This is a genomic window from Endozoicomonas sp. 2B-B (assembly GCF_053470045.1).
In genome coordinates, this window is record NZ_JBLZMU010000001.1 from 1,125,744 (window position 1) to 1,183,414 (window position 57,671).

General features: G+C 48.4%; 53 protein-coding genes, 1 other RNA gene and 1 riboswitch (2 of these 55 cut by a window edge). Of the genes, 22 read left to right on the plus strand and 32 right to left on the minus strand.

Features of this window, described 5'->3' with window-relative positions; translation table 11 throughout:
- Positions 1-399, minus strand: partial view of a VCBS domain-containing protein gene (locus ACOMHB_RS04615; RefSeq protein WP_448215660.1) — the 5' portion only. The gene continues 9,966 nt to the left of window position 1, outside the view; 399 of the gene's 10,365 nt are visible here — the first part of the coding sequence; the start codon lies at positions 397-399; the stop codon falls past the left edge of the window.
- Between the two features lie 319 nt (positions 400-718).
- Between ACOMHB_RS04615 and ACOMHB_RS04620 the strand changes: the two genes are divergently transcribed.
- Positions 719-1,030 carry a DUF1820 family protein gene (locus ACOMHB_RS04620; protein WP_317143534.1) on the plus strand — a complete coding sequence of 104 codons (312 nt, stop codon included), beginning with the start codon at positions 719-721 and terminating at the stop codon, positions 1,028-1,030.
- An 82-nt stretch (positions 1,031-1,112) separates the two neighbouring features.
- Here the strand turns inward: ACOMHB_RS04620 and ACOMHB_RS04625 are convergent, their stop codons facing one another.
- The 8 genes from ACOMHB_RS04625 to ydiJ form a co-directional block, all read right to left on the minus strand.
- A complete protein-coding gene (locus ACOMHB_RS04625) occupies positions 1,113-1,760 on the minus strand; it encodes a hypothetical protein (protein ID WP_448215661.1) in 648 nt (215 codons plus the stop codon).
- A 110-nt stretch (positions 1,761-1,870) separates the two neighbouring features.
- Positions 1,871-3,166 carry a glutamate-1-semialdehyde 2,1-aminomutase gene (gene hemL / locus ACOMHB_RS04630; RefSeq protein ID WP_422136819.1) on the minus strand — a complete coding sequence of 432 codons (1,296 nt, stop codon included), beginning with the start codon at positions 3,164-3,166 and terminating at the stop codon, positions 1,871-1,873.
- Between the two features lie 13 nt (positions 3,167-3,179).
- Positions 3,180-3,794 carry a thiamine phosphate synthase gene (gene thiE / locus ACOMHB_RS04635; protein ID WP_422136820.1) on the minus strand — a complete coding sequence of 205 codons (615 nt, stop codon included), beginning with the start codon at positions 3,792-3,794 and terminating at the stop codon, positions 3,180-3,182.
- 62 nt (positions 3,795-3,856) lie between these two features.
- On the minus strand, positions 3,857-5,230 hold the full coding sequence (radA, locus tag ACOMHB_RS04640) for a DNA repair protein RadA (protein WP_422136821.1): 1,374 nt from the start codon (positions 5,228-5,230) through the stop codon (positions 3,857-3,859).
- Between the two features lie 174 nt (positions 5,231-5,404).
- Positions 5,405-6,493: an RING finger protein gene (locus ACOMHB_RS04645; RefSeq protein WP_448215662.1), complete on the minus strand. Its 1,089-nt coding sequence runs from the start codon at positions 6,491-6,493 to the stop codon at positions 5,405-5,407.
- Between the two features lie 1,181 nt (positions 6,494-7,674).
- Entirely contained in the window at positions 7,675-8,835 is a 1,161-nt protein-coding gene (locus ACOMHB_RS04650) for an RING finger protein (RefSeq protein WP_448215663.1), read from the minus strand.
- Between the two features lie 318 nt (positions 8,836-9,153).
- Positions 9,154-10,875: a hypothetical protein gene (locus ACOMHB_RS04655; protein WP_448215664.1), complete on the minus strand. Its 1,722-nt coding sequence runs from the start codon at positions 10,873-10,875 to the stop codon at positions 9,154-9,156.
- Between the two features lie 349 nt (positions 10,876-11,224).
- Positions 11,225-14,305 carry a D-2-hydroxyglutarate dehydrogenase YdiJ gene (gene ydiJ / locus ACOMHB_RS04660; protein ID WP_448215665.1) on the minus strand — a complete coding sequence of 1,027 codons (3,081 nt, stop codon included), beginning with the start codon at positions 14,303-14,305 and terminating at the stop codon, positions 11,225-11,227.
- A 351-nt stretch (positions 14,306-14,656) separates the two neighbouring features.
- Here ydiJ and ACOMHB_RS04665 point away from each other — a divergent pair, with 351 nt between their 5' ends.
- Positions 14,657-15,208 carry a hypothetical protein gene (locus ACOMHB_RS04665; RefSeq protein WP_448215666.1) on the plus strand — a complete coding sequence of 184 codons (552 nt, stop codon included), beginning with the start codon at positions 14,657-14,659 and terminating at the stop codon, positions 15,206-15,208.
- 167 nt (positions 15,209-15,375) lie between these two features.
- Here the strand turns inward: ACOMHB_RS04665 and ACOMHB_RS04670 are convergent, their stop codons facing one another.
- The gene (locus ACOMHB_RS04670; protein WP_448215667.1) at positions 15,376-17,229 is read right to left on the minus strand and encodes an RNA ligase family protein; all 1,854 of its coding nucleotides are present in this window, start codon (positions 17,227-17,229) and stop codon (positions 15,376-15,378) included.
- A 247-nt stretch (positions 17,230-17,476) separates the two neighbouring features.
- Between ACOMHB_RS04670 and ACOMHB_RS04675 the strand changes: the two genes are divergently transcribed.
- A complete protein-coding gene (locus ACOMHB_RS04675; RefSeq protein ID WP_448215668.1) occupies positions 17,477-17,965 on the plus strand; it encodes a hypothetical protein in 489 nt (162 codons plus the stop codon).
- Between the two features lie 435 nt (positions 17,966-18,400).
- Here ACOMHB_RS04675 and ettA read toward each other — a convergent pair whose 3' ends face one another.
- Entirely contained in the window at positions 18,401-20,068 is a 1,668-nt protein-coding gene (gene ettA / locus ACOMHB_RS04680) for an energy-dependent translational throttle protein EttA (protein WP_448215669.1), read from the minus strand.
- 163 nt (positions 20,069-20,231) lie between these two features.
- Here ettA and ACOMHB_RS04685 point away from each other — a divergent pair, with 163 nt between their 5' ends.
- From ACOMHB_RS04685 to nrdR, 3 genes are all read left to right on the plus strand, one after another.
- The gene (locus ACOMHB_RS04685) at positions 20,232-20,690 is read left to right on the plus strand and encodes a DUF29 domain-containing protein (protein WP_448215670.1); all 459 of its coding nucleotides are present in this window, start codon (positions 20,232-20,234) and stop codon (positions 20,688-20,690) included.
- A gap of 122 nt (positions 20,691-20,812) precedes the next feature.
- Positions 20,813-22,066, plus strand: a complete 1,254-nt coding sequence (gene glyA / locus ACOMHB_RS04690) for a serine hydroxymethyltransferase (protein WP_448215671.1) — start codon at positions 20,813-20,815, stop codon at positions 22,064-22,066.
- 150 nt (positions 22,067-22,216) lie between these two features.
- Positions 22,217-22,678 (plus strand): transcriptional regulator NrdR, encoded by a 462-nt coding sequence (gene nrdR, locus ACOMHB_RS04695; RefSeq protein ID WP_448215672.1) that lies wholly within the window; start codon positions 22,217-22,219, stop codon positions 22,676-22,678.
- Positions 22,679-22,714: 36 nt separating this feature from the next.
- Here nrdR and ACOMHB_RS04700 read toward each other — a convergent pair whose 3' ends face one another.
- Together ACOMHB_RS04700 and ACOMHB_RS04705 are read right to left on the minus strand one after the other, a co-directional pair.
- Complete coding sequence (locus ACOMHB_RS04700; RefSeq protein ID WP_448215673.1) at positions 22,715-23,758, minus strand: calcium/sodium antiporter; 1,044 nt, start codon at positions 23,756-23,758, stop codon at positions 22,715-22,717.
- A 52-nt stretch (positions 23,759-23,810) separates the two neighbouring features.
- A riboswitch (yybP-ykoY riboswitch) is annotated at positions 23,811-23,916 on the minus strand.
- A 139-nt stretch (positions 23,917-24,055) separates the two neighbouring features.
- Positions 24,056-25,069, minus strand: a complete 1,014-nt coding sequence (locus ACOMHB_RS04705) for a S66 peptidase family protein (protein ID WP_448215674.1) — start codon at positions 25,067-25,069, stop codon at positions 24,056-24,058.
- 331 nt (positions 25,070-25,400) lie between these two features.
- Between ACOMHB_RS04705 and ACOMHB_RS04710 the strand changes: the two genes are divergently transcribed.
- Positions 25,401-25,940 (plus strand): acyl-CoA thioesterase, encoded by a 540-nt coding sequence (locus ACOMHB_RS04710; protein WP_448215675.1) that lies wholly within the window; start codon positions 25,401-25,403, stop codon positions 25,938-25,940.
- 62 nt (positions 25,941-26,002) lie between these two features.
- On the opposite strand, the gene ACOMHB_RS04715 is transcribed toward ACOMHB_RS04710, so the two are convergent.
- Positions 26,003-26,371, minus strand: coding sequence for a VOC family protein (locus ACOMHB_RS04715; RefSeq protein WP_448215676.1), 369 nt, complete (start codon positions 26,369-26,371; stop codon positions 26,003-26,005).
- 175 nt (positions 26,372-26,546) lie between these two features.
- On the opposite strand from ACOMHB_RS04715, the gene ribD reads away from it, so the two are divergent.
- The 9 genes from ribD to ribA all read left to right on the plus strand — a co-directional run bounded on the left by ribD (position 26,547) and on the right by ribA (position 33,654).
- Positions 26,547-27,674, plus strand: a complete 1,128-nt coding sequence (gene ribD / locus ACOMHB_RS04720) for a bifunctional diaminohydroxyphosphoribosylaminopyrimidine deaminase/5-amino-6-(5-phosphoribosylamino)uracil reductase RibD (RefSeq protein WP_448215677.1) — start codon at positions 26,547-26,549, stop codon at positions 27,672-27,674.
- Positions 27,675-27,686: 12 nt separating this feature from the next.
- Positions 27,687-28,352 (plus strand): riboflavin synthase, encoded by a 666-nt coding sequence (locus ACOMHB_RS04725; protein WP_448215678.1) that lies wholly within the window; start codon positions 27,687-27,689, stop codon positions 28,350-28,352.
- A gap of 81 nt (positions 28,353-28,433) precedes the next feature.
- On the plus strand, positions 28,434-29,546 hold the full coding sequence (gene ribBA, locus ACOMHB_RS04730; protein WP_422136838.1) for a bifunctional 3,4-dihydroxy-2-butanone-4-phosphate synthase/GTP cyclohydrolase II: 1,113 nt from the start codon (positions 28,434-28,436) through the stop codon (positions 29,544-29,546).
- A 60-nt stretch (positions 29,547-29,606) separates the two neighbouring features.
- Positions 29,607-30,080, plus strand: a complete 474-nt coding sequence (gene ribH / locus ACOMHB_RS04735; protein WP_448215679.1) for a 6,7-dimethyl-8-ribityllumazine synthase — start codon at positions 29,607-29,609, stop codon at positions 30,078-30,080.
- A 1-nt stretch (position 30,081) separates the two neighbouring features.
- Entirely contained in the window at positions 30,082-30,564 is a 483-nt protein-coding gene (gene nusB / locus ACOMHB_RS04740) for a transcription antitermination factor NusB (RefSeq protein ID WP_448215680.1), read from the plus strand.
- A 98-nt stretch (positions 30,565-30,662) separates the two neighbouring features.
- Positions 30,663-31,631 carry a thiamine-phosphate kinase gene (gene thiL, locus ACOMHB_RS04745; RefSeq protein ID WP_448215681.1) on the plus strand — a complete coding sequence of 323 codons (969 nt, stop codon included), beginning with the start codon at positions 30,663-30,665 and terminating at the stop codon, positions 31,629-31,631.
- A gap of 48 nt (positions 31,632-31,679) precedes the next feature.
- Positions 31,680-32,153: a phosphatidylglycerophosphatase A family protein gene (locus ACOMHB_RS04750; protein ID WP_422136842.1), complete on the plus strand. Its 474-nt coding sequence runs from the start codon at positions 31,680-31,682 to the stop codon at positions 32,151-32,153.
- Positions 32,154-32,339: 186 nt separating this feature from the next.
- On the plus strand, positions 32,340-32,999 hold the full coding sequence (locus ACOMHB_RS04755) for a retropepsin-like aspartic protease family protein (protein ID WP_448215682.1): 660 nt from the start codon (positions 32,340-32,342) through the stop codon (positions 32,997-32,999).
- Positions 33,000-33,060: 61 nt separating this feature from the next.
- A complete protein-coding gene (ribA, locus tag ACOMHB_RS04760) occupies positions 33,061-33,654 on the plus strand; it encodes a GTP cyclohydrolase II (RefSeq protein ID WP_422473761.1) in 594 nt (197 codons plus the stop codon).
- Positions 33,655-33,864: 210 nt separating this feature from the next.
- Here ribA and ACOMHB_RS04765 read toward each other — a convergent pair whose 3' ends face one another.
- Entirely contained in the window at positions 33,865-34,632 is a 768-nt protein-coding gene (locus ACOMHB_RS04765; RefSeq protein ID WP_448215683.1) for a hypothetical protein, read from the minus strand.
- A 549-nt stretch (positions 34,633-35,181) separates the two neighbouring features.
- Here ACOMHB_RS04765 and ACOMHB_RS04770 point away from each other — a divergent pair.
- Entirely contained in the window at positions 35,182-35,595 is a 414-nt protein-coding gene (locus ACOMHB_RS04770; RefSeq protein WP_317143498.1) for a nuclear transport factor 2 family protein, read from the plus strand.
- 62 nt (positions 35,596-35,657) lie between these two features.
- On the opposite strand, the gene dxs is transcribed toward ACOMHB_RS04770, so the two are convergent.
- The 11 genes from dxs to ACOMHB_RS04825 form a co-directional block, all read right to left on the minus strand.
- The gene (gene dxs / locus ACOMHB_RS04775; RefSeq protein ID WP_448215684.1) at positions 35,658-37,583 is read right to left on the minus strand and encodes a 1-deoxy-D-xylulose-5-phosphate synthase; all 1,926 of its coding nucleotides are present in this window, start codon (positions 37,581-37,583) and stop codon (positions 35,658-35,660) included.
- A 325-nt stretch (positions 37,584-37,908) separates the two neighbouring features.
- Positions 37,909-38,796, minus strand: coding sequence for a (2E,6E)-farnesyl diphosphate synthase (gene ispA / locus ACOMHB_RS04780; protein ID WP_448215685.1), 888 nt, complete (start codon positions 38,794-38,796; stop codon positions 37,909-37,911).
- 3 nt (positions 38,797-38,799) lie between these two features.
- Positions 38,800-39,042 carry an exodeoxyribonuclease VII small subunit gene (locus ACOMHB_RS04785; protein WP_317143495.1) on the minus strand — a complete coding sequence of 81 codons (243 nt, stop codon included), beginning with the start codon at positions 39,040-39,042 and terminating at the stop codon, positions 38,800-38,802.
- Positions 39,043-39,279: 237 nt separating this feature from the next.
- Positions 39,280-40,752, minus strand: coding sequence for an alanine/glycine:cation symporter family protein (locus ACOMHB_RS04790; protein WP_448215686.1), 1,473 nt, complete (start codon positions 40,750-40,752; stop codon positions 39,280-39,282).
- A gap of 307 nt (positions 40,753-41,059) precedes the next feature.
- Positions 41,060-41,536 carry a GNAT family N-acetyltransferase gene (locus tag ACOMHB_RS04795; protein ID WP_448215687.1) on the minus strand — a complete coding sequence of 159 codons (477 nt, stop codon included), beginning with the start codon at positions 41,534-41,536 and terminating at the stop codon, positions 41,060-41,062.
- Between the two features lie 129 nt (positions 41,537-41,665).
- Positions 41,666-42,526, minus strand: coding sequence for a hypothetical protein (locus ACOMHB_RS04800; protein ID WP_448215688.1), 861 nt, complete (start codon positions 42,524-42,526; stop codon positions 41,666-41,668).
- 326 nt (positions 42,527-42,852) lie between these two features.
- Positions 42,853-43,302: an ATP-dependent zinc protease family protein gene (locus ACOMHB_RS04805; RefSeq protein WP_448215689.1), complete on the minus strand. Its 450-nt coding sequence runs from the start codon at positions 43,300-43,302 to the stop codon at positions 42,853-42,855.
- A gap of 5 nt (positions 43,303-43,307) precedes the next feature.
- Positions 43,308-44,336 carry a succinylglutamate desuccinylase/aspartoacylase family protein gene (locus ACOMHB_RS04810; protein ID WP_448215690.1) on the minus strand — a complete coding sequence of 343 codons (1,029 nt, stop codon included), beginning with the start codon at positions 44,334-44,336 and terminating at the stop codon, positions 43,308-43,310.
- Positions 44,337-44,347: 11 nt separating this feature from the next.
- Positions 44,348-45,250, minus strand: coding sequence for a 30S ribosomal protein S6--L-glutamate ligase (rimK, locus tag ACOMHB_RS04815; protein WP_422136856.1), 903 nt, complete (start codon positions 45,248-45,250; stop codon positions 44,348-44,350).
- 278 nt (positions 45,251-45,528) lie between these two features.
- Positions 45,529-45,944, minus strand: a transfer-messenger RNA (tmRNA) gene (gene ssrA, locus ACOMHB_RS04820).
- A 127-nt stretch (positions 45,945-46,071) separates the two neighbouring features.
- Positions 46,072-47,382 (minus strand): ATP-binding protein, encoded by a 1,311-nt coding sequence (locus tag ACOMHB_RS04825; protein ID WP_448215691.1) that lies wholly within the window; start codon positions 47,380-47,382, stop codon positions 46,072-46,074.
- A 412-nt stretch (positions 47,383-47,794) separates the two neighbouring features.
- Here ACOMHB_RS04825 and ACOMHB_RS04830 point away from each other — a divergent pair, with 412 nt between their 5' ends.
- Genes ACOMHB_RS04830 through ACOMHB_RS04840 form a run of 3 tightly spaced genes read left to right on the plus strand, consistent with a single transcriptional unit; the run spans position 47,795 to position 51,043 of the window.
- Positions 47,795-49,177: a glycosyltransferase family 4 protein gene (locus ACOMHB_RS04830; protein ID WP_448215692.1), complete on the plus strand. Its 1,383-nt coding sequence runs from the start codon at positions 47,795-47,797 to the stop codon at positions 49,175-49,177.
- A 23-nt stretch (positions 49,178-49,200) separates the two neighbouring features.
- Positions 49,201-49,959, plus strand: coding sequence for a class I SAM-dependent methyltransferase (locus ACOMHB_RS04835; protein ID WP_422136859.1), 759 nt, complete (start codon positions 49,201-49,203; stop codon positions 49,957-49,959).
- Positions 49,952-51,043, plus strand: a complete 1,092-nt coding sequence (locus ACOMHB_RS04840) for a prenyltransferase/squalene oxidase repeat-containing protein (RefSeq protein ID WP_448215693.1) — start codon at positions 49,952-49,954, stop codon at positions 51,041-51,043. The genes ACOMHB_RS04835 and ACOMHB_RS04840 overlap by 8 nt, the downstream gene beginning before the upstream one ends.
- Here ACOMHB_RS04840 and ACOMHB_RS04845 read toward each other — a convergent pair.
- A complete protein-coding gene (locus ACOMHB_RS04845) occupies positions 51,040-51,801 on the minus strand; it encodes a class I SAM-dependent methyltransferase (protein ID WP_448215694.1) in 762 nt (253 codons plus the stop codon). The genes ACOMHB_RS04840 and ACOMHB_RS04845 overlap by 4 nt on opposite strands.
- Between ACOMHB_RS04845 and ACOMHB_RS04850 the strand changes: the two genes are divergently transcribed.
- Positions 51,787-52,509: an acyltransferase gene (locus ACOMHB_RS04850; RefSeq protein ID WP_422136862.1), complete on the plus strand. Its 723-nt coding sequence runs from the start codon at positions 51,787-51,789 to the stop codon at positions 52,507-52,509. The genes ACOMHB_RS04845 and ACOMHB_RS04850 overlap by 15 nt on opposite strands.
- A 52-nt stretch (positions 52,510-52,561) precedes the next feature.
- On the opposite strand, the gene ACOMHB_RS04855 is transcribed toward ACOMHB_RS04850, so the two are convergent.
- Positions 52,562-53,617, minus strand: coding sequence for a hypothetical protein (locus tag ACOMHB_RS04855; protein ID WP_448215695.1), 1,056 nt, complete (start codon positions 53,615-53,617; stop codon positions 52,562-52,564).
- A gap of 120 nt (positions 53,618-53,737) precedes the next feature.
- Here ACOMHB_RS04855 and ACOMHB_RS04860 point away from each other — a divergent pair, with 120 nt between their 5' ends.
- The gene (locus ACOMHB_RS04860; RefSeq protein WP_448215696.1) at positions 53,738-55,285 is read left to right on the plus strand and encodes a cryptochrome/photolyase family protein; all 1,548 of its coding nucleotides are present in this window, start codon (positions 53,738-53,740) and stop codon (positions 55,283-55,285) included.
- Between the two features lie 52 nt (positions 55,286-55,337).
- Here the strand turns inward: ACOMHB_RS04860 and ACOMHB_RS04865 are convergent, their stop codons facing one another.
- From ACOMHB_RS04865 to ACOMHB_RS04880, 4 genes are all read right to left on the minus strand, one after another.
- A complete protein-coding gene (locus tag ACOMHB_RS04865; protein WP_448215697.1) occupies positions 55,338-55,736 on the minus strand; it encodes a hypothetical protein in 399 nt (132 codons plus the stop codon).
- 91 nt (positions 55,737-55,827) lie between these two features.
- On the minus strand, positions 55,828-56,601 hold the full coding sequence (locus tag ACOMHB_RS04870) for an SDR family NAD(P)-dependent oxidoreductase (RefSeq protein ID WP_448215698.1): 774 nt from the start codon (positions 56,599-56,601) through the stop codon (positions 55,828-55,830).
- Complete coding sequence (locus ACOMHB_RS04875; protein WP_448215699.1) at positions 56,598-57,143, minus strand: DUF3833 family protein; 546 nt, start codon at positions 57,141-57,143, stop codon at positions 56,598-56,600. Before ACOMHB_RS04875 ends, ACOMHB_RS04870 begins: the two co-directional genes overlap by 4 nt.
- Before the next feature lie 22 nt (positions 57,144-57,165).
- Positions 57,166-57,671: the 3' end of a class I SAM-dependent methyltransferase gene (locus ACOMHB_RS04880; RefSeq protein WP_448215700.1), read on the minus strand. 802 nt of this gene lie beyond the right edge of the window; 506 of the gene's 1,308 nt are visible here — the last part of the coding sequence; its start codon lies beyond the right edge, outside the window — the gene reads right to left on this strand; its stop codon occupies positions 57,166-57,168.

Below are 57,671 nucleotides of genomic sequence, written 5' to 3' on the forward strand. Positions count from 1 at the left end.
TGAGCCAGAGTCTGTATTTAAATCGCCGGTGTAGTCTCGTGCAGATTGATCATTAGCGGAAGCTTGTCCTTTCGAAACCTCCACTTCAAGGTTAACGCGCTCCACAATAGCTGCTGCCTTATGATGCCCGTCTTCAAACTCTATAACATGCATAACCCGACGGTCATTATGCTCTCTGGCTGTTTCAGTCGCTTGCAGTGTTTCATCTGAACCACTGTCAGGCAAACTATTGGCAGAGTGGACACTGTTTATTGCAGAATTAGCAGCATTATTCTGCAAGATGTCAGCCACAGGTTGAAGGTCTTTCACTAAAACAGAGATCGGGGATCCTGATTCTTCCTGAAGAACCACATGATGCTCATCGGGACTTGAAATTATCGTGCTCTCAGAAATCAGCATGCCTGATTCAAGGGACTCAAGCTCACCAGAGTTTGCTAGATAGAAAACCGGGCCCGAAATTTGCGACACTGTAAACATATCGAATACAAACCATGTTCCATAACCAGCCCACAGTGAAATATAGTTTAGATATCGAAAAATTACTAAAGTCCAATAAACCCCCGTTTTCATTAGCTCATGGTCGCCCAGTCTGTGCTATGCTAGCCGCCTTTAGTATTACATGCCCGAAATGACCATAGGCGTTAGAACCAGTCCCTAATCTCCTTTGGAAATGAATGTTTTTCATTAAAGTTTCCGGCGTCACAGGTGTTTGGAGTCAATGTCGAAATCTCAGATTTTTCGCGTTATTTTTCAGAATGAGTCTGAAGTCTTTGAAGTGTATGCTCGACAGATTTTCCAGAGCGAGCTCTGGGGATTTATTGAAGTAGAGGAATTTGCTTTTGGTGAGCGTAGCCAGTTGCTGGTCGATCCCAGTGAAGAGAAACTAAAGAGCACTTTCGAAGGTGTTAAGCGGAGTTATATTCCTTTGTCGTCTATTATTCGTATTGACGAAGTTGAAAAAGAAGGGGCAGCCAAGGTTTCTGAAGCAAAAGGCAATAACGTCAAACTGTTTCCAATGCCTCCGGCATGAGCCTTCGGGTCTGAGCCCTGATCGCGCATTTGTTTGCCGGTCGCCTGCTGCTGGCAGTGCAGCAGGAAAGGGGAGGGTTCGTTTATTCCTGATTGATGTCTGCTTGTTCGAAAGGCCGGTTCTGGTTTTTCAATAGCATGAACAAACCGGTTGCCATCAGCAGGCTTCCCAGGGCAAGCATGTAGCGGAATAGGTTAAGCCTCAGGTATCCGCCCAGGGTGCCCTGATTGCCAATGACCAGGCCGCCAATAAAAAAGCTGATGAACGCAATGAGCAGTAAGCCTTTGGGTCCGGGCTCTACCTGTGCTCTGACGACACTGTAGAGGGCTATGAGCAGGCTGAAAGCCAACAGGGCGTCCCTGTAGAGTGTTTCAACCCCGTACCAGCGGCTTATTTCGTAAGCCAGACAGAGTCCGATGATCATCCTTCCCCAGGCCGGCTTGCTCCACACCCTGTTAGACAGAAGCAGGGCAATGGCTGTACCAACTAATGGTGGCGAAAGGTAAGTAGCGGCGTTATTCAGAAAGAGATAGACACCGGTCCAGATCTCTGAAAAGCCATACTTCAGGGTGCCCGCTGCCGACGCCAGAGCAACCAGCAGGAAGCCCAGGAGGGCCCCCTTGGTAGCCGTTCTGTGAATCTCGGCAAATGCCTGTTGCTGGCAGAGCAGGAAAACAGCAAAGGTGCTGGCAGCTGCCAGCACCGCATCCGAAAGAGCCAGTGAACTCATAGTGAATACAGCCGTGAGGTAAGAAAACTATTTTGCGTCATTCTCATGTATGAATCCGGTGAGCATGGAAAACGACGCAGTAAAATATTTTTCACGGTCAATTGATTACCTTATCGACAGTGAAGGAAAGCACGATCCGCAGCCTCTATGGTTTTCTGAATCTCCAGATCACCATGAGCTTCGGATATAAATCCGGCTTCGAATGCGGAGGGAGCCAGATAGACTCCCTCATCCAGCATGGCGTGGAAGAAGCGACCATAGAAGGTTCCATCGCAGGCCATTACCTGATTAAAGCGGTCGACGCGAGGCTGGTCAGTGAAAAATAAACCAAACATACCACCCACTTGAGAGGTTTGCAGGGGAATACCATGTTGTGAGGCTTTCTCCTTGAAGCCTGCCAGCAACTTCGCTGCTTTTTCGGTAAGTTCTGCGTGGAAGCCTGGACGGCTCAGGTTTCTCAGTGTCGCCAGCCCTGCGGCCATAGCCAACGGGTTACCAGACAGGGTGCCGGCCTGATAAACCGGTCCCAGTGGAGCCAGGTGCTCCATGACCTCTTTTCGGCCACCAAAAGCACCCACTGGCAGACCGCCACCTATGATTTTACCCAGTGTCGTCAGATCTGGTTTTACGCCATAGTGAGCCTGTGCTCCACCCAGGGCAACACGGAATCCGGTCATGACTTCATCAAAGATTAGCAGGGCGCCGTACTCACTACATACTTCTCTCAGACCTTCAAGGAAACCTTTGACCGGGGGAATGCAGTTCATGTTACCGGCCACTGGTTCGACGATGATACAGGCCACTTCGCTGCCTGTTTCTGCAAAAGCCTGTTTAACAGAGTCAATGTCGTTGTACGTCAGTGTAATAGTGCTTTCTGCCAGAGCTTGAGGAACTCCCGGAGAACTTGGCACTCCCAGAGTCAGTGCGCCAGAGCCAGCCTTTACCAGCAGTGAGTCAGAATGGCCATGGTAGTTGCCTTCAAACTTGACAATTTTGTCACGGCCGGTAAAGCCCCTGGCCAGACGAATAGCACTCATGGTGGCTTCGGTGCCCGAGCTCACCATTCTGAGCAGTTCCATGGAGGGAAAAATTTCACGGACTTTCAGAGCCAGCTCGGTTTCCAGGGTTGTGGGCGCACCAAAGCTCATTCCATCCAGAGCCTGGTCGCGAACGGCGCTGACAACATCCGGATGGTTATGTCCGAGAATCATCGGACCCCAGGAACCCACATAATCAATCAGGCTGTTGCCATCGACATCTTGAATATAGGCACCTTTGGCACTTTTGAAGAAGACTGGCTTGCCACCGACACCCTTGAACGCTCTGACCGGTGAGTTGACTCCCCCCGGGATGACAGCCTGGGCTTCAGTAAACAGAGTGCTAGAGCGTTCATGGGGAAGGGACATGATCTATTCCTGATTAAAACAATTCAGTAAAACTGCGGGCACGACTCTGAATATCTGTGGAAGCAAATAAATTATGAACCACTGCCACCATATCAGCACCCACTTCTATGAGCTGCGGGGCATTATCCACAGTAATTCCTCCAATAGCTACAACAGGGACTTCAAAGGTCTCCCGGGCAGAAGGCAGAAGTGACGGCTCGGCAGGCTTGGCGTCAGGCTTGGTATGTGAGGGGAAAAAACGTCCAAAGGCAATGTAATCGGCACCCTCCTCAACAGCCTTGTGGGCCAGATCGAGAGATCCTTCACAGCTGATACCAATAATAGCGTATTCCCCGAGCCTTTTTCGGGCGGATTTTATGGATTCATCCTGTTGTCCCAGGTGCACGCCGTCTGCTTCCGATTCTGCAGCCAGTTCAATGTCATCATTGATGATCAAAAGGGCCCCGTAAGTGTGGCAGAGCACCCTCAGAGTACTGGCCTGACGGAACCTCTTTTCATGATCCAGACTTTTGTCTCGGTACTGAAGTACTTTCATGCCGCCCATCAAAGCCTGTTCAACCGCTTCCAGTAGAATACGATCGTCGGGGAGAAGCTGGCTGTCGGTTACACCGTAGAGACCTTTGAGCATGTTCTAACCTGATTTCAAACATTTCGCCGGATTATAACAGGATGAGTGTCGACCCGGATAATTCAGATAGCCTCCAGTGCCTCGGACAGTTTGTGAACACCGACAACAGTTAATCCTTCAATGGGTTTTCTGGGCTTGTTTGCTGCCGGAACAATGGCTCTTCTGAAACCATGTTTGGCCGCTTCAATCAGGCGTTCCTGACCATTGGCAACGGGCCTGATTTCACCCGCAAGGCCCACTTCCCCAAAGGCAAAAAGGTCTTGGGGCAGAGCACTGTCACGCAGGCTGGAAACGACTGCCAGCAAACCGGCCAGATCGGCGCTGGTTTCTGTGACTTTCACGCCCCCTACCACGTTGAGAAAGACATCCTGATCGCTGGTAAAAATACCCCCGTGTCGAGTCAGTATCGCCAGCAGCATGGCCAGCCTGTTTTGATCCAGTCCCACTGTTACACGTCTTGGGTTGCCAAGCTGCGAGTCTACGACCAGTGCCTGAATTTCCACCAGAAGAGGGCGGGTGCCTTCCCACAAAACATTGATAATGCTGCCTGAGGTGGGCTCAGATGCCCGGGACAGGAAAATGGCTGAAGGATTTTTGACTTCTTTCATGCCCCTTTCCGTCATGGCAAAGATGCCCAGCTCATTCACCTGACCAAATCGGTTCTTGGTTGCCCGCATAACCCTGAAGCGTGAATCATCAGTATTTCCAAGCATGATCTGGGTATCAATAATATGGGACAGGGTCATGGGGCCTGCCAGAGAATTATCTTTGGTCACATGGCCCACCAACAATAAGACAGTGCCTGTCTGTTTGGCAAAACGGGTGAGGAAGGCAGCGGACTCCCTGACCTGGGCAACGCCTCCGGGAGCCGCATCCACACCGTTCATATACATGACCTGGATAGAGTCGATAACAATAACCCCTGGCTTCTCCTGTTCGGCCACGGCGACAATATTTTCGGCTGAGGTTTCTGCCAGCATCTTCAGGCGATCGGCAGGCAGGTCGAGGCGTTTGGCCCGGGCTGCAATCTGTTGCAGTGATTCCTCACCGGAGACATAAAGGGCATTCATGCTCTGGGCAACATGACACAGGACCTGAAGCAGGATGGTACTCTTGCCAGCCCCCGGATGGCCGCCAATCAGGACAGCACTGCCTTTGACAAAACCACCGCCGAGAACCCGATCAAACTCTGACGTGCCACTGCTGAACCTGGGCGCTTCAGCAACATCCACCTCACTCAGGGTCTGAAGACCACTGAGGGTGCCTGCAAAGCCTGATTTATTGACGGCACCAATAGAGGGGGAAGCCGCAGGTCCCAGGTTGACCTCTTTGAACGTATTCCAGGCTTTACAGTCTGGACATTGCCCTTGCCACTTGGAGGACTCGCTGCCGCACTCAGTGCAGACATAGGCTTTTCTGGATTTTGCTTTGGCCATTAGAAGGTTTCAGATAAAACTCTATGGTAGCCTGTCCTTGTGTCAGCTCCAACTTAAAGCGCCATCTCTTTGTTGCGAGTCTGAAGCCTTTCTCGCACATGGCTCACAGTCATGACAGCAAGAGTCGTTTGTGCAATCAGTCAGTTTTTTTAGAATACCTGTCTACCAGAAGCTTCAGGGTTGCCCCCTGTCATGGTCACGAAACAGGTTCATGAACGGGGGGTGGATTCTCGCTATATGAACCCTCAGGGCTGCTTGAGTATTGAAAACCAACCCACATTGCCGCAGACAGTCATTTTCGTCGATTGTGATCGCGTTGCAAGCTATTGGACCACGCGCTCTCGAATGGCTATCGAAAGAGGCCGTTTGTGAGGAGCTGATCCCCCGGGACTCGTTGCAAGAACATGGCAAGTCCTGCGGTGCCTCTTCGCGTAATGCAAAATCTGGTGAGTTTGCTAATGAAGACAGATCTACTCTGCAATATGGGCAGATTTCCGCAGCTGTCTGAAATATATTTTGTAAACAATGTTTGTCAATTTTCTGTGAACAACAGGGCGTAACAATCACATTGGTAAACATTTCAAAGCATATAGGGCAATCGTTACTTGCTTCAGGTAGCTCTCTGCTATCAGCTGGTGGTCGGAATCGACAAACGCCGTTACAGGAGTCAATGTAACAATCTAAACCGTAAGTATGCTGGTGTTGTTCGGGGTCACCATTACCGTCGCGGTGGCAAGAGAGAAGCCTGGCAAAAGAGCCTATAAGACGGTTGATTGTACCTGAGGCCTGCTGACCGGATGATGCTGATGTCTGGCTTTGCTGGCCACTTTCTGTTTGACCCTGTCCCGGAAGGACCATAGTGATGATCGCAAACGGTTGATCCTGACTTGCCTCCGGTTGATCCACCAGATTAAAGAGAGATGAATCTGGGTTCCCATAGCTTTTCAAAAGCATGCCGACAGCAACAAGTGCTGTTAATGGTATCCATGAATAAAGTCTGGCGCTCAAAGGGTTGTCACTGGTGGTCAGGAGCAGTTTTTTGACTACCAGCAGATGAGTGGCATAAATCAGCTCCCACGATATCGATTCAATAAAAGAGGTTGTTTCAACGTTACCGTTGCGTTCTATAGAAAAGCTCCCTTTTGGGACGCCTCCATCCTGTTCAAACTCGGCAATAAAATATCTTTTTAACGGTTCCGCAGAACATATAACAGACACCGACATTAGCAATAACAGCAGTGCCGCCGAAAACGGTTTTTTCAAAGGTTTAACCTGACAGCTATTTTGTGTCTTTGAGAATGTGGAGGCTAGACCAGAAACTCATCAGGGGTATATTTATTCGAGATACCCGATCAGGTCTCTGACGTACTTGTAGACTCTTTGACATGGCCCGTCCTCGCCAACTATTGGCAAGTCTCCGTTAACAGAACCTGTTAAGTCCTGCGGTGCCTCTGCGCTTGCTACAAAACCTAATGATCGTAATACTGATAAACTGCCTGCTGTGCAAAATGGGCACTGTCTCGACTCCGACCATAACAAAGCATCCAGTAGATAACATGTCTCGACTCTTTTCGAACAACAGGGAGTCACAAGCACATCATCTCTAAACATTTGATGGCATATAGGGCACTCCCCATCTGCTTCACTTGGAGAAAAATCCGGTGATTGAGCTAGAAAAGACAAATCTTCTCTGCAATATGGGCAGGTGTTCCCGGTTTTCTTAAATGCCTCTTGCAAACAGTGTTTGTCAATTTTCTGCGAACAACAAGGAGTAAGAATCGTATTGGTAAACATTTCACAGCATATAGGGCATTCGTCACTTGCTTCAGGTAGCATTCTGCTATCAGTGGGTGATCGAAATCGACAAACGCCATTACAGGAATCGACATAACAATCCAAACCGTAAGTATGTTGGGGTTGTTCAGGGTTCCCCTCACCGTCGCGGCGGCAAGGCAGGAGCCTGGCGAAAAAGCTTTAAGACGTTTGGTTGTTCCTGAGGCCCGCAGATTGGATGATGCTGATGCCTGGCTTTGCTGGTCATATTTGTTGACGCTGTCCGGGAAGTACCATAGTGGTGATGGCAAACGGATGATCCTGACTGGCCTCCAGTTGATCCGCCGTGTTGAACCGTAATGAATTGGAGTTCCAATCACTTTTCAAAAGCATGCCGACGGCGACAAACGTTTCTACCGGTATCCATGAATAAGGTTGGCACTCAGGGCGTTGTTGTAAGGTTCGGCGTAGCAGATAACAGACAACGACATCAGCAAGAACAGCAATGCCGCAGAAAATGGTTTTCTCAAGGGGTCATCCTTAATATCTATTTCGTATTTTTTGAAATAGAGAGGCTAGATCAGAACGTTGTTAAATCAAGAAAAAATGATCGATTGGTATGAAATTCCCCGCTCCAATCATAGAGGGGGCTCTCTGGCCACGTCACAGTTTCATCGGCGAAAGTGGCAGTGTGATACATGATTGGCCAGGGCTGCGTGATTTTTGCAGACCTTCCCACATGGCAACACCCTGCCAATCCCGTCCATTAGGATCACCTCGCAGACTGCTAGATCAAGTGCTCTCATAGTGTTAGTGAAAGAGGCCGTTTGTGAGGAACTGATACCCGAAGGCTTGTTATCAGCAACTGTTAAGTCCTGCTGTGATTCTACACTTGCTGCAAAATCCGGTGATTCTGCCAGGAAAGACAGATCTCTTCTGCAAAATGGACAGGTTTTCGTTGACCCTGGTGAAGTGCTCAGAAATATCTCTTTTAAACAGTGTGTGTCAATTTTATTCGAACAACAGGGAGTCACAGTTACTTTTCCAAACATTTCAAAGCATATGGGGCACTCCTCACCTGTATCAGGTTGCCCGCTGCTATCAGCTTGTGATCGGAATTGACAAACGCCATTACAGGAATCGACGTAACAATTTAAGCCGAAAGTATGCTGATGTTGTTCGGGGTTTTCTTTGCCTTCGCCAGAGCCGCGAGACAGAAGCCTGGCGAAAAAGCCTTTACGGGTGATTGTTCCTGAGGCCTGCTGACCGGATGATGCTGATGCCTGGTTTTGTTGGCCATTTTCTGTTTGATCCTGTCCCGGAAGCACCATAGTGGTGATCGCAAACGGATGATCCTGACTTGTCTCCAGTTGATCCACCGGGTTAAACAGCGATGAATTGGAGTTCCAATAGCTTTTCAAAAGTATGCCGACAGCGACAAACGCTTCTGCGGGTATCCATGAATAGGGTTTGGCGCTCAGAAGCGGGGCGCTGGTGGTCAGAACCAGCTTGTAAGCAACCAGCAGATGAGCGACATAAATCAATTCCCACGGGATTGATTCAATAAGAGGCGTTGTTTCTCCATAATCGCCAAGTCTGTATGATTTGTGATCAGGCGGAAAAATTGATCCTGAGTCATCATTTGTTTCGGCAGAGTATGACTTATCGTACGACAATGTGTTTTTATTGTATTCTATGAAAAAACTCCTTTCTGGAACGCCTCCATCTTGTTCAAACTCGACAATAAAATGTCTTTTAAAAGATTTGGCATTACAGGTAACAGGCAGCAATATTAGCAATAACAGCAGTGCCTTGGAAAATGGCTTTTTCAAAGCTTTATCCTTACATCTGTTTTGTGTTTTTAAGAATTGAGAGGCTAGACCAGAAAATTGATAGATCAAGAAAATAAGTATTTTTTCAAAAACAAAGGTTTCACCGTGCTAGAAAATGTCTTCTAAGTAATTAACGCCCGGAGTATTCATGACAACACTGGCCTTATCAGCAGTTTTTTGGCGTTAGTTGACAATTTTTATTTCAACTGTCGATACCAAACACCTCTACTCATACAACCTTGGCTTCAGGCCGTGTTTCGGCCGCAGGCATGGTCTTGCCTGCGATGCCGAGTTCATTTGTCCATCGTCGTTTATGATTCAGTATTGACTTGAGCTGCCAATTTCCTCTGATTTCAAACCTGAATCAGGTTTGATTTCCGAGAGGGTGGCAATTTCAAAAGAGAGTGATTGGGCGATGGCTATCAACGTTCTGTAACCAGCACTTTCTACCTGTCTGGGTAACTTCAGTACTTTGCTTAACATATCCGGGTTGTTTTTCAGGAAGCTCTTTACCTGAGCTGCGAAAGCGTTGGGAAACCGGCAAACCACGGGAGGTGTTGCTGACATTTGTCGGGTGATCAATTTATGAAAACCGGAAGGGTTTCCAGAAAAGAGCTGTTGCCAGTTTTCAATACTGAGCCGGGTCGCATTTTCTGCGATAAACCCGGGCCAGAAGTCGACCAGATCAGGGTGAGCAAGTAGTTTTTTAAAAACAGTCGGCTCAATGTCCAGAGCCGCTTTTGGGTAATGTTTGATGAATTCCAGAGTGATAGTTTTTTCCTGGGTAAAGTCAGACAGTAGCAGTGTACTTCGGGTGGCTTTGCACAAAAGCGGTGACCGGGCAACCATCAAGCCGTTCTGGTGCCTCAGATAATGTTTTGAGGCTACGGTAATATAGTGCTCTTCCATTTCCGGGCTGAGTTGAATCAGAAGAATGAGCTGATGCACGAGGGCTGACTTACATCGAGCCAACACATTCGGGTATTTCAGATAAAGACCAAGACCCATCATGTCAGGATCATCCTGTGGCAGACGGGCAATAATGTCGGTGCTCTGCTGCCGGGCAATAGAGAGAACAATTTGATAAAGAGGATCTTGTTTCTTGCGCTGAGGCTTTGCAATGCGCAGGAGGTGATCATCCAGTGAAAGCTTCATGTTCTTCAGGTCCATAGCTACGGCGTCAGGACATTTTTCCAGACGGGATCTGAGTTCAAACCCTTTAACTTTCAGAAACCTGTCACCAAGATCTTTATCCTGACGGATCTTCTTCAGCAGTCGTTCCAGATTTTCAGTGTTGGATGATTGCAACCAGCCATCCATTTCAATCAGTGATTCGGCATTATCATCCCACTGTCGCTTCTCATCTTTTGCAACCTGATTCGCTGCCTTGGCAGAAGAAGGCGTGACAACATTGCCCTGAGTCTCAGTAATAAGGTCTTTGGTGAAGGCATCAAAACAGTTCCGGGTGGTCTGATACAGGTCATTCAGATCGCCCTGAGTTGCGCACAGATGACTGAATTCATCCAGCCATTCAAACAGTGCTGTTCTGTAAAATCCGACAAGCTGGTTGAGATCGCTGACGTCCATAAGGTCGCAGAATCTTGAAAAGCCTTCATGCAGGGTTTGTTTCAGTTCGACCTGAATATTTTTCCCGGTTTTTTTGGCTTTGACGGAAGCTTGCAGCAGATTATTGAGCTGCTCTCTGGTACGAATGATCTGACAGGCGGGGGTTTTCAGGAATGCTGCGACCTGTTTGGTCAGTACTGAGAAGTCCAGCTCTCCCGCTACCTTTGCTTCAAGCATTGAGGCGGAACGATCACTGAGGTTGAGGTATTGATTCACATCCTGGGCTGATTGAATCAGCGAGCCGAGCAGGTTTCTCAGGCGAACCGGGTCCGGATGAGTGACAATCCAGTCTTTATAGCTGGCTATTACTTCCACCAGTTCGTATTGGTCATTGAGTCCAACCCTGGTACCCGGTGCAAACTTATTACGATCTAGCGTCAGATCCCGAACCTGTTTATAAAGACCCTGAGTCATTGTTTACTTCCCTGTTTTAAAACCTCTTTATCAAGAATCTAGCAACAGAAACAGAGTCAGGATCAGAGTCAGAAACCTGATTCAGCATTTAGATAAGCTTTAACAGTGAGTGGAGATGACAAAAAGGCGTCAGCAGGAGAGCGCCCTGAGCACTCTTCAGCACAGATCAGATTTCCTTGTGGGGGCCGAATCCTGGTGAGCGCCCGGGATTTCAATCTGCTCACGAATCAGTACGATGACCCCCTGTGTCAGCATTCATGGTGGTTTTGGAAGGTTGCACGCTGGCTGATCTGATTGAGAATCCTAATGAGCTGTCAGAGCTGTTGGCAGTGGGTTGAGCACTGTTATTTTACTCGTTCATCAAGGCCAACAGCCTTGAGACCGGGTGAGGAATCTCGGTATTCCCAAAACGCTTAACCTGACTTCTACAGGAGTAGCCGGTAGCCAACAGTTGATCCTGGTTGTCAGGATTCTCGATCACAGGTTTCCAGCTCATGTCGTATAGCTTGCGGGACGTTTCCTGGTTACGGGTTTCATGTCCGTAGATACCCGCCATACCGCAACAGCCAGTAGCCTGGTAAGTCAGTTTTAGTCCACAGGCGGCAAACAGCTTTTGCCACTGTGCCGGTGCTGCTGGCGCATTCGTGGTTTCCGTGCAGTGCCCCAGCAGCTTGAACTCACCATTCAGATTTAACTGAAGCTCACGAATGGTATCTGCCTGACTGGCAAACCATTCCGAGAGTAATTGCACTTTGGGAGCTTCTTCACTCATGATCTCATGGTATTCATCGCGATAAGTCAGGGTAACGGCAGCATCAATCCCTATCAGGGCTACACCTTTATCGGCCAGTTTTTTGAGTGCTCTGGCATTGGTTTTCGCGACTTTCTCAAAACGCCCCAGAAAACCATAGACATGCAACACTTTGCCGTTGGGTTTATAGGGCGCAACGAGAGGACGATAACCGAGTCTGACCAACAGCTCGACCAGGTCAGTCAATACCGGAGTTTCGAAAAAACTGGTAAAGGCGTCCTGAACAATCACCACCGTTCGAGCCAGCTCTTTTTCTGTCATGGAAGCAAGCAGACTGTCTGAGGCCACGGAGGCACCAGAACGACAGCTGTCTTCCAGAGGGGATGCACTGGTGATAGTCGGCAGATCCTGAAGACCGGACGTTTTGGCCGAAAGCTTGTTCATCAAACCCGAGTTGGCCACACGGTTGTAAACAGATTTGGCTTTTGCCAGTGTTGGCAGAACGGGTTCCAACATGGCAGCAGCATGATGTTTAGCAGGGCGCAGGTAGCGAGTGTGGTAAAGCTCAAAGTACCGGGACCTCAGGTCAGGCACATTCACCTGAATAGGGCACTGACCTGCACAGGACTTACAGCTCATACAGCTGTCCAGTGCTTCATAAACATCATGACTGAAATCTTCCTTGCCTCGCAGCTTGGCAATGCTGTTGCGGGTCTTGTCCATGGCGTTATAGAAAATTCCGGACTGGCGAGCTTCGTCCATTGCTTCAGAGATGTTGCTGCCCGCCGCGCTTTGCAGTCGCAACCATTCACGTACCAGTCCTGATCGGCCTTTGGGTGATTGAGTTCTATCCAGAGTGGCCTTCCAGGTTGGACACATGGCGCTGTTGGGGTTGTAATTAAAGCAGGCGCCATTGCCATTGCAATACATGCCATGGGTAAAAGCATCGAAGGCTTTTCTTTCGATGGTTCTGTCCAGCTGGCCACGGGTTTGCACACCGTCAATTTTCAGCAGGGTTTCTGATGCCCGGGTGGAGGGTGTCGCTATTTTTCCCGGATTCAACTGATTATGGGGGTCGAAAGCACTTTTGATGTTTTGTAGTACCGGGTAAAGATCCTGAAAAAAGTCGGGTGCGTATTCAGAGCGAACGCCTTTGCCATGCTCTCCCCAAAGGACGCCACCATGGGCTTTCGCCAGCGCAGAGACTTCATCACTGATGGTTCTGACCAGAACCTCCTGCTCAAGATCTTTCATATCAATGGCGGGTCTTACATGGAGAACCCCGGCGTCGACATGACCAAACATGCCATAAGACAGGTTATGGCTATCCAGTAACGCCCGGAAGCGAGCGATAAAAGCAGCCAGATTCTCTGGTGGCACGGCAACGTCTTCTACAAAGGGTATAGGTCGTGCGTCGCCTTCCATGTTGCCCAGCAATCCCACGGACTGCTTGCGCATATTCCAGATCTTTTTAACGTTTGGAGTTCCTGTCACAACGCTGTGACCCACCCGCTGGATTTCCGATGGCTTGTCCAACTCTGCTTTTAAGCGTTCAATACCTTTTTCAATATCGGCTTGCGACTGGCCGGTGTATTCAACAAAGTTAATGCCGTCTATTTGATCAACATCATCCGGAAAGTACTCTTTGACGCTCTCCCAGACACTGTCTGCTTTGGCGAGCGACAGAACTTTGGAATCAATGGTTTCAACCGAGCTTGGAGTCGCTTGCATAAGGGACTGGGCATCCCTCAGCGATTCCTGAAAGCTGGAGTAGAACATCAGAACCAGTGCAGAGGTGTCGGGTATAGGCAGAAGGTTGACCTTGATTTCACTGATCATGGCCAGGGTCCCTTCAGAACCGCAAAGAATGGCATTGAGATCAAACTTGCCAACGTCTTCAGGGTTCACAGGATCTTTTCTGCGGATATTGGCCAGATCGTAGCCGGTGAGATTACGGTTGAGCTTTGGAAAGATGGTTTCGACACGATCTTTATTCTGGTTATAGGCTTCAATCACCGTTTTGTGAACCTGCCCTGCACGGTCTTCGCGCTGACAGATTTCATCAAGCTCCTGTTCTGTCAGTGGTGATGAGTTCCATACGGTGCCATCAGCAAAGACCGAGGTCAGTTCAAGGACATGATGGCGGGTTTTGCCATAGACAACTGACCCCTGACCACTGGCATCGGTGTTTACCATGCCACCCACTGTCGCCCGGTTGCTGGTGGACAGTTCCGGGGCAAAAAACAGTCCGTGCTTTGCAGCCAGATCATTCAGATAGTCTTTGACGGTACCGCTTTGAACCCTTGCCCAGCGCTCTTCAGGGTTGATCTCCAGAACCTGATTCATATAGCGACTGGTGTCTACCATAAATCCCGAGGTTAGTGACTGGCCGTTGGTGCCGGTACCTCCTCCCCTTGGAGAGAGTACAACCGTTTGAAAAGAAGGTTCATTAGCCAATGACAACATTGTGCTCAGATCTTCGGTGCCTTTGGGGTATAGGACACCTGCCGGATACACCTGATAGATCGAGTTGTCAGTGGCCAGTACAGTCCGTTCTGCATAGCCCAGCTCTATATCGCCCTGGAATCCGGAGCTGGCCAGCCGATCGGCAAAATTCTGATACAGCGTCCCTTCTGCGCTGGTGGCATTGACGGCCTGTTGGTTCAGTTTGCTGATCACTTTCCTACTCCCGGGCTTTGCTGTTTTATCGTCTTGCGAAGCGAAGGTGACGTTTCTCGGACTGCGTATTGTACGCAATTAAAAGTCTTTAGTCAGTGGGGATTTTTGCTCATTTAGTTGTTTCATGATTTCGGTGCTATATTGCACTGGGTTACAATTTTTCAGGTTTATTAAGATGCGTTTTTTTTATATCCAATTTATGTTTATTCCGGAGAGTTTTTAGATGCCATAAAAAGTGCAGATAAGGAGAAAGTTACTCTGCTCGTTACGCAAGGAAAAGATATTAATGTAAGGGAGTTCGATGGAGTAGTTGAAGATGAAGAAATCTATGAAGAGGCTGTCTATCCAATAGTGGCAGCTCTTCAGCATGGAAATGTTGAGATGATACTTCATTTACTTCAAAATGGGGCTGATCCCAATGTGTCTGCTTTTTGTATTAGATTTATTGGCTATTCTTCTTTCCATCCAGCCATTTTTGAGACAGAAAGCATGCAGATTATTTTTTTATTATTAGTATATGGAGCTGACCCGAATGCTGGTTTAGGTAGTTCTTACCATATTGATTGCAATACTATATATACGTATGCGAGAGATAGTTGTTTATTTAACCATTATTTTATTTTTTTCTACTGGTTTCTCTTGCCAGAAGATACACGGGCTGAGCTAAAGAGAAATATAACGAACATCCAGGAATTAAATAAAGCATTATTTGATCTTTTTCCGGTGCTAACAATTACTGCTTTAATTACCATATTATCTATAACGCCACAGTTACAATTATCACGCTTCCCATATGCCTTTAGAAAAGTCTTTGAGGGGGTATTGAGACCATTTTTATATGAACGTAATTATATGCGTTATGAAAACTCTTCAATCAATTGTACTGAAAATTGGGATGAGTAACATCTAGAAAAAGGTTTTCAAAGACATTCTTTCATTTGGTGTGATTTTTTCAATTCGTAGTTAACTCTTATCGAGGGGTGAGGTTTGGCTATAGAGTTTCACAAAGAATGACTCATTACCATGAACCGGCATAGGAACGAGTCAAACTAGTCAACAGGCTTTCCCGGTTATTGAAACGTCTCAGGCCGATCATTTATCAGTTGATATGCGGCTTTAAATAATTCAGAAATTATAAGTTTCCACTGTTTGTTATCGTTTACTTTACTCTTGGCAGCTAGCTCATTCTCTCTTTCATATTCATCTAAAATGTCCTTAACAAGTTCGCCTTTAATTTTATTAGTGTTTTTTGTTGTTAATTTATCTGATTTTGAAGTAACAGAACAAAGACGGTTTTCCGTTACTTTTGCAAGAAGTGAGGAAAGTATAATCTGATTCTCTTGCTTTATTTTTTTATTTTCGTTAGGAAGTGCTTTTTTAAAATTGGTTTCAGCAAATCTCGGGTTTTTTATTTTTAAAATGACAGGTTTGTGGTATTTTAAAAATTTAGGCTGCACAGGCTTAATAACAACACCTTCTGCAACATCACCGGTTTGACTATGAAAACTTGTAAAAACCGGATTGAAAGAAAGAGCACTTTCAAGGGAGTCACATATTTTTATCTCTGTAACCGTAGGGATACCAATGGCTGAAGTCCACTGTTTGAAAGTGTTATAATCTATTTTTTGTTTGTTGACGAAGATGTCAAAAGCCGCAAATTTTATATTATCCTGATAAAAAATTTCTTTCTGAATAGATTTGCCGTAGAGTTCGCCCGTAACATTTAAAATGTCTCCTTCTTTACAGAACTTCCGGTGCATATCAAGAATCATTTCTCTGTATTGTTCATTTACCGGGCGGTGGTTAAAAAAGTTTTCATCTTCACCAATCCAATCATTCCTTCTACCCACCTTAACAATGCTGCCGTCCGTCCAGAAGCTGTAGTTGCAGCCGTGAATTTTTTCAAGTACGACCCATGAAAGATCCTGTTCATCATTTTCTTCAATGAATGCTCTAATGGCATCAAGCACGATTTGATTCGAACTGTTTTCTATTGAGTGATACGTGTTGAAATTTTCAGATAGAGGCTTCGGCGTTAGATCAGCTTTTTCATCCAGCGCTGAGGCTTCCGATCGCTGTGTGGGGGTTGAAGCAGTTTCGACTGTGGTCGAGGAATCTGTTGTCGCTTCTGTAGTAGTGTCTTCTGAAGTAGTGTCTTCCGAGTTGGGGTCATCACCGGACGAATTGGTCGTTTGCTTTTCCTGTTGCCCTCCGTTTTCGCTTTTTTTCTCAGGGCTATCAGGCACTTTTCTGATAATCTGCTCAAAAAAACCGGATGTGGAGTCAGAGTCCTTTCCTTTTGGGTAAACCCTGATGGTATCCCGAGTTTCAAAATCAAGGTCAATATAATCCCCCTCGGATGCCGCTGAGGACACAGGGGTCAGCATAGGAATAGAAGCTGTCGCATAAAATGTATTTTGAGTCTCCTGATAGAGTTCCAGCTCAGAATAAGCGATCGTTTTAGAGTTGTATTCCGTTGGCGGGGCGTACAGAGTGGGTGTAGAAAGAACGATGGTTTTATCGATTACGGTGGTTGCCAGTGATATAACGCTGTCGTTCAGTAGTTGTAGCCCTCTGGTTTGGTCAATGGTTTGAATGCCTGTGGCCGATGGGGTTGGCTCAATCAGTAGTGGAAAATAAATGGTGTCTGGCAAGTTGTTTTTATCTTTGTAAATTTCTATCTTGTCCGCTTCTATTTCTATTTTTTGAATGCCTTTGTTATCCATTGCCAGAGACAACGGGTTGCTTTTGTGAAGCATTTCGTTGTTTTTAAACAGGGCCTTATCTCCCTGAACCTGTACTTCCAAGCCTCCCATTCTCCCAATAAAAACCGCTCCGGAAGCTTGTGCACTATTTGACAGTATTGAGCCTGTAATAGTGCACATCAAACCAAGACGCAAACTACCGAGTGCCTTAAACAGCATAGCCATAAATCCTGAATTATTTTGCAGAAGTGAGAAGACTAGATGAATCTTAGGAAAGTTCTATTCTTATTCGGGATTAAGCGGTCAGGGTCTGAAAAGAAACGGCTCTTAAGTACTTTTTCGTTCGTGACCGCTTAAAAAGCAAGTAGCCGGAAGTGCTGAAGAGCATTACTGTACCGGGTCTCGGTTGATGTTGAAAAAAAACAAATGTGTATTATTTTAAACACGTTGTTCAAAAGGTTATGAGATGTTTAAATCCTATCTGATATTGCCAATAGTTATTATGTGCATGTCTTTCGAAGCCTTTGCAGAGAAGACAATGGAGTGCGTTCGAACTAAAGAAGGATTGCTGTTTTACGAACAGGAATTCAGGTTGAATCCACCAATTTCAATTGATGGAAAAAGAATCCACTATATAAAATTAAGATCAGCACTGAAGGTTGCAACAGAGTTGGGAGCCGATGAACCATTCTTCATTATGGGTAGGGGGATGAGGATATACGCAGGTGAAAATTCCGCAGAGGGGCTGATAATACAACAGTTGGATGGAACGACAAATCCAAATGAAATAATTTCACAAGTTCCGCAACTAAGTGGATATAACACTGATTGTGTTATCGACTACTCAAATAAACTTGATGAGAAGCTGCCATTATTCAACGCTGGAGATCCAATGGCTGAACTTAGTAGATTCAAAGTCAAAGTTGTTCCCTTGCATGGCCGCAGCAACTTTTAGAGCGCAGCCAGACAAATTGAGAGCCCCGAAAACAAATGTTTCCATTTCTTTTCGGGGCTTTGTCGATCGGTTGAAGCAGACATTCGTCGTTTTTTCATATTACAGGGGACCTACTCTCAGGTCTCAGTCAATGGCTGAGTAACCGGACGAATGACGCAGTGCTGACTTTTAAAGCGTGGTGTCTGAAGAGCGCAGCCAGAAAGCTACGCTCTAGGAGCCTGACCGAGAATAGACTGCCCTTCGCGGCAACTGCTCCTGCGTTGCTCTAGCTCCTGCATCCATGCAGTCGTGCGGCGGCAGCAAATTGGTCTGAAAATCCGCTTTTGTTCGTCAAATAGCTCGCTATTCTCCTTACAAAACCGAATTTTCATCCTCAATTTTCTGCCGTCCTCGCTACGGGCGCTATTCTCGGTCAGGCTCCTAGTCGGCTGGCAATCAGGCATCAATACGCTTGTATTTCATTCGATGAGGGCCTGCTGCCTCTTCACCAAGACGCTCTTTACGATCGGCTTCGTACTCGGTGTAGTTGCCCTCGAAGAAGGTGACCTTGGAATCGCCTTCGTAAGCCAGGATATGTGTGGCCATGCGATCCAGGAACCAGCGATCGTGAGAGATCACCATGGCGCAGCCCGGGAAGGCCAGAAGTGCATCTTCCAGTGCACGCAGGGTCTCAACATCAAGGTCGTTGGAGGGTTCGTCAAGTAGCAGTACATTGCCGCCTTCTTTCAGTGTCGCGGCCAATTGCAGTCGACCGCGCTCACCACCGGAGAGCTCACCCACACGCTTCTGCTGGTCACCGCCTTTGAAGTTGAAACGACCAATGTATTTGCGGGACTGCATTTCGTAGCCATTGATGCGAAGAATGTCCTGGCCATCGGAGATCGCTTCAAAAACAGTTTTGTCGTCTTTCAGCTCGTCACGCATCTGCTGAACATTAGAGATTTTGATCGTCTCGCCGTGTTCGATGCTTCCGGAATCAGGCTGTTCGTCTCCGGTAATCATCTTGAACAGGGTGGTTTTACCAGCACCGTTACCCCCGATGATACCGACAATAGCACCCTTGGGAATGCTGAAACTCAGGTCGTCGATCAGCAGCCGATCACCAAAGCCTTTGGAAACATGATTGAATTCCAGAACCTTATCACCCAGACGTGGGCCGGGTGGAATGTAGATTTCGTTGGTTTCGTTACGGGCCTGAAATTCCTGGGACTGCATCTCTTCAAAGCGTGCCAGACGTGCTTTGGATTTGGACTGGCGACCTTTGGCATTTGAGCGGGACCATTCCAGTTCCTGTTGCATCGCTTTTCGATGAGCGTCCTGTTGCTTGCTTTCCTGCTCGAGTCGGGCTTCTTTTTGCTCCAGCCAGTCGCTGTAGTTACCTTCCCAGGGTATACCGTGGCCACGGTCCAGCTCCAAAATCCAGCCCGCTGCGTTATCCAGGAAGTAACGATCGTGGGTGATAGCCACAACGGTTCCCGGATATTCAACGAGAAAGCGCTCCAGCCAGGCCACTGACTCGGCATCCAGGTGGTTAGTGGGCTCGTCCAGCAGCAGCATTTCGGGACTGGAGAGCAACAGGCGGCAAAGAGCTACACGACGGCGTTCACCACCTGACAGATTGTCTACGACAGCGTCCCACTCGGGAAGACGCAGAGCGTCGGCAGCGACGTCCAGTTTGCGCTCCAGGTTATGGGCATCGGCCGCCTGAATAATGTTTTCCAGTCTGGCCTGTTCTGTCGCCAGGGCGTCAAAGTCCGCATCGGGCTCAGCGTAAGCTGCGTAAACTGCTTCCAGCTTGTCCTGGGCTTCCTTGATTTCACCTAGTGCCTCTTCCACCACTTCACGGACTGTTTTACCGGGTGTCAGTTGCGGCTCCTGAGGCAGGTAACCAACGTTCAGACCGGGTTGTGGACGGGCTTCGCCATCAAATTCCTGATCGACACCAGCCATGATGCGCAGCAGAGTGGACTTACCGGCACCGTTCAGACCCAGGACGCCAATTTTGGCACCGGGGAAAAAAGAGAGGGAAATGTCTTTAAGAATCTGGCGCTTCGGGGGAACAGTCTTGCTCACCCGGTTCATGGTATAGACGTATTGTGACAATTTAGGCATCCATAATAGGTTTGACTGAAGCCTCCGTATAATAGCACTTTTGAGGCATTTCTGTATCCTCGTACTTACTCCGCAAAGGCGTCAGCCTCTGCATGCTTCATTTTGATTCCCTTCCGTTCTTTGCCTACAGTGTTAGTGCAATGGAGGTATTTTTATGGAAAACCTGTATGACACTGATTTCTATAGCTGGTCGTATCGTCAGGCCGAGTTGATTAGGCAAGGTCGTTTCAATGAGCTTGATATTGCCAATCTGGTAGAGGAAATTGAAGACATGGGTAAGGCTCAGTATCAGGCTTTACGCAGTTGTGTTAAAGAATTGCTCTTGCACCTGCTGAAATGGCAAATGCAGTCCGGAAAAGACGATCAGCACACAATGACGGACTGGTACAGGAGCTGGCTGGTCAGTATCGCTAAACAACGAGGTGCCATCTTAGATCTACTCGAAGATAACCCTGGCCTAAACAGTAAGATTGATGAGGTCTTGCCAAAAGCCTATCGGTCTGCAAAAAGAGATGCAGCGGCTGACATGAAATGTAAGCCCGATGATTTCCCGACTGACTCCCCCTGGAGCTTTGATCAGATCATGACTGAGGACTGGCTGCCAGAAAGCTGAGCCAGAGCCCATGAGTCTCGCTCAAATTGACATGAAACTTTTTCGATACGAAATCCTGAACAGCTGTATTAGAATGGTCGCCGAAAAACCTCATTAACAGGCAACATTCCGAGGAATCATTAATGTTCAGAAAGGACATGTCCATCGCTGAGTTCGACCCTGAACTCAAGGCTGCCATCGATGCTGAAGCGGTTCGCCAGGAAGAGCACATCGAACTGATCGCTTCCGAAAATTACACCAGCCCCAGAGTGATGGAAGCACAAGGGTCTGTCCTGACCAACAAATACGCAGAAGGTTATCCGGGCAAGCGCTACTACGGTGGCTGCGAGCATGTTGATGTCACTGAACAGCTGGCTATTGATCGTGCCAAAGAGCTGTTTGGTGCCAGCTACGCTAACGTTCAGCCTCATTCCGGCTCCCAGGCCAATGCGGCGGTCTACATGGCTCTGATCAAGCCCGGTGACAAGGTTCTGGGTATGAGCCTGGCCCATGGTGGCCACCTGACTCACGGTGCCAAGGTCAGCTTTTCCGGCCGTATTTACGAAGCGGTTCAGTATGGCCTGAATCCTGAAACCGGCGAGATCGACTACGAAGAAGTTGAGCGTCTGGCGGATGAACACAGGCCAAAAATGATCGTTGCAGGCTTCTCGGCCTACTCCCGTGTTGTGAACTGGCAGCGTTTTCGCGATATAGCCGACAAGGTAGGTGCTTTCCTGCTGGTTGATATGGCTCACGTGGCTGGTCTGGTTGCTGCCGGTGTTTATCCGTCTCCGGTAGGCATTGCCGATGTTGTTACGACAACGACTCACAAAACCCTGGGTGGTCCCCGTGGCGGTCTGATCCTGGCTAACGATGATGAAGAGTTGAACAAAAAGCTCAACTTTGCAGTATTTCCCGAGTCCCAGGGTGGTCCTCTGTGTCACGTGATTGCAGCTAAAGCGGTTTGCTTCAAAGAGGCCATGTCCGATGACTTCAGGACTTACCAGCAGCAGGTCGTTAAAAATGCTCAGGCGATGACCCGGGTTATGCTCGAGCGCGGCATCAAGGTTGTATCCGGCGGCACTGACGACCATCTGTTCCTCATGGATCTGATCGGTAAAGAGTACACAGGTAAAGACGCCGAAGCGGCTCTGGGTGAAGCTAACATTACGGTCAACAAGAATGCTGTTCCAAATGATCCTCGCTCTCCATTTGTCACCAGTGGTCTGCGTATTGGTACTCCGGCCATTACCCGCCGTGGTTTCAATGAAGAGGATTCTGCTGCTCTGGCAGGCTGGATCTGTGACGTACTTGAAAACATTGGTAATGAGCAGGTTGTCGCAGATGTGAAGGCGAAGGTTTTGGCAATCTGCAAGCGTCTGCCTGTCTACAGCTGATCCAGGGCTGTTTTTCAAAGTAAGACCGCTGACCTGAGAATCGGGTCAGCGGCTTACCCACACAGAATCACTTCATTCTGCAAAGTCTTGGTAATTTTACAGGGGTGAATTATGATGGAAGACTCACTCTGAAAAACGTTTCTCTTACCCATGCACTGCCCTTTTTGCAACGCTGTCGATACCAAAGTCATTGATTCCCGCCTGGTGGCAGACGGTAACCAGGTTCGCCGTCGTCGTGAATGTTTGACCTGTAGTGAACGATTTACGACTTATGAAATGGCAGAGTTGTTGATTCCCAGGCTGGTCAAAAGAGACGGTTCCCGTGAACCCTTCAATGAAGAAAAACTAAGGGCAGGCATATCCAAAGCTCTGGAAAAGCGTCCAGTCAGCATGGAACAGATTGAAGAGTCTGTGAACCGGATCAAGCATCGGCTTCGGGCCACCGGTGAGCGGGAAATAAAATCCCTGGTTTTGGGGGAAGAAGTGATGCGTGTACTTCGGGAGCTGGACGAAATAGCCTATATCCGGTTTGCCTCTGTTTATCGTCACTTCAAGGACCTGAATGAATTCCGGGAAGAAATTGAACGACTGGAAACCATTGATAAACAATGAGGCCATTGTTGACCTCATTGTAGGGTTTTTCGTTCATCAGCCAATGATTGACAGGGCCAGCACACCCATATAGATGGCAAATACTGCAAGAATAATGGCGCTCTTGTAGCGTGGTAACCTGCTGCATGCCAATCTTCCCAAGGTCATGGATGAAGAAGTGCTGGTTTCGTCGCGATCCATTGACAGGCTGGTTAGTATGCAAATCGCCAGAAGCGCAGTAAGACCGGTCATTGCCAGACCATCCCTCTGCAGGACAGTTGAATCAATTTCCAGTCCGCCAGTGAGAATCCCGGGAAATGCCAGAACGCCTAACAGGTTAAATATGTTGGAGCCAATAACGGTGGCCATCACCAGATCAAACAGACCCTTTCGAGCACTGGCCAAAGCAGCAGCCATTTCCGGCAGACTGGTTCCGAAAGCGATGACGGTAAGGCCGATAATCATTTCACTGATACCGAATGAACGGGCCAGTTCACTGGCACCCCAAACCAGCAGCTTTGAGCTGCCCATCAGCAGAGCCAGCAGCACCAGACTTTCCACAACGGCCCTGGCGGTAGAGATTGAGAGAATAACCACTTCTTCTTCATCTTCACTGTCACCACCGGAATGTTTTGCCAGATAGAAGCAATAGGCCACCAGGGCTCCGGCCAGGATAAATCCATCCATCTGGCTGAGGTCGCCATCCACTATCAGAGCCATTGTGAATGCCAGGACCAGCCCTAACAGGGGCAACTCACGGGTAATAATACGACGGCTGACTACCAATGGATAAATAATTCCGCACAATGCCAGCACCAGGCCGATATTGATGATGTTGGAGCCCAGGGCATTGCCAATGGCGATACCGGCAGAACCGTCCAACGCGGCAACAGACGATACCAAAAGCTCTGGTGCAGAAGTACCAAAAGCAACAATGGTCATACCGATGGTCAGAATGGACATACCCAGTCGAGAGGCCAGGGTAGAAGCGACTTCGATCAAACGATCAGCACTTGCGGACAGAACAACAAAGCCCACGGCTATGGCGACAACTAAGGAAAGAATTTCAATCATATCAACAGGCGAGAGGGCTTTTGACACAGTCAACAATCACCAGGCCCTCATAAACCAGTGCTGTCAACCGAGTCTCGCCAGGCAATGTGTTGTTACACTGCCGTATACGCCACAGTCGAATGACCAATGATGTTGACGCATACACCTGTTGTCTGTCAGGCAGGCTACTCCCCCGAGTGAGGGGGCAGTATATTGAGCTATGAGAATGATATCCAGAGGAATTACCGAAGTGCTGCCATACAAATATGGCTTAGTATCTGTTTTGGTGGTCTGTTCTCAGTTTCCGGCTTTTAGAACAGGCAGTTTCGGTACAAAACTTTCGTCTCAGGGATTGACGGCAGGTTCCAGCATCGTAATAGTACCTTTATTTGCGTCGATACGAACCTTCACACCTTCACCAATGGTAAATATACTGGCCTGATGGCCAATCATTGCTCCATTCCAGGCTGGAATATTCAAGGGTGAAATATGTTGTTTTAACACCTCCTGCAAGCGGTAAGAGCCATAAGGAACCTTGGCATTACAATTTATACATTGACCAAAAATAAAACCAGAGATTTCTTTTAATATACCGACAGTTTGTAACTGGGTTAACATGCGATCAATTTGATAAACATCTTCACCGGTATCCTCCAAAAACAGAATTTTATTTTTAAAACTGGGTAAGTAGGGGCTTCCCAGCATAGAAACTAAAACGGATAAGTTGCCACCCAGAATTTCCCCTGTGGCAATGCCAGGGCGAATAGTTTGAATCCTGGCAACAGTACGGGTTAAATCATCACTTTTGATGATGGGGTTGCTCATGGTAATGGCATTACCTTCAAAGAGAATTTTCTTTAAATAATTAACGGTGTATTGTGTCCAGGGGTAAGCTGCAGCCATCGGGCCGTGAAACGTTATTAAGCCGGTTTTCTGGTGGATGGCTAGCAGCAAGGTGGTAATGTCGCTAAAACCCATAAAAATCTTGGGATGCTTTTTGATTAAAGGGAAATCTAAATATTCCAGTATTCGCGCTGACCCCCAGCCGCCCCGCAACTCGATAATGGCTTTTACTTTTGGATTGGCAAACATGTCATTGATATCAGCAGCTCGTGCCTGATCAGTACCTGCAAAATATCCGGTTTGTTGAAAAATAGTTTTACCGTAGATAACGCTCAAGCCCAGTGCCTCGAGTCGTTCTGTTGCAAATTGCACATCCTGGGCGTTATTAACACGAAAGCCGCTAGAAATTAAGGCAACGGTATCACCCTTATTGAGAGGAGCTGGTTTAATAGCAGGTAACGCCAATACTGGGCTGGTCATTAGCCAACATAGAATAATAAATAATAATTTTTTCATAGTTTACTCCGGAAGAAGGTCTTGTTTTCCTGGCCTCTCCCTCTCTTATCTCCGGGCTTGTCATTTTCCCGACAGACTTCATCAATGGGTACGTCGTTTGTGAGGGGGGGCTGTCATTATGTCCTGTCATCACTTGCATGCGCTTAGTTCTCAGCCATGAAACATCTCATACAGGGCTGAAAGCTATCTAGGATAGTCTAGACAACAAATCAGCTTCGAACAGACTTTGAGCTATTGATTAACAAGCGTGAATGACTCAGTTTTAAACGTTTGTTTCTTTCTACTGTTTGAATGGCTATGATGCTCGGCATAATTACTAGAAGATTTGAGTATGTATCCATTCATTCGACTGCTGACCGCAATCCGTAAAGCCAAAAAAGCGCCCAAAATTTCCGTCGATGCTGTCAGTGAAAACTGCTTTCGCTGTATGCCATGGGATTTAGATCTGTTCATGGAAATGAACAATGGTCGGGTTTTGACGCTTTATGATCTGGGCCGGTTTACTCTTTCGATTCAGTGTGGGCTGTCTGATGTCCTCAAAAGAGAGAGCTGGGGATTGGTGGTTGCTGGCAGTACCACTCGTTATCGAAAGCGGGTCCGGATGTTCGACAAAGTAACTATGTACACTCAGGTGGCTGCGATGGAAGAGCGATGGGTTTATATTATCCAGTCCATGTGGGTCAAAGGGGAACCGGCTTCATCAATCCTGTTAAGAACGGCCGTCACCGAGAAGGGCCGGATAGTGGCCACTGAGCGAGTCAGAAAAGTCATGGGCAGGGAAGACTGGTCTCCAGAGCCGGAAGGTTGGGTAAAAGCCTGGATTGAGGCTGAAGAGTTGCGTCCATGGCCTCCTTTGTCAGCCCGGACTTAAGACGATATGGGCCTTTGACTGAATCTCTTAACCGAAAGTATCCTGCTAAAGACCCTGGCGGCTTACTTTAGCAGGAATTTTTCCGGATGTGGCCAGATCTCACTTTCTGGCCGGTCAAACTGAATCAGCTCAACAAGCGTCCTGCCATCTTTGATAAAAGCCACTGTGACATGTTCTGCCGGAGAGGTGGGCTCAAGAATGACTTCTTTTCCTTTTATGGCTTCCTGAATGTCGTCCACTTCAAAGGCAATGTGGGGTGTGGTTTTTATAATTTCCGGTAATGTATTGTCGTCATCAAAATTCATCCACTCAACACCATAAGGGGTTTCGAAATACCCGGTGGCATGATGCTTCAATTCCTTGTTATAGCAGTCTTCCGACAGCTTTTCGCGGGTGGGTATGCCGACATGGTGAAATCGAAGTTGTTGCATTTGCTTGCTCTCAACTCTTCTCATTTGCAGTAGGCTGATTCTACTTGCGGGAAGGGGCACTGAGAAGTGAGTATTATCCTCATTAAATTTTATTGGGCGCTTTCACCAGTGAGTGATGCCGGAGACAAATTCATATAAACTGGCCCCATTTCTTACTGAGCCCGGAGAAGGTCCCATGGCGTCTGCCATTGATCACGAAATGATGTCTCGTGCGCTGCAACTGGCACGCAAAGGGTTATACACCGCGATGCCAAATCCCAGGGTAGGGTGTGTGATCACGAAGGATGGCGTCATTGTTGGTGAAGGCTTTCATGAGCGATCGGGCGAGCCCCATGCTGAAGTGCGTGCCCTGGAAATGGCAGGTGACCGGGCTAAGGGCGCAACGGTCTATGTCACCCTTGAGCCCTGCAGTCATTTTGGAAAAACGCCGCCCTGTGCAGAAGCGCTGATCAAGGCCAGGGTGAGCCGGGTGGTCGCTGCTATGGAAGACCCTAACCCCTCGGTATCCGGTCGTGGTTTGAAAAGGCTGAGTGACGTCGGCATTGAGGTTGAATCCGGTGTTCTTGAAGCCGAAGCCAGAGCATTGAATCCTGGCTTCATCAAAAAGATGATGAGCGGGCAACCTTTCGTCCGACTCAAGCTGGCCATGAGCCTCGATGGCAGAACGGCTATGGAGAGTGGTGAATCCCAGTGGATTACCGGACCCGATGCCCGCAGTGAAGTTCAAAAGCTCCGGGCGCAGAGCTGTGCCATTGTTTCGGGTGTTGGCTCGATTCTTCATGATAATTCTTCATTAACAGTCAGAGCTGAAGAGCTGGGGCTGCCAGACGCTGAAAAACTGGCCCGCAGACAACCATTAAGGGTGGTTCTGGATTCATCCCTGCAAACCCCTGTCGACGCGAAAGTGGTCACCGGGCCCGGCAGGGCTCTGATTGTCTGCACGGATCAGGCAGAACAGAGCCGACAGGCACAGCTGGAGGCTGCCGGTGCTGAAGTGATCAGGCTGAACGTCGGCAGACAGGTGGACCTGAACGCATTAATGAGCGAACTGGCTCAAAGAGATTGCCAGGAAGTTTTGCTGGAAACAGGAGCTATCCTTGCCGGAGCCGCTGTCAGTGAAGGACTGGTGGATGAGCTGAATATCTTTATGGCCCCGATCTTGATGGGGTCAGAAGCCCGGCCATTGTTGAACCTTCCATTCCAGTTTATGTCAGAAAAGCTGGGTCTTAATATCTCTGATATCCGTGCTATTGGCGATGACTGGCTTATTAAGGCAACGTTTAAACAGAACACTGATTACTGAGATTCACTATTCATGTTTACAGGCATTATCGAGGCTGTTGGTAGCCTGCAGAAAGTAGAACCCCGCTCTGGTGATCTGAGGTTAACGGTCAACTCTGGTTCGTTGGATCTTTCTGATGTAAAACTGGGTGACAGTATTGCCACCAATGGCGTCTGCCTGACTGTGGTGGAATTGACCGGACAGGGATATGTAGCCGATGTTTCCCTGGAAACGCTTGAAAATTCAACGCTTTCGGGACAGGCTGTCGGTTCTGCCCTGAATCTGGAAAAAGCTATGACGCCTTCAACCCGGCTGGGTGGCCACCTGGTCAGTGGTCATGTCGACGGTGTCGGTAAAATTGTCTCCATCGAACCCTCGGGTCGTTCGACGGTCTATTGGGTGGAGGCTCCCGCTCATCTGGCCCGGTACATTGCCCATAAGGGGTCAGTCACGATAGATGGTGTCAGTTTAACGGTAAACAGGGTGGATGGCTGTCGCTTTGCCCTGAACATCGTGCCTCATACCCGGCAGGAAACCATTATTGCCGGGTACCGGGCAGGAACAGAAATCAATCTGGAAGTGGATCTGCTGGCCAGGTATCTGGAAAGGCTAATGGACCCGAGCCTCAGGGAACAGAGTGAATCGGCTCCTGCCAGCCTGACAGCCGGTTTTCTTGCTGAACATGGCTTTATGAAGTGACTGCTTCCAGCTTGGGAACGAAACCGTTAGAATACGCCGGTTTCGCATACCGGATGTATAAAAAACACACATGGGGGTGTTATGCAGCTTAACTCCATTGAAGAGATTATTGAGGATATTCGCCTCGGGAAACCTGTCATCCTGATAGATGATGAGGACCGTGAAAACGAAGGTGACCTGATAATCGCTGCTGAAAAAATCACTCCTGAGATCGTGAATTTCATGGCCCGGGAGGCCAGAGGTCTGCTCTGCCTGACACTGACCGGAGAGCGCTGTGATTTTCTGGGGCTGCCACCGATGGTGACTTCGGAAGACAATGCATCGGGCTTTGGTACACCTTTTACCGTTTCCATTGAAGCCGCAGAAGGGGTAACCACAGGTATTTCTGCCCATGATCGGGCCAGAACCATTCGGGTGGCAGCGGACCCACTGTCCCGCCCCGGCGATATTGTTCAGCCAGGTCATGTATTCCCATTGAGAGCGCAGCCTGGCGGTGTACTCAGCCGTGCGGGTCATACCGAAGCCGGTTGTGACCTGGCGCGTCTGGCCGGACTGACACCGGCAGCCGCTATCATCGAGATCATGAACGAAGACGGCACGATGGCTCGTCGTCCCGATCTGGAAGTGTTTGCCAAAGAGCATGATCTGAAAATCGGCACCATCGCCGATCTGATCAACTACCGAATCCTGAATGAGAAAACCGTCGAAAAGTCAGAGCGGCGCACACTGGATACCGATTTTGGCCAGTTCGATATGACGGCCTACAAGGATTCTATCAGCGGCGCTACGCACATTGCCCTGACCAAGGGCTATATTACACCGAACTCTCCGGCGCTGGTGCGAGTTCACGCTATGGAACCATTCCGTGATCTGTTGTCGGCACATCCGGAAAGCGGTAAGTCCAGCTGGCCGCTGCACAAGGCGATGGCCAAAGTGGCCAGTGAAGGTCGCGGCGTGATTGTGCTGCTGGACTCTGAGTCCAGACTGGACCTGGGCGGAGCACTGGAAAAGTTCTCGGAAGGCAAGAGTGGCAGCAACGGTATGTCCGGTGCTTATCTGACCATTGGTACCGGTTCACAGATTCTGCGTGACCTGGGAGTAGGCAAAATGCGCCTGCTCAGCTCACCGGTTCGCTTCGCTGCCCTGTCCGGATTTGATCTGGAAATTGTAGAATATATCCCGTGTGAAGACTGAACGTCAGAGCACATGTACTTTGAAGTAAGTGCATTACAAAGATTTATTGAGGAAAGCGCAATGTCATTGCAAACCATCGAAGGTACTCTGCAGGCTAATGACGGCAAGTATGCGATTGTTGTTGGCCGCTGGAATGCCTTTGTTGTAGAAAGTCTGCTCAATGCGGCTGTGGACAGCCTGACCCGTCACGGTGTTGCGGAAGAAGATATTACTATTATTCGTTGTCCGGGCGCGTTCGAAATTCCACTGACTGTTAAAAAAGTCGCCAAAACCCAACGCTTCGACGCTATTATTGCTCTGGGTGCCGTCATTCGTGGTGGCACGCCACACTTTGAATTCGTTGCTAACGAGTGCGTGAAAGGCCTGTCCAGCGTGAATCTGGAGGAAGAAATTCCTGTGAGCTTTGGTGTTCTGACCGTAGACACCATTGAACAGGCTATCGAGCGTGCCGGCACCAAAGCGGGTAACAAGGGTGAAGAGGCTGCCATGGCAGCTTTCGAAATGGTGTCCCTGCTCGAGAAACTGGAGGCCTGAGTTGTCCACTGAGAAGCAGGAAACCGGGCAGAAACCTGCCCCGCGTCCTAAACCATCTGCCCGTCGTCGTGCACGTCAACTGGCGCTGCAAGCCCTGTACCAGTGGCAGATGTCCCAGTCATCCGTCACCCAGATTGAAATGCAGTTCCGTGTGGACAACGATTTCAGCAAAGTTGACGACGGCTATTTCCACATGCTGCTGACCGGGATTGCCCGTGAAGCCAGTCAACTCGATGACGCCATGTCGCCGCTGCTGGACCGTCCCATTTCACAGCTGGACCCGGTTGAAATGTCGGCTCTACGCATTGGTTGCTACGAGCTGATGAACCGCTCTGATGTCCCATACCGCGTGGTCATCAACGAAGCGATTGAGCTGGTTAAGCGCTTTGGTGCTCAGGATTCTCACCGTTACATAAACGGCATTCTGGACAAGCTGGCACCCCGTGTTCGTCCTGACGAGGTGCGTAACTTCCGTCGGAAGTAATCGGTTTTTGATCAGGAGGTAGCGCTGTTGTCTCCTGATCTGTTAACCCGCCTGACAGCAGGTTAAACTCATATTTTAGCTTGGCTGGAACCTTTCATATGGCGCTTGGCGAATTTGATCTGATTCGCAGTTTCTTTGATCGTCCGGGTCTTCGATCGCACTTAAGTGATGTCGTTGGTATAGGCGACGATTGTGCGCTTCTGTCTCTTCAACCTGGTCAACAACTGGCTCAATCCCTGGATACGCTGGTTGAAGGCATTCACTTCCCGAAAAACTGCGACCCTTATCTGCTGGGTTGTCGGGCGCTGGCCGTTAATCTCAGTGACCTCGCCGCTATGGGGGCAAAACCCCACAGTTTTACGCTGGGTCTCACCATGCCTGAATCGAATGATGTCTGGCTGCAGTCGTTTTCTGACGGTTTGGCAGAGCTTGCGTCAACCTATCAGATAGGATTGATCGGGGGGGACACCACCCTCGGGCCATTGACCCTCTCGATACAGGTACAGGGAACATTACCTGTAGCTCAAGCGCTGCGGCGAAATGGCGCTAAAGTCGGAGACCTGATTTACGTCAGTGGTTGTCTTGGTGACGCTGTCGGTGCATTACCTGATGTTTTGAGAGGTGAGAGCCCGGACAGTGTTCGCACCCTCGAACAGCGTCATCTGCTGGAACGTTACTATCGACCGACACCCAGAATAGCGTTGGGTCAGTGGTTACTGGAAAATGGAGCCACAGCTGCCCTGGATATTTCCGATGGTCTATTGGGCGATTTGGGGCATATTCTCAAAGCCAGCCAGGTAGGTGCTCAAATCAGTACTTCATCGGTTCCCGTCTCCAAAGAGCTGAAAAGTTTGCAGGGTCTGGAGAAAGCCAGGGAGCTGGCCCTGGCCGGAGGCGATGATTATGAGCTGTGCTTTACATGGCCCGATCGAAAAAAGTTGCAGCTTCCTGACAGCCTGCTGGCTGAAAATCCTGTAACCTGTATCGGTCGAATAACTTCCGCTACGGGGCTGGTGGATGCAGAGACGGCAGAGCCACTTTCTCCACGAGCCTACCAGCACTTTTAGTGACATCTTTTTTATGAAAGAGCATTCTTTCATGGACTACAGAAACTTATGAGCAATACACCCTCAGTCTGGAAAAATCCGGTGCACTTTTTAGCCTTTGGTCTGGGTAGTGGCCTGTCGCCTGTTGCGCCGGGAACCTTTGGTACGGTAGCGGCCATTCCTTTCTATTTGATGTTCCAGTACCTGCCGCTCTGGAATTATTTTTTAATACTGGCTGTCAGTATTGTTTTGGGTATCTGGCTGTGTGGAAAGACTTCTAAAGATCTGGGCGTCCATGACCATCCGGGTATTGTCTGGGATGAATTTGTCGGTTACTGGATCACTATGCTGGCTGCTCCCAGAGGCTGGGAGTGGGTGTTAGTCGGTTTTATCCTGTTCCGAATCTTCGATATTTGGAAACCCTGGCCCATCGGTTGGTTAGACAAGAGAGTGCATGGTGGTCTGGGTATAATGATAGACGACATCGTGGCTGGTATTTTTGCGCTTGTCTGTCTTCAGGTTATTGCTTATTTTGTGCTCTGATGGCTTCTGTCCTGTTGGATCTCAGAGCCATAGAGTTGAGTGTCGGCTTTGAGAGTTGCTGGGTGTTTTCGAGAACAAAATATTCGACTGTGTCTAACAACTTGACCCTGTCGCCTGTGGTGAGCAAGATAGAGCCTAAACGGAATTGGTTATAACCCTTCGTGGGTGATCAAAATAAAAAATAGAATGAAATCAGTATTCTCTTTCAAGGTGATTGCTGGGTTTTTTACCAGCCTATTGTTGTCTTTTTCATACTCTTCCCACGCCGTCAATGTCAGGGTAGTGGCCCTGTTTCCAGACAAAGCTCTTGTCTTCATTGATGGTGAACGTCAATTTCTTAAGGTCGGTCAAGAACCGGTGAAAGGTTTCAAACTGATCGACGCCAGCAGTCGAAAAGCCCGGCTCGAAATCAATGGCGTAGCGAAAGATTATTTTCTCAGTCGCGATATGGGTAACGGCATTCAATCGCCCGAGCTTTTGACGTTTCGAATCAACAGAAGCAATGATGGGCAGTACCTTGCCCAGAGTGTCATTAACAATAATCCGGTTCAGGTGCTGATAGATACCGGAGCGAATGTTGTCGCCATCAACGGTGCCACGGCTGACCGTCTTGGCATTCGCTACAGGGATGGCAGCGCGGTTCGTGTCGAAACGGCCAGTGGCGTCGTCAGAGGTTTTCGGGTGATGCTGGATTTCGTGTCCGTCGGCGGCATACGGGTTGCCAATGTTGAAGCGACGGTCATCGAAGGCAGCAGCCCTGAAAAGGTGTTACTGGGTATGAGTTATCTGAAGAATATCCGATTCAGTGAGGAAGGCGGGGTCATGACACTGGAGGCTCCATATTAACTCGCCTGTAACATCTTGTACTGTTACAATCCCAACGCACGACTGTCTTGAGGAGTAGTGAGTGTCTGTTCGTTACGTTGCAGAGTCTCGCTTGCCCACCCCTTTCGGTGAGTTCATGATGCATGGATTTGAAGAGAGTGGCACCGGCAAGGAGCATCTGGCTCTCTCCATGGGGGATGTGAGTCAGGGTGGTCCCGTTCTGGCGCGGGTTCATTCAGAGTGTCTGACCGGAGATGCTCTTTTCAGCATGCGCTGTGATTGCGGCCCCCAGCTTGAGGAGGCCATGCGCAAGATTGCCGAAGCTGGTCGCGGGGTTATCCTGTATCTGCGTCAGGAAGGCCGTGGCATTGGTCTGCTGAACAAAGTACGGGCTTACCAGCTTCAGGATACAGGGCTGGATACGGTAGAAGCCAACGAAGAACTGGGTTTCGCTGCTGATCTGCGCAAATACGATATGTGCAAGACCATGCTGGATCATCTGGGGGTCACACAGTTAGTACTGATGACCAATAACCCTAAAAAGGTTGATGCTTTGACCCGTCAGGGGATTGATATTATTCATCGTCAGCCCCATCAGACCGGGCAGAATCCTCATAACGAGAAGTACCTGACCACCAAGGTCTGGAAGCTGGGACACTTGTACGATACTGCATGATGTCTGAGCTGGAGCCAGATGCGACCTGTTTCTGGCTCATTGTGTGTTTTTCTTTAAGTGAAATAAACTGGGCACCCAAAAATGCTACTCGAAACAAATCAACAGTAGATCCCAAAAAAAGAACAGGTTACGAGTGTCTTGTATTTTCCATTGTTTTCTGTACTGGACGGCTTGCACTGAACTTAGTGCAAGCTGTCGGTTATTGAGGATTTAATCTTGAAATATTCTGCCCTCTTTTATGATTGATTTATCGGATGAGTCTAATATCACGTATTTGTTATGTCTTGCATCACACTGAATATCGTAGAGGGATGCTGTAACAGGATTTTCATTAAAAACACACACATAAACGTCGCTGTTGTTACCCAACCTGGTGCCATTTTCAACAAGATGGGAATAGACTTGATGGTCTCTTATAAAAAGCAGTTTTGTATACTTTTTATCACCGAATTCCTCTAAAAAATCATCGACCTCTCCCTTATGAGAGACATTGTTTATTTCATTTATGGCAGTATGCATGGCAGCATTAATTCTGTTCTCACTCGCAGAAACCAGAAGATAACAATAACGATGACTAATACTATAAATGGAAGGCAACTCAGCCCAAATTTTATCCCCTGTTCCCAGGGTAACTTCTATATTTGAACCTAACGGATCGTCATAACTAAACGTTCTAGCATATTCTTCGTTATTCATTTGTGAATATTTTTCATGGTTATTTTCTCTATTTTCCAAAATGGAGGTAGAGAGATGACTGCCAGAAGGCTGACTGTCTGTCGGAACCAACAGCACTTCTTCAAACTTTCTTTTAGTTGCTTTACGGGCTGCAATGCCTGAAGCCTCATTTGCAGAAGGCTGATCAATACGTGGAATAAGCGTTGTAGCCTCCTCCGAATCGGTCCTGGACTCCGCTGCACTGTAATGCGGCGGTTGAGTTGCCGCATTGACTGCGGCGCTGGTTGTTACTTCGTAAGTCATTATATATCCCTCCTAATAACTAGTAGTTTTAGACAAGCAAAGGTCATTGAGGTTTTGGACAGGTAATGGTCATTAAAGTTCCAAAAAAAAGCAAAAAATAGGACATCCACAAAAAATAGAAAAAATAGGACATCCATATAAAAATATAAAATACAGCCTATTAACCGCGAGCCCAGCAGCCCATCAAACCCTGACAGCCACTCAGAACAATCGTTTGTCATAACAAACGACAAACGAATCACTGAAAAGGGGAAAAAGTCAGAAATAGCAAAGGTCCCCATATGACAGGACAGACAAATAACAATGGAAAAGTAGAGCAGTCAACTTACGCCATACAATGAGCGACTATAGGTAAACAATCCCTTTGCTCATTACTGTCCCATTTCCCGAGCAATAGTTTTCATGGCTTCCAGCCTGTCCACTGTCCGATAAAGGCGGTTATTCCATCTCATGGTTTTGAGCCATTCATTTGAATCAATTTCCAGTTGGGTCAGAATGGGTGGGATATCTGAAGAAATTGAACCTTTCTTATAGGTAGGAATAGTACTCATGAATGCAAAAGTAATGACTTATCAGCAAAAAGTGCAACTTTTCTGTGATGCTCTACAAATTGTCCTGGCAAAGCATGACACCTCAAAAGTGACTGATTATTTTACGGAGGACGCCGTCATAATCATCAATGAAAGACGTCTGGAGGGCAGTCGGCAAATTTGCGAACGATTACAGTGGATAAAGGAGCATACCAGGAGCGTAGATATTTCTGTGCATCGGATTTTTTTCGACGGTGACCGGGGGTTCGACCACCACACCTCCAGAGTGACCTCTAATGAGGGCTCTACCGCCCTGTTTAAAATATTTGGCTATATAGAGATGCGCGACAATAAAATATCACTGTATGAAGATGTAACCATTCAGATGGAAGGTGAAGAAGCTATGCATTTAGCGACATCTGTTCAGCAATAGATCACAGTAACAGAAGTGAAATGAATCAGCCTCCCAAGAACAGGAGGCTGATAATGAGATGATCAGGCTGGTGTGACGTGGGCGATCTTAATCGCGCTTTTCAGGCTCCGGCTCATGCGTTTCAAAATGGATCGTTTGATGCCCCCGGCATCCAGTCCACACTCGGCCAGTTGTTGTTTGTGACTGGCGGCTTCGATGTAGTCATCCGGAATGCCCAGCTGCATGATGGGCACATTGATGCCATGCTCGTTCAGGAGCTCGGAAACGGCTGAGCCGACTCCACCGGCAATGCAGCCTTCTTCCAGCGTGACCAGCAGTTCATGATCTTTGGCCAGCTGTTGAATAAGCTCTTTATCCAGCGGTTTCACAAAGCGCATGTTTGCGACAGTGGCATTCAGTTCGTCAGCGACTTGCAGAGCGTTCTGCAGCAAAGTGCCGAAAGAAAGAATTGCCACTTGCTGTCCCTGACGACGAATTTCTCCTTTACCGATTGCTATGGGTTCCAGACTTTCACTGATCGCGACACCGGGTCCGGTTCCTCTCGGATAACGGACAGAAGCCGGTCCCTGATACTGGTAACCTGTAGAGAGCATACGACGGGTTTCATCTTCATCAGAAGGTGTCATGACCAGCATTTCAGGTACACAGCGCAGGTAGGCAATATCAAAACAGCCGCCATGAGTCGGGCCGTCTTCGCCAACCATGCCTGCCCGGTCGATGGCGAAAAGGACATCCAGCTTTTGAACGGCAACGTCGTGAATCAGCTGATCGTAGGCTCGTTGCAGGAAAGTAGAGTATATCGCTACGACGGGTTTCATTCCCTCACAAGCCATACCGGCAGCCAGAGTCACTGCGTGCTGTTCGGCAATGGCGACATCAAAATAGCGATCCGGGTAGCGATCAGCAAAGCGAATCAGGTCCGAGCCTTCACACATGGCCGGGGTAATACCGACCAGTTTGTCGTCTTTTGCAGCCATGTCGCAGAGCCATTGACCAAAGACATTACAGTACTTGGGTTTTTTGGGAAGACTGGGTTTTTCTTCACTGGCTTTGGAGCTGGGTTCCAGTTTTGTGATGGCGTGATAACCTATAGGGTCTTTTTCTGCCGGTGTAAAGCCTTTACCCTTGCGGGTTACTACGTGCAGGAATTGAGGACCGTCCAGATCTTTGAGGTTCTCAAGAGTGTGCAGCAACATGGGCAGGTCGTGGCCGTCAATAGGACCAAAATAGTTAAAACCCATTTCTTCGAACAGAGTACCGGGAATGATCATTCCCTTCATGTGTTCTTCGGTCCTGCGCGCCAGCTCCCAGGCATGGGGGATGCCATTAAGTACTTTCTTGCTGCCTTCCCGAATATGGTGATAGGTCCTGCTGGATAAGATTTTGGTCAGATAATTCGACAAGCCGCCCACGCTTTTTGAAATGGACATGTCATTGTCGTTTAAAATAACCAGCATGTTGGCTTTCAGGTCGGCGGCATGGTTCATGGCTTCATAAGCCATCCCGGCCGTCATGGAACCATCGCCAATCACGGCAACGGTACGACGTTTTTCTCCTTTCAGTCGAGCGCTGGTCGCCATGCCCATTGCGGCACTGATAGACGTACTGGAGTGACCTACGCCAAAAGTATCAAACTCACTTTCTTCTCTTTTTGGAAACGCAGCCAGACCGTCTTTCTGACGAAGAGTGCTCATTTTTTCTTTACGGCCAGTGATTATTTTATGGGGATAGGTCTGGTGGCCCACATCCCATACCAGGCGATCATGGGGGGTATCTAAGAGATAGTGCAGGGCGACAGTCAGTTCAACAACACCCAGCCCGGCACCAAAATGCCCACCTACCTGACCGACCGAGTAGAGCAGAAATTCTCTGAGTTCCCGGGCCAGCTGGGGCAGATCTGTCCTGTCAAGTTGGCGCAGCTGATCAGGCGTATCGACCTGATCCAACAGCGGAGTATCAGGTTTTGTCTTGGGTATTTCGTGAAACATGTTTGCTTGCGATCCAGGCCTCTCAGCCATAAAAAGCGACTTTTTCAGGGGAAGCGGTGTTCCGGGTCGCTTTTCAAAAATTCGACGTAGTTCCTCATTCACCACAACTTGTATGGGACGGGAAGGGGAAACCTTGATGTTTCCGGCAGTTTGCCAGGTTTGAGGGTATCGAAGCCTGACAGCGTCATAACACAGTCATGAGAGACTGATATCATTCCACACTCTTCTCAAAGGGCAAAGAATGATAACAGTAAATGTCATCGGTGAATTATAGGATTGTACCTGAACAGGAGGTTTTTTCTATTGGAATACTGCTCAGATCGGTTCAATGAGATCTCTGGATGACATACTCTGCCATTTGCCTGAGTATTATGGCTCGACCCCCGAAGCTTTCAAGGGAGTGAATCGCCTGCTGAGAAAGGGAGCTGGCGAGCTCTCTGGCTCCTTCCAGTCCCATGAGCGATACGTAGGTGGGCTTGTCGAGAGCCAGGTCTGCCCCCTGTTGTTTGCCCAGTACTTCGGTGTCGACAGTGACGTCAAGAATGTCATCCTGAACCTGAAAGGCCAGACCAATAGCGTTCGCATAACGAATAAGGTGGGTCAGTTGTTCCCTTTCGACTTTACCGCTTGAGATGGCGCCCATGACAACACTGGCGCGAATCAGCGCCCCGGTTTTGTGGCTGTGCATTAACTGCAGCTGTTCCTGATTCAGAGGACTGCCTACCGAGTTGAGGTCCATGGATTGGCCACCGCACATGCCCCCATGGCCAGAAGCACGGGCCAGCTCCCCGACCAGTTGCAGACGGACAGGCGCGGGTAATTCATGACTGTTGGTAGCCAGTACTTCAAAAGCCAGGGTTTGCAGAGCGTCACCGGCCAGAATGGCTGTGGCTTCATCAAAAGCTTTGTGACAGGTGGGTTTGCCTCTTCTAAGGTCATCGTCATCCATTGCTGGAAGGTCATCATGTACCAGGGAGTAAGCATGGATCAGCTCTACAGCGCAGGCAGCAGGGTCTGCCTGAGTCTGCTCGCCGCCGAGAGCTTCAGAGGCGGCATAAACCAGGATCGGTCGGACACGTTTGCCGCCGTTAAAAACGGAGTAGGACATAGCCTCAACCAATCTTTCACTGACCTGACTGATTCCGGGAAGATGATTTTTGAGCTGCTCATCAACGCGGCTTTGACAACCCTTGATGTATTCCAGCAGAGTCATGGATTATTGGCCTTCTGTCGGATCAAACGGGCGGGTTTCCGGCTGGCCCTGATTTTCCAGAAGCTGCTGGACTCTCTGTTCTGCTTCAGTCAGGGCTTTCTGACATTCACGTGTCAGCTTTACCCCTTTTTCAAAGGCCTTCAGTGACTCTTCCAGCGACATATCACCGGATTCCATTTGCTGGACCAGTGTATCCAGTTCTGTGAGCGACTGCTCAAAGGCGAAGCCCTGCTTTTTTTCCGGCATGCTCAGAAACCTTTTCCATTGACTTGGTGAGGGAGTACCTGCCTTTGGGATGACCTTTCACAGCCAGAGTGCTTCAGTGCATGGCAAAAAGGACGGTACTCACCTGGATAACTTTAAACGGGCCCAAGCATATCACAAATCCGGGTTAGGACAGGTTCTGCTGAAGCGGTTTTATGTCAGGCAGGAGAGCATTTCCAGGAAAAAGAGGTCGGGCAGGTGGCTCGACCTCAACAGATGTTATTCAGTAGCCGTCTGGGCCTTCACTTTCGGGATAGGGTATGGTTGAACCCCGCCAGCATTGTGCTCCTGCCATACGTCTTTATCCATGGTCTCATCAAGCAATGGAAACTTCTTACGGTTAAATACCGGGACAACGCCGTCAGCCACCTGTTCGTCAAAGTCTTTCAGAACCTGCACAACGATGCCTGACAGTAGCAGAATAGCGGTAATGTTGATCAGGGCCATGATACCCATAGACAGATCGGCAAAAGCCCAGACGGCAGGAAGATTGCCAATAGAGCCCCAGAACACCATAACCAGCACTGCCAGACGATAAAGCACCAACAGAGGCTTGCTGTTTTTGATAAACAGCAGGTTGGACTCACCGTAGTAGTAGTTGGCAATGATGGAAGTGAAAGCAAACAACAAAATGGCTACTGCAACCAGATGTTCACCCCAGGAGCCTATCTCACTGGACAGGGCAGCCTGAGTCAATGCAACGCCGGTCAGGCCACTGCCCGGTTCCAGCATGCCAGACATCAGAATGATAGCAGCCGTGGCTGTACATACGACGATAGTGTCCATAAATACCCCCAGCATTCCCATCATGCCCTGACTGACCGGGTGAGTGGAGTGTGCAGTCGCTGCAGCGTTGGGTGCGCTACCCATACCCGCTTCGTTGGAGAAAAGACCGCGCTTGATACCTTGCATCATCGCCTGGGAAACCATGTAGCCAACACCGCCACCCATAGCTGTTTCAAGACCGAAAGCACTCTTGAAAATCAGAGTGAATACAGCTGGCAGTTCAGAGACATTCATGGCAACGATCACGAGAGCCACAGCCAGGTAGCCCAGAGCCATCACAGGAACAATCATTTCAGCGACTTTGGCAATGGAACGAATGCCGCCAAAGATAACAATGCCGCTGACCAGTACCAGACCTGCACCAATGTACTCAGGAGCAATGTTATAACCCGAAAAAGCAGCCGCAATAGAGTTGGACTGAACACTGTTGAAAGCAAATCCGAATGCGATAATCAGGGCGATGGAAAAAGCAATGCCCATCCAGCGCTGACCCAACGCTTTCTGCATATAGTAAGCGGGACCTCCGCGATAGGTGCCGTCGCCATTGTTGGTTTTGTAAATCTGGGCGAGAGTGTTTTCTGAAAAGCTGGTTGCCATACCCAGCAGGGCGATCAGCCACATCCAGAAGATGGCACCGGGTCCACCCAGGTAGATGGCAACGGCAACACCGGCGATATTACCGGTACCTATTCGGGCCGCAAGACTGGTGCAGAATGCCTGGAACGCAGAAATCTGGCGGTGGGAGTGGGTTCTGCGACTTCCCATCATGGTTTTGGCGGCCAGACCGAAGCGGCGAAACTGCACGAAGCGGGTACGAATAGTGAATAAAATACCGGCTCCTAGCAGCAGGTAAATCAGGATACTTCCCCAAAGAAGATTATTCGATGCAGAAATGAAATCGTTCATAGTAATTCCGGAATATCAATATGACATAAAGTTTGTTTTTTATTATTTCCATATAATATAGATGAATAAACGATGATAGATAGGTACAAACCCTGTCTTTACGGTTCAGCTGAAAGTCACGAATAGCAACGGGTTAAGAGGCTGCTGAAAAACTACCGAGTCAAGCTGAGACACAGCACCAATTGGCGAAAAAGGCCAGTTTACAGCGAGTAAATGAGCATCCCAGCCGCCTACAGGGCTGCCCTCGGAGAAGCGCAGCACTTTTGCGACAGCCTCTTAGAAGTGTGGGTGAAACCACAACAATGAGTCAGCAGGCATCATCAGAGAGGTTTTTCGTCATGGGAATGCAGTCCAGCCGAAGTCCTCTGGAAGAATGATAAGTCGACACTTCATTTCCTTCAAAACCACAAAGTCTATAAAAGGGAGCCGCATTCAAAGTTGAATTCAGCTTCATCTCAGGTAGACCGGCTTCTCTCGCAATCTGTTCCAGGTGAGTCATCATCCTGCGGGCTACGCCCATTCCCATAAATCGGGGGTCCACAAAGATGGCATCGATCATACCGTTCCCGATATCAATCATTCCTGTACCGGCTACTTCCCCTTTCATCATCACAACATGAAAATTCTGCTCAACGTCATCGACAAATTTCTCAGTGGCAGAACCATCAGTCCAAAGAGCGATGGCTTCATCACTGTAATGGCCTTTGCATTCAGAACGTATCGCCAGAGTTCGAAGCTCAAAAGCTCTATGGGCATCGCTGCCTTGTGCTTTTCTTATTTCCATTGTTGTCAGGGATCTACTGCTTTTTTGCGAAGAATAGCTTTTAAAATCTAACAGTTATTGACATGTTATGTTAGCCGTCTTTCTGCTTGAGGCCGCCAGACTGTCGATTGATAGCAGTAATCCCTGATATTACAGTTCCGGTTTGCCTGAGGGTTGATCAGGATAATTTAAAAGATAAGCGTCGTTTATGCCGTCGGCTGTGTCATCGTAGTCAATCACATTGCCAGTTTGATAGTGACCGGTTTTATCAACGCTACAGAACTGGTGGCCTCGTATCATGGCCTGAAGCAGGCAATATTCTGTGGAGTAGGGAGGGCCATAAACCGTATGCGTGGCAAATGGCTGACCATTGCGCACAGCCCAACCAACGCCTATCCACGTGGCATAAGACATGTCTTTACGCATAGCCTGCACCAGAGGGAGGGGCAATACACCTTCGCCTACCGCTGCATCAAACACCTTGCATTTAGCCTGTGTGGAAAGTTTTCCGAAAGCAATGCTTTCGTTCTGCAAAGGTTTTGCGCACATGCTGATATCGCTTGAATCAACCACTTCTGGTTTTTCAGCAGAGCAGAACTTGAAAAGATCTGCCAGAGCGCCTGAGCTCAGAACCCATTTATCAGACTGGTCAGGGCTGAGTGGATCATTTTTGTGCTTAGGCAGTATTTGAAATCTTGACTGGACCTCACTTTCCGTCGCATCCAGCCAGAAATAGTCATTGCTGCGCCTGATGTCATAGCCACCTTCACTCTTTACTTCATAAACACAAAAGTGCTTTATTTTGCCATCCGCCTGGTCGGTTTCACTCAGATCCAGTGCCGCCCTGCCGAAAAACCATTTTGGTTGATCTGGCTCAACTTTATCATCGATGAGAATACACAGGTTGCCGTCGGCAGGCAGAACCGACTGCTGCCGCCAACATGGTTCGGCACTCGCACCCAGAGAAAATAACAGGGTGAAAGGAAGGCCAAATTTGAGAAATCTCTTCATTACACGATCCTCCAATCTTCAGAACACTTCGCTTCAGTCAAGAAGTTTAGTGAATTAATTAGAATGAGCTGATTTAAAATTGCTTAACCCATACACATAAGACACGCTGGACCCCGTATAAGTTCCCGAAAAACACTAGCTGATGACTGCTGCATGGTTAAAAATCCGAAAATCACTTTACCGGTGGTCTCCTTATATCTTTCCATCTGGAATGGCATCCCGGGTGGCAACTTCATCGACGAGAATATACAGGTCGCAATCGGCAGGCAGAATCGAGTGTTGCTGCCAGCATGGTTTGGCATTCACACCCAAAGAATGTATCTATCCTATTTGTTCTTCATAAATTTCCGAGAAGGATCTACTAAAAAAATATTAGCCATCCCTTCTCTTCCAAGTAACATCAGATATGTCATCTTTGCACGGTTAGAAAGTGTTACATCGATAGTCCAGATGTGGTCATGCAATTTTAATGTGGTACTAATCACATACCGTTTTTCTATCATCCCGTTTGATGACCTTATGGTTTTGATATCTTTAACAGGCGCTTTACAGTTTAGAACTTCTTCCACGTTATGGAGGTTCGGATGCAGGTCAAACATAACCCATGGGCTCCCCTCGTCTTCAAAGGATATTAAATTGTCCACATGCAGGGAGGAGGTTTTTGCTCCGGTATCAATGCGTACTTCAACGCCACAAATACCCAGGTCTGGCAGGTCGCATAGCTCTACACAGCCAATAACAGGTTTGTTGTTTGCTTTTTGTATTTTTTTAAACATTCAAGTTACTCCAAGGCGGACGATTCAGTTTGCAGCTCTTCCTGCATCATTTCTATATCTTCAGCAACATCATCATCGGATGCAGAAAAGAAAGCGATATGAAACATAGCCTCACCCTCCTGAACGAGAGGGATATTCTGTTTACCAATAATGATGCCTGCCTGTGTCGCTTTTACTACATCAATGACTTCACCAAGTGGGCTACCAATAGTGGCTAATGGAGTTCCCTTATCAACCTGATCACCAAGATTTTTAAGTGAGTTGATAATGCCGCTGGCATTAGCCCTGACCCACGAACTTTTGTTCGCTATGTAGGGAGTAAAAGCTTTTATTTTGCGCCTTAGTCTAAGCATCCCCAGTTCAGCTAACACATTGATAACGCCATGAACTCCCGCACGTATACTGACTTCATCAAATCTTAAGGCTTCTCCGGCTTCATAAAGCAGTATTCGCGCATTGTGCTCTTCAGCTGCCTGTCGAAGAGAATTATCACGAATATTGGCGTTCAATAAAACGGGTACACCGAATGCACGGGCCAGAGAGAGTGTTTCTTTATCCATCAGATTGGCACGAATCTGAGGCAGGTTTGAGCGATGAACAGCACCTGTGTGGAGGTCTATGCCGTATTCACAGAGGCTGACTATTTCTTTCAGGAATATATGAGCTAACCGGCTGGCCAATGAGCCTTTCGGTGAACCGGGAAAGCTTCTGTTTAAATCTCGACGATCTGGGAGATATCGGCTTTGATAAAGCACGCCATAGACATTAACCATTGGAACAAGAATTAATGTGCCCACAGTAACTTTAAATGTCTTTAAATTTATTAGCCGACGAATAATCTCAATACCGTTCAGTTCATCACCATGAACAGCTGCAGACACAAAGACTTTTGGACCTGGTTTTTTACTGTGTATAACATGTACAGGTACTGAAAAGTCCGTATCGGTGTACAGCTTTGCAACCTCCAGACTAACTTGTCTGGTTTGCCCGGCCTTGATCACGGAGCCACCGATACTGATATCTGGTAATAACATCTTTGTCACCTTCAGCCTTTTCCACGGGTTCGGGTTGATTTAGTTGCTTTGCTTTCAATAAATTCGTAGATCATGCCAGCAACATTTTTTCCTGTTGCTGTTTCAATGCCCTGCAGTCCCGGAGAGGAGTTAACTTCCATAACGACTGGCCCATTGTCAGATTGTAAAAGGTCGACACCACAGACATTCAGTCCCATTACTTTTGCGGCATTAACGGCAGTCGCTCTCTCCTCTTTTGACAAACGGACAAGCGTTGCTGTTCCACCGCGATGGAGGTTTGAGCGAAATTCTCCATCTGCTCCCTGTCGTTTTATAGCGGCTACGACTTTGCTACCAATCACAAAGCAACGGAGATCTGCACCTCCTGCTTCTTTTATAAACTCCTGAACTAAAATATTAGCTTTCAACCCAAAAAAAGCCTCAATTATTGCTTCTGCTGCTTTCTGATTCTCTGCGAGAACTACTCCGATACCCTGAGTACCTTCCAGTAATTTTATTACCAGGGGGGCTCCACCTACGTTTTTGATAAGGTCCTTTACATTCTCGGGTTTACAGGCAAAGCCTGTTCTTGGTAATCCAATATCTTTTCGTGACAACAATTGTAAAGAACGTAATTTGTCGCGAGAGCGAGTAATGGCGACAGATTCATTCACACAGAATGTGCCCATCATTTCAAATTGCCTGACGATGGCAGTGCCATAAAATGTAATTGAAGCGCCAATTCTTGGTATCACTGCATCGTAGTATGGAAGAGACTCACCATCACAACGAACAGTGGGGCGACTGCGTGTTACATCCATATAACATCGGAGTGTGTCAATAATATCAACTTCATGTCCTCTTTCTTCGCCGGCTTCTTTTAAACGACGAGTAGAGTACAGTTTGGGGTTGCGAGACAGTACTGCAATTTTCATATTGACTCCAAATTACTTCAAGATAGAAGTTTGTGGGAACAAACAAACTTGATAAGAAATCTTTATTTCCTCAAAAATAGTCCGTCAGGGATGATGTGTTTCAGGCAGGTGGCAAATGTTCATGCGCTCGAGAATTGCACGACCCGGAGATAAACCTGCGAAAACGGCTGGAAGTTTCGCTCGACAAACCTTTGATACTTTTTCGGAACCCTGAAGAAAAAGTGTCTTGTCAGACATAAAAAAAGCCCTGCAGATCAATTATCCACAGGGCTTTATATTGGTGGAGGCGGCGGGAATTGAACCCGCGTCCGCCGATTCTCAGCCTTCGGCTCTACATGCTTAGATCCGCCTTTGGATTTAACTCAGTAACGACCCAGCGGTCGGGGTTCTACTGAGCGATCCTGTTCAGTTTTAGCTGGCCAGCCACAGGCATACCGGGCCTCGCGAGTCTACTTACGGTGACAGTCCAAAAACCGGCCAGTAGACGAGCCGGACAGACTGGAAGACTCGTAGGGTTTAGCTACGATTAAGCTGCAAGTGCGATCTCTTCTTGATCGAAGAGTTCGTTTTGAGCGTCTCCAAGAGCTACCAGGTTGGCAACTATAAGGTTTGTAGTGTTTTGATTAACGAGAACCACTACGTCCTCGGCATGCACCTAAGGTTTCGATACCGTCGTCGAATCCAGATCGCCCCCGGATCAAAACTTCATTGGATCATTTAGTTATAGGCCATCTATAGAAGTAAGACAATTTTTTATATATCTCGCTCCCATCTCTTATTGTTCCAGCAGCACCTGGCGAACAGAAGTCCGGCTATCCAAATTACCCCAGAATCTCTTTGATTTTAGAAATGTAATACAAAGGCAGGACTCTGGCAGCAGGGTCATCCAGTGAGCCTGTTGAACCAATCAGCTTGAGTGTTGTATTTGGGCTATATCGCTGGACATAAGTTTGCAGCGATTTGGCTCGAGTCCTTTTGCCACTTTTTACTTCTACAGGTACGATGTCACCTGCTTCGGTTTTATACAGAAATTCGATTTCACTTCTGGCGTATTCCCATGAATAGGTTGGCTTGCCGATCAGGGTGATGAGTTCGTTTTGTATGAAGTTTTCTGCGATAAAACCCTTGTAGTGATACTTCTGATCCCGATGCTCCTTGTAGTTGATCTGCAGCATGTGTCCCAGTAAGCCAATATCGAATAAAAACAGTTTGAAGATATTTTCTTTGGCCAGTGGTTTAAGGGGGGAGTCAGGCTTGCAGTCTATGGGGTGACACTTGGATATCAGTCGGCAATTTTCCAGCCAGTTAATGGGGCCCGCCAGCTCTTTGTAGCGACTTTTTTTCTCTAAAACGTCTTTGAACTTAAACCGTTTAACTGAGTCGTCCATGGTATTGGATAACTGAACTGGCACATTTTTAAAAATTGCCTGTATATGTTGTGCAGAAAGTTTATCGGAGTACTTTCCGAAATCACGCTCATAACCCGAGAGAAGTGAAGTATGTATTTGTTGGACTGTCCGGGTTCTTTCAGTGATGTCTTTATCAACCCCAAACCAGGCCTTTACTGCTTCTGGCATCCCTCCAACAAAGTAATAGTCAATAAGCAAACTGAAGAGCTTTTCATGAGCTACCTTACCCAGATTCATTTGTTCAAAAGCTTTAACCAGAGGCGGTTGATTGGAGGCCAGGAGGAATTCCTCAAATGTCAGTGGGTAGAGTTCAAGCCATTCCACCTTGCCAACGGGAAATGAATCCAGAAGACCAATATTTGACCCCGATGCACAGAGATACATTTGAGGACACTGTTCAGCAAAAAACTTCAGGGAGTGAAGGGCCGCCAGACACTCTCCAACCTCATCAAAAATGATGAGATCCTTTTGCCTGTCAATGCTGATGTTCAGTTCAATCTCGATATTGGTGATAATATCGTCTGGTTTGAGAGAGTCGGCAAACAGGTTCGCCAAACCGGGCTGCTCAAGAAAATCCAGGCGTATGACTTGTTCAAAGTGTCCACCGAACAGTGTTTCAAGGAGAAAAGATTTGCCCGTTTGCCTTGCGCCATCAAGCAGAACAGGCTTTCTTGAGGGGCTTTGCTTCCAATCAAGCAGTTTTTTCAGCAACAATCTTTTCATGGGGTATGTCGGATTTTTGATCGTTCTTCAATAAAGTGTAGGTGTATACACTTTTATGCGCAATAAAGTGTATTTTTATAACATTTTATTGCGCATAAAAGTGTTATAACAGTTTTTTTGCGTGGCCAACATTCTGTCCAAAAGATCAGGCATGAAGGTAGATCTGTCATTAGTTCGCTGCAGACAAAGAGAGCATGACCCTCAGAGATTCATTCGATCTGCACCCGCCATTTCACGCCCGCTTCACTTTATGCTATTTTCCCACGACCCTGACGATCAGGAGCCTGTCCGAGTCTGACAGAAAGGACTCACCCGCAAATGATACGGGTAGAAAACGGTGGCCTTTGTCCCGTCACATTCAGCAAACTGCGCTGTTTCAAGCCCATAAACCAGTCTGGTGACAGGTTATTCAATGACCATACAAGAAAAACTACCCAACACACTGACGTCAGCAAGCCCTCTGTCGTCTGAGGTATCTAAACAGCCTGCCAGGTCGCTTAAAATCTGTCTGCTGTGTTATCGAAGTCATCCTTTCGTGGGCGGTCAGGGCATCTACCTCAAATACCTGAGCAAGGCTCTGGTCGAAGCTGGTCATCAGGTGGATGTTATTTCCGGCCCTCCCTATCCGGATCTTGATCCCCGGGTGGGACTGATTGAAATCCCCAGTCTGGATCTGTTCAGCCAGGAAAGTCATGTCACAGCCCTGAGACCCAGACACCTGAAATCCTGGTCTGATTTTTTTGAATGGTGGGCCATGCTGACCGGAGGCTTTGCCGAGCCCTACACATTTACCCGTCGTGTCGTGAAATATCTGCACAAAAACGGTCATGACTACGACATTATTCATGACAACCAGAGTCTGGGCTATGGCCTTCTGGACCTGCAAAAACAGGGTATTCCTGTTGTCGCCACCGTCCATCACCCCATAACCCGCGACAAACAGCTGGCTCTGGATGCCGCGCCTGACTGGAAGCATCGTCTGTTGACCCGTCGCTGGTATTCTTTCCTGACCATGCAGGGCAGAGTGGTTCGTGAACTGAAGCACATTGTCACTGTTTCGGAACAGTCCCGGGGAGATATCGCTGAAGCCTTTGAACGTCCAGCTGACGATATCAGTCTTATTTATAACGGGATTGATACCGAAGCCTTCAGCCCTCAGCCCCATATCGAACGCAAGCCATTCAGAATTATGACAACAGCCTCTGCGGACCAGCCTTTGAAAGGTTTAAAACACCTTCTGGAAGCCATGGCTTTGTTAAAACCGGACTATCCTGAGCTGGAACTGCTGGTGGTAGGCAAACTGAGAGCAGGTGGTCAGACAGAGCGACAGTTGAAACAACTGAATCTTGGTTCAGCGGTAACTTTTGTGTCCGGCATTTCCACTGAACAAATGGTGGAATACTATTCCGAAGCCGCCATTGCTGTGACCCCTTCACTCTATGAGGGTTTTGGGCTGCCGGCCGGAGAAGCCATGTCCTGTGGATGTGCGGTAATTTCTTCAGACGGAGGAGCTCTCCCTGAAGTTGTGGGAGATGCTGGCCTGATTGTCCGGGCTGGCAACAGCAAAGCCCTGGCACAAGCCTTGCGGACACTGTTGGAAAACCCTGAACAGCGGATGAAATACGGCCAGCTTGGCCGACAACGAATTCTGGATACCTTCTGCTGGAAACTAGCCGCCAGACAGTTCAGCCAGTATTACCTGAACCTGTTGGATACTGAACAAGAACCCGAAGAATTAAAAGCCACAATCGCTGCCGATGCTGAGCCTGACCAGCGAACCGCTGTCAGCGGGTGATGCCAGAGGATAACTGAAACAACATGCAAACCATAGATTTTAATCGTCTGAAGTTACGCAGTGGCGATAAAGTGCTGGACGTGGGTTGCGGTGAGGGCCGTCACTCCATTGCAGCCTGGCTGAAGGTCAGAGTGGATGTGACAGGTTTGGACCTTTGCGAAAAAGACTTGCAAACAGCCCGTGACAGGCAGCAGGAGTCTGAACAATTTCTGCAGGGGGCAGAAGACGGTCGCAGTCTTCGTTTTATTCAGGGCAACGCTCTGGAATTGCCTTTTGAAGACGACACGTTCGACAAAATAATCTGTTCCGAAGTGTTGGAGCATATTCCCGATTACCTGGGGGTGCTGGCCGAGATCAAACGGGTATTGAAGCCCGATGGTTTGCTGGCAGTCAGTGTGCCCAGAGCCTGGCCGGAAGAGATCTGCTGGCGACTGAGCAAGGCATACCATGAGGTGGAAGGTGGCCATATTCGCATCTTCAACGCCACGCATCTGCGCCATGATATCGAATCGCTTGGCTGGCGTCGTTATTCACGACACTGGGCTCACGCCCTGCACGTTCCCTACTGGTGGCTGAAGTGCTGGAAATGGGAACAGCCCTCTAAACTGGTCGATCACTATCACAAACTGCTGGTATGGGATCTTATGAAAAAGCCGAAGGTGACCCGCATTACCGAAAAGCTGCTTGATCCGGTCATGGGAAAAAGTGTCGTGATGTACTTCGAGTGGGAGTCAGGCAGAGGTAAATCCAACGATACCAACAAGGAGGTCTGTTATGGATAGCCTGCTGCTGACCAAAGGCCTGTTCCCAAGAGATTTTCTCAACAAAACAGCAGAGCACATCCTCTCTGTACAGCAGGAAGATGGCAGCATTCCCTGGTTTACCGGTGGCAAGCTGGACCCCTGGGATCATACCGAAGCGGCCATGGGACTGAGTATTATTGGTCATTATTCTGAAGCTGAAAGCGCCTATGGCTGGCTGCGAAAAGAGCAGCTGGAAGATGGCAGCTGGTTCGCCAACTATCAGGACGGCAAGCCTCTATACAGTGATAAGCGAGAAACGAACTTTGTCGCCTATGTGGCGACCGGTGTCTGGCATCACTATCTGATTACTGAAAATATCGGGTTTCTGGAACTGAACTGGCCCATGGTCGAAAGTGCCATCCAGTTTGTACTACGACAACAGTCGTTTACTGGTGAGATTTACTGGGCGGTCATGGAAGATGGTCAACCCGACAAAGACGCGCTGATTACAGGCTGCTCTTCGGTTCTGAAAAGTCTCGAATGCGCCATTCTGATCGCTCAAGCGCTGAACAGGAAGGTTGAGCCATGGCTCAATGCCTGGCAACAGTTGGGGCAGGCTCTGAAATTCCATCCCGAGTACTTCGACCGCACCTGGGAAAGCAAAGAGCGTTTTTCCATGGACTGGTTTTATCCCATTCTGGCCGGTGTCTTCCGTGGTCAGGAAGCCCGTGACCGAATCCAGACATTCTGGGACAAGTTTGTACGTAAAGACATGGGCTGTCTCTGTGTCAGCGATCAACCCTGGGTCACCATCGCTGAATCCTGCGAGCTGACCATGGCGCTGCTGGCTGCCGGTGAAAAGCAGAAAGCCACTCAGCTCTATAGCTGGTTGCACAACTGGCGTGACAGTGATGGCGGCTATTGGACAGGCTATCAATACGTTGAAGAGGTGATCTGGCCGCAGGAAAAAACGACCTGGACTGCCGGTGCTATTTTGCTGGCAGCCGATGCTCTGACCGAGCACACAGCCGCTTCCCGTCTGTTCCTGGAATCAAGTCTGGAGATAAAACCGGAAGTGGAACTGCCAGAAACCGAAGAAGCTCTGGCAGCAGTTAACAATTAAAGGCGGCGGAAAAGCCCCAGAGTGTTGACCATGGGCAGCTCTTCAAACAATCCGGAGGCTTTCGCCAGCTTCCAGATATTGTAGGGTGCCTGCCCACCGTCTTTGGGATCGGGGAAGATATCGTGTATCGCCAGAATGCCGCCGGGCTTGATAAAGCTGACCCAGCTGCGAAAATCTGTCCGGGCAGCTGCTTCACTGTGACCGCCGTCAATAAACACCATGCCCAGAGGCGTGGCCCAGTGACGAGATGCTACCGCTGAAGGTGCAACAACAGGGACAACCGTATCTTCCAGTTTGGCTTCGCGCATTGTGGTTCGGAACGCTTTAAAGCTATCCATCTGTTGAATGCTGGCATCGTAGAGGTCACTGTCATGATACTCTTCTCCCAGCTGGTGCTCTTCTGAACCCCGGTGGTGATCGACGGCGTAGAGCACACTGTTATTTTGCTGACAGGCAACACCCAGGTAGACCGTAGACTTGCCACAGTAACTGCCAATTTCCAGACAGGGGCCCAGCTGGCTGGCTTCCAGGGCGAACTGATAAAGTGCTTCACCTTCATCCGGTGCCAAAAAGCCTTTAACCGAATCGATATTGAGTGGCAGTTTTAGAGGCATAGCTTGTAAAAGACCCGTTTGTAAAAGACCCGTCTGTAAAGAGGTCGTTCGTTTTTTCAACTTATACGTCGGAAGTAGTTCAGTCAGATGACTGGCTGCAAAGGCATAATAACAAATCAGGCTTGGACAGTGCGTAAAAATCATAAACCTTTCTGGATCAAGGTGCTCTCAGACCGCTGGCAGCGGTTTTATATCCGGCACTTTTTCAGCAAACATTTTGAACATCTGGGCGAACACCCCATGGTGGTTCACCCTTCTACAGTCAATGTGCATGGTGCCGGTATTTCCATTGGTCGTTTTGTCCACCTGATCAGTATCCGCCATAACCCGGTCAGTCTTTCCACCTGGAGCGGCCGGGGAATCCAGGGTGATATCAAAATAGGTGATCATTGCCTGATATCTCCGGGAACTACAATATCTTCAGCAGCCAGCATTACCATTGGTGACAACTGTATGTTAGCCGCCGATTGCTACATATCCGACAGCGACTGGCACGGTCTCTATAACCGTCTGCGCCCCTTCCGTTGCAGCAAACCTATTGTGCTGGAAGATAATGTCTGGGTGGGGCACGGTGCGAAAGTTGGCAAGGGTATCACTATAGGCGAGAACAGTGTTGTGGCAGCAGGTGCGGTGGTTGTGAAAGATGTGCCTCCCAATACGGTAGTGGGAGGCAATCCGGCTAAAGTTATTAAAAAGCTGAACCCCCAACGCCGGATGCTGAAAAGAGAGTTTATGTTTCGGGACAGCGATCGTTTCCTGCACATGCAGGAGGAACTGGATCGCTATGTTTTGGGGGGGAATAGCCTGAGAGGCTGGGTTCGTCACAAGCTTTTTCCCAGAAAAGGTGATTAACTTTGACGCCCCGGCAGGCTCTCATGAATACTTAGCCCGGAATCAAGAGGGTTTACAGGTCAGCCATTCTCCAGATTCCCAGCAGATCCGGCACTTCATCCTTGCCTCTCATAAAGTCATTAATAGCTGCCGCCAGGGTTGAATAATCGACTCTGCTTGCGGGCATTGAGGCAATGACGACCGGAATCGGTTTGTTATCATCAGCCGCAAAGGTAATGTTGATGAAACCCCTGGCAATGCTGACGGTGAAATACTGGTATTTGGACTGACCATAAAATGCCAGCAGGTAGACGACGTCTTCATGTTTTGCAGCGTGCTCTGTAACGGCAGCAATGATGACATCAGCCTGACTTTTGCCACTGTAATGGCTGACGACTTTTCCGGGGTCTACTTTACTTAGTTGCAGGCCAGATCCACCGGCTACGGCATTAAACCCCTTGCTCATGCCCTCGGCATTGCCGGTGTTGCTCCTTATGAGTCTTGAATCTTTGCTGTTCGAGGTAAAGCTGACGATGTCATTAACCTGGTCAGTACGTGCCTTTGAACCGATGCCCATTAAATTAACAAGATCTTTATTGATATTGAAAATCATGGTTCTGGCATGGCTGCTTTCTATGAGCTTTCTGAAACTTCTTGCACGAGAGGGCAGGAGTGACTTAAAAGCTTTTTTAATCAAGGAAGGCGTTTTGTAAAGTAAGAGCCCGTCATCTCTGTTGCGGGATGCCTCAATGCCGGCATTAAATTGCCTGCCGAAGTCCAGCGCCTTCATGGCATCCAGAACATCCTGTGCCGTGGGTTTACTCTCAGAAGCTGACAATTTATAGGCTTCACAGAGTTTGGAAAAATTCTCCTCAGCCTTGGCTCCAAGAGCTGTATAGGCTTCAGAGAAAGCAGGGTCCACAGAGTGGTCGTTACCGATGGCTCCGGCAGCGAGCATTTGTTCATAATAAGCAGAATTGCCGACCACTAAAGCAGTCTCGGGATAGGCGCCCGATACGCTCAAACCGTAGGCTGTGGAAACCATATCAATCATTCCCTGATTGATTTCTTCCGCTGGAGCCTTAAGTGGCAGGGCCAGAATCAATAGAATTGTCCATAAATACTTCATAATGGTACCTCCTGATAGTAAATCCGTTTAATAATTTAGACACGACTAAGGGTGAGAAAGTTCCTCTTGCCCCAGAAGGCATTAAAGGTAAGGATGTAGGCAGATACTTGCGAAGGTTCTATGAAAACCTATTCAACACTGAGGCTCATCCTCGGAGACCAGCTATACGCTGGCCATAGCTGGTTCAGTAACAAAGAGCCGGATACCCTCTATCTGATAGCAGAGCTCTATCAGGAAGCCTCCTATGTAAAGCACCATGTACAAAAGATCTGTGCCTTCTTTGCAGCGATGGAAGCCTTTGCTGCGGCACTGGCAAAGTCCGGCCATGAGGTTTTGCATTTAACCCTCGATGAGACGGCTCAATACGAGGATTTGCCATCCCTTCTGCAAGCACTGGTCAAAACCCACGGGATCAAGCGGTTTCAATACCAGAGAGCCGATGAATACCGGCTTCTGAGGCAGTTGCAGGACATGAATATCGGTGTCCCTGTCCAGGAAGTCGATAGCGAACACTTTCTACTGCCGTTTGATGAGCTTTCGAGCTATTTCGCTCAGGGCAAAGCCACAAGGATGGAGCACTTTTATCGCAAGATGCGAAAGCGATTCGACATTCTGATGGACGGCGATCAGCCAGAGGGCAGACAGTGGAATTATGACCAGGAGAACCGTAACTACTTCAAAGCCAGTGATCTTGAAGAGATCCCGGAGCCACTGGTGTTCAGTAATCCGGTGACAGGCATTCTGGAAAGGCTGGACAGACACCCTATTCAATATTTTGGTAAAGCCACTCCAGAGCTGATCTGGCCGATTACGAGGCAGCAGTCACTCAAACAACTGCGCTACTTCTGTCAACACGGATTGCCGCAGTTCGGGCAGTTTCAGGACGCTATGACTCACCAGAGTGATAAAAAATGGAGCCTCTATCACTCCCGTCTTTCCTTTGCCCTGAACAGTAAAATGCTGACCCCAATGCAGGTCATTCAGGCCGCAGTCAGAGCCTGGCGGGCAGACCCTGAGTCCATCTCCATTGCTCAGGTAGAAGGATTTGTCCGACAGATTCTTGGCTGGCGGGAGTACGTCCGGGGCATTTACTGGGTCAACATGCCTGAGTATTCCTCACTCAACTACTTCAAGGCTCAGCGTGCATTGCCAGACTTTTTCTGGACTGGCGAAACCCGAATGACCTGTCTGCAGGAGGCCATTGGTCAGTCTCTGGATTATGCCTATGCCCACCATATCCAGAGACTGATGATTACCGGCACATTCTGTTTGTTGGCAGGAATCGACCCCGGTCAGGTTGATGAGTGGTACCTGGGCATTTATGTGGACGCTATTGAGTGGGTCGAACTCCCAAACACCCGTGGCATGAGCCAGTTTGCAGACGGTGGTTTGTTAGCTTCAAAACCCTATGCGGCAAGTGGTAACTACATCAACAAGATGAGTGACTACTGCAAAAGCTGTCACTACGACGTAAAGCGAAAAACCGGTGAGCGAGCCTGCCCATTCAACAGTCTTTACTGGCATTTTATGGTCAAACACAGGGAGCAACTGAGCAAGAACCCCAGAATCGGCATGATTTACAAGAACTGGGACAAACAGTCCGGTGATGAACGGGCAGTTATTACCCATCAGGCAGAGGTGTATTTGAGGGAAATAGACGAGCTTTAGCAAAAACGCCTTAAATCCTTGCCCAGCCGAACATGTTAGAGCTTTTTATTGGCTAAGGTTGGCCCACTCGCTGCCTGACCAGTAACGATTGATTTAAATAGCGATGCTGGCCTGATGAATGAGTATCCATTTCAAAATCCCCGGTCAATTCGTAAACCGCCCAGCCGGAAGCAAATTTATCCAGTTCACTTTGGTTATTTTGCATAAAAGCTGTGGCTTCTCTGGCACTTTTAAACGCCAATCCACCGGGATATAACCCCCAGAACATAGGCCCAAACTTGATGATATTTTTGCCTTCCGACAGGGCGCTCTGATAGCTGGCATCACCAATGGTAAATATGGGGTGGGTAATATCCTCTCTCACCAATGGGGTGATGGAGTCCATTACCCCAAACCAGACAATGGCAGCTATTGCAATGATCAGGATGAGCAGGTACTTGGCAAATTTCATAAGGAGCCAGATTTGTTATTGGTTGATCAGCCTACCAAGTCTCCGAAACAGGGTGCCGTTGAGTCCATTCTGGCACAACCTGAAGAGACCATTATTGATTCAGCCGACCGGTCACACCAAAATAGGCTCTATAGGGCAAAATTCTGAGCATTCCCATCATCATGCCAAACACCTTCGGAAATCGAATTTCAAAATGTTTGCCATTTAAACCGCGCAGAATAGCTTCTGCTGCTGGCTCAGCATCCATCAGAAAGGGCATCTCAAAGGTGTTTTTATCCGTCAGAGGGGTTTTTACAAATCCCGGATTGATCAGTTTGATATCCACACCTTTCGGTTTCATATCCGTATACAGGGACTCAGCCATATTGATCAGAGCTGCCTTGCTGGCCCCATAAGCGGCAGCAGCAGGTAAACCACGATAGCCGGCCAGCGAGGCATTAATCGCCAGGGTTCCCGACTGCTGGTTCACCATCATGGGGATTAACGCATCCAGACAATGACAGACGCCCATCACATTCAATTCGAAGTGTTGACGCATATGGGTGGATCTGAAATCCACGCCTGCTGTTTTGATAAATGTGCCTGCATTCAATACGGCAATATCCACCTGACCAAAGCGGCTCATAATCTCCTCGGCTACTCGCGTCACCTCATCCTGACGGGTCACGTCGGCAGGCAAAGGGATAATAACTCCCTCCAGATCAAGCGCTTCGTTCTGTAGCCGGTCCAGATTGCCGAAACTTCGCGCCGTAGCTATGACCGTGCCACCTTGACGGGCCATCATTAAAGCCAGCTGGCGACCGATTCCCTGGCTGGCACCGGTAATCCAGATTACCTTGTTTTTCAGAGATGGGAGTTTCTTCATTTTTCCTTCTCTGATTCTGTGTTCGAAAGCTGCAGTTTTTCCAGCGATGATGCACTGATCAGCGAAGCATCTTTACTGAAATAGAAGGTCAGGGTGCCCAGCCTGAACCCCCATTTGCTGACATCAGCAATATTGAGAATCTGGCCATTTTCCTGCAGGAACAGCCAGTCATCAAATTTCACCCGCCAGTTGATTCCCTTGATGGGTAAATTCATTTCATAGGTCCAGTTAAAGGTGTTGCCCTGACTGCTGCCTGTGGCCAGACCGATCAAATCATCTGCCTGACCTTCATAGTGGCTGTCATCCAGTATTTTGATTTTCCACAGCCGGTTGGATGCAGTGCCATCGTCATAAATAAAGTCCTCATTCAGTATTAGTATATTGTCTTCTATTCGACCTTTCATGATGACTTCAAAGTAGTTCTGCACTTTACCGAAGCGATCAACAAACTCACCCCAGGCATAGGTGGTGCCCTGGAAATATTGTTCAATGGTTAGAACAGGTTGGTCCTGCCTGTATCGTTTCTGTATTGCTTCCCGCATAACTAAGACCTCCCTGCCTGCTTCATAAACCCGGCTTACTGATTCGATAAAGTCTCACGTCAATGCTGTCCTGCTTAAAGCCGGCTTCACAATAAGCCAGGTAGAACAACCACATACGTTTAAAATGTTCGTCAAAGCCCAGAGTCACAATCTCTGGCCAGTGTTGCCTGAATGATTGGGCCCAGATTGACAGTGTTCTGGCGTAATCACGGCCAAAGGAATGAGTGTTCTCGATATTCAGGCCTGCCTGATGACATTGGTCGTGGATCACCTGGTCTGTCGGGAGCATGCCGCCCGGGAAGATATAACGCTGAATAAAGTCGGCTTCCGCCCGATAATCGCTGAAGCGCTCTTCATCAATGGTAATCACCTGAATCACCGCCACTCCGTCAGGCTTGAGGGCATCAAACACTTTCCGGAAATAAATGGGCCAGTGGTTCTCTCCCACGGCCTCTAACATCTCTATGGAGACAATGCGGTCGTACTGTCCCTGGATATCCCGGTAATCCTTTAGCTGAAAGTTAAAAC

What these genes read in the sequence shown, in the direction of transcription:
- ACOMHB_RS04620 (WP_317143534.1), top strand. Translation starts at nt 719, where the DNA reads ATGTCGAAATCTCAGATTTTTCGCGTTATTTTTCAGAATGAGTCTGAA.
- ACOMHB_RS04625 (WP_448215661.1), bottom strand. Translation starts at nt 1,760, where the DNA reads ATGAGTTCACTGGCTCTTTCGGATGCGGTGCTGGCAGCTGCCAGCACC.
- hemL (WP_422136819.1), bottom strand. Translation starts at nt 3,166, where the DNA reads ATGTCCCTTCCCCATGAACGCTCTAGCACTCTGTTTACTGAAGCCCAG.
- thiE (WP_422136820.1), bottom strand. Translation starts at nt 3,794, where the DNA reads ATGCTCAAAGGTCTCTACGGTGTAACCGACAGCCAGCTTCTCCCCGAC.
- radA (WP_422136821.1), bottom strand. Translation starts at nt 5,230, where the DNA reads ATGGCCAAAGCAAAATCCAGAAAAGCCTATGTCTGCACTGAGTGCGGC.
- ACOMHB_RS04655 (WP_448215664.1), bottom strand. Translation starts at nt 10,875, where the DNA reads ATGACTCAGGGTCTTTATAAACAGGTTCGGGATCTGACGCTAGATCGT.
- ACOMHB_RS04670 (WP_448215667.1), bottom strand. Translation starts at nt 17,229, where the DNA reads ATGCTGTTTAAGGCACTCGGTAGTTTGCGTCTTGGTTTGATGTGCACT.
- ACOMHB_RS04675 (WP_448215668.1), top strand. Translation starts at nt 17,477, where the DNA reads ATGTTTAAATCCTATCTGATATTGCCAATAGTTATTATGTGCATGTCT.
- ACOMHB_RS04685 (WP_448215670.1), top strand. Translation starts at nt 20,232, where the DNA reads ATGGAAAACCTGTATGACACTGATTTCTATAGCTGGTCGTATCGTCAG.
- glyA (WP_448215671.1), top strand. Translation starts at nt 20,813, where the DNA reads ATGTTCAGAAAGGACATGTCCATCGCTGAGTTCGACCCTGAACTCAAG.
- nrdR (WP_448215672.1), top strand. Translation starts at nt 22,217, where the DNA reads ATGCACTGCCCTTTTTGCAACGCTGTCGATACCAAAGTCATTGATTCC.
- ACOMHB_RS04705 (WP_448215674.1), bottom strand. Translation starts at nt 25,069, where the DNA reads ATGAAAAAATTATTATTTATTATTCTATGTTGGCTAATGACCAGCCCA.
- ACOMHB_RS04710 (WP_448215675.1), top strand. Translation starts at nt 25,401, where the DNA reads ATGTATCCATTCATTCGACTGCTGACCGCAATCCGTAAAGCCAAAAAA.
- ACOMHB_RS04715 (WP_448215676.1), bottom strand. Translation starts at nt 26,371, where the DNA reads ATGCAACAACTTCGATTTCACCATGTCGGCATACCCACCCGCGAAAAG.
- ribD (WP_448215677.1), top strand. Translation starts at nt 26,547, where the DNA reads ATGGCGTCTGCCATTGATCACGAAATGATGTCTCGTGCGCTGCAACTG.
- ACOMHB_RS04725 (WP_448215678.1), top strand. Translation starts at nt 27,687, where the DNA reads ATGTTTACAGGCATTATCGAGGCTGTTGGTAGCCTGCAGAAAGTAGAA.
- ribBA (WP_422136838.1), top strand. Translation starts at nt 28,434, where the DNA reads ATGCAGCTTAACTCCATTGAAGAGATTATTGAGGATATTCGCCTCGGG.
- ribH (WP_448215679.1), top strand. Translation starts at nt 29,607, where the DNA reads ATGTCATTGCAAACCATCGAAGGTACTCTGCAGGCTAATGACGGCAAG.
- thiL (WP_448215681.1), top strand. Translation starts at nt 30,663, where the DNA reads ATGGCGCTTGGCGAATTTGATCTGATTCGCAGTTTCTTTGATCGTCCG.
- ACOMHB_RS04750 (WP_422136842.1), top strand. Translation starts at nt 31,680, where the DNA reads ATGAGCAATACACCCTCAGTCTGGAAAAATCCGGTGCACTTTTTAGCC.
- ACOMHB_RS04755 (WP_448215682.1), top strand. Translation starts at nt 32,340, where the DNA reads ATGAAATCAGTATTCTCTTTCAAGGTGATTGCTGGGTTTTTTACCAGC.
- ACOMHB_RS04765 (WP_448215683.1), bottom strand. Translation starts at nt 34,632, where the DNA reads ATGACTTACGAAGTAACAACCAGCGCCGCAGTCAATGCGGCAACTCAA.
- ACOMHB_RS04770 (WP_317143498.1), top strand. Translation starts at nt 35,182, where the DNA reads ATGAATGCAAAAGTAATGACTTATCAGCAAAAAGTGCAACTTTTCTGT.
- dxs (WP_448215684.1), bottom strand. Translation starts at nt 37,583, where the DNA reads ATGTTTCACGAAATACCCAAGACAAAACCTGATACTCCGCTGTTGGAT.
- ispA (WP_448215685.1), bottom strand. Translation starts at nt 38,796, where the DNA reads ATGACTCTGCTGGAATACATCAAGGGTTGTCAAAGCCGCGTTGATGAG.
- ACOMHB_RS04785 (WP_317143495.1), bottom strand. Translation starts at nt 39,042, where the DNA reads ATGCCGGAAAAAAAGCAGGGCTTCGCCTTTGAGCAGTCGCTCACAGAA.
- ACOMHB_RS04790 (WP_448215686.1), bottom strand. Translation starts at nt 40,752, where the DNA reads ATGAACGATTTCATTTCTGCATCGAATAATCTTCTTTGGGGAAGTATC.
- ACOMHB_RS04795 (WP_448215687.1), bottom strand. Translation starts at nt 41,536, where the DNA reads ATGGAAATAAGAAAAGCACAAGGCAGCGATGCCCATAGAGCTTTTGAG.
- ACOMHB_RS04800 (WP_448215688.1), bottom strand. Translation starts at nt 42,526, where the DNA reads ATGAAGAGATTTCTCAAATTTGGCCTTCCTTTCACCCTGTTATTTTCT.
- ACOMHB_RS04805 (WP_448215689.1), bottom strand. Translation starts at nt 43,302, where the DNA reads ATGTTTAAAAAAATACAAAAAGCAAACAACAAACCTGTTATTGGCTGT.
- ACOMHB_RS04810 (WP_448215690.1), bottom strand. Translation starts at nt 44,336, where the DNA reads ATGTTATTACCAGATATCAGTATCGGTGGCTCCGTGATCAAGGCCGGG.
- rimK (WP_422136856.1), bottom strand. Translation starts at nt 45,250, where the DNA reads ATGAAAATTGCAGTACTGTCTCGCAACCCCAAACTGTACTCTACTCGT.
- ACOMHB_RS04825 (WP_448215691.1), bottom strand. Translation starts at nt 47,382, where the DNA reads ATGAAAAGATTGTTGCTGAAAAAACTGCTTGATTGGAAGCAAAGCCCC.
- ACOMHB_RS04830 (WP_448215692.1), top strand. Translation starts at nt 47,795, where the DNA reads ATGACCATACAAGAAAAACTACCCAACACACTGACGTCAGCAAGCCCT.
- ACOMHB_RS04835 (WP_422136859.1), top strand. Translation starts at nt 49,201, where the DNA reads ATGCAAACCATAGATTTTAATCGTCTGAAGTTACGCAGTGGCGATAAA.
- ACOMHB_RS04840 (WP_448215693.1), top strand. Translation starts at nt 49,952, where the DNA reads ATGGATAGCCTGCTGCTGACCAAAGGCCTGTTCCCAAGAGATTTTCTC.
- ACOMHB_RS04845 (WP_448215694.1), bottom strand. Translation starts at nt 51,801, where the DNA reads ATGATTTTTACGCACTGTCCAAGCCTGATTTGTTATTATGCCTTTGCA.
- ACOMHB_RS04855 (WP_448215695.1), bottom strand. Translation starts at nt 53,617, where the DNA reads ATGAAGTATTTATGGACAATTCTATTGATTCTGGCCCTGCCACTTAAG.
- ACOMHB_RS04860 (WP_448215696.1), top strand. Translation starts at nt 53,738, where the DNA reads ATGAAAACCTATTCAACACTGAGGCTCATCCTCGGAGACCAGCTATAC.
- ACOMHB_RS04865 (WP_448215697.1), bottom strand. Translation starts at nt 55,736, where the DNA reads ATGAAATTTGCCAAGTACCTGCTCATCCTGATCATTGCAATAGCTGCC.
- ACOMHB_RS04870 (WP_448215698.1), bottom strand. Translation starts at nt 56,601, where the DNA reads ATGAAGAAACTCCCATCTCTGAAAAACAAGGTAATCTGGATTACCGGT.
- ACOMHB_RS04875 (WP_448215699.1), bottom strand. Translation starts at nt 57,143, where the DNA reads ATGCGGGAAGCAATACAGAAACGATACAGGCAGGACCAACCTGTTCTA.